The sequence below is a fragment of the Thermosipho sp. 1074 genome (genome assembly GCF_001999655.1).
Taxonomy (GTDB): Bacteria; Thermotogota; Thermotogae; order Thermotogales; family Fervidobacteriaceae; genus Thermosipho; species Thermosipho affectus.
Genome location: NZ_LBEX01000003.1, coordinates 1 through 57,671 on the forward strand (window position 1 = coordinate 1; position 57,671 = coordinate 57,671).

At 29.3% G+C, this 57,671-nt stretch carries 60 protein-coding genes, 1 pseudogene and 1 riboswitch (1 of these 62 running past the window's edge); of the genes and pseudogenes, 11 read left to right on the top strand and 50 right to left on the bottom strand.

Translation table 11 applies throughout. The features are described 5' to 3' along the window. From XO08_RS00315 to XO08_RS00415, 21 genes and pseudogenes are all read right to left on the bottom strand, one after another. Nucleotides 1-438: pseudogene (locus XO08_RS00315) on the bottom strand (methyl-accepting chemotaxis protein); the annotation flags it as partial. Next, nucleotides 435-1,916: a histidine ammonia-lyase gene (gene hutH / locus XO08_RS00320; RefSeq protein ID WP_075665098.1), complete on the bottom strand. Its 1,482-nt coding sequence runs from the start codon at nucleotides 1,914-1,916 to the stop codon at nucleotides 435-437. The pseudogene XO08_RS00315 and the gene hutH, both read right to left, overlap by 4 nt. 78 nt (nucleotides 1,917-1,994) lie before the next feature. Then, the gene (locus XO08_RS00325; RefSeq protein ID WP_075665099.1) at nucleotides 1,995-2,516 is read right to left on the bottom strand and encodes a cob(I)yrinic acid a,c-diamide adenosyltransferase; all 522 of its coding nucleotides are present in this window, start codon (nucleotides 2,514-2,516) and stop codon (nucleotides 1,995-1,997) included. Next, on the bottom strand, nucleotides 2,516-3,259 hold the full coding sequence (locus XO08_RS00330; RefSeq protein ID WP_075665100.1) for a hypothetical protein: 744 nt from the start codon (nucleotides 3,257-3,259) through the stop codon (nucleotides 2,516-2,518). The genes XO08_RS00325 and XO08_RS00330 overlap by 1 nt, the downstream gene beginning before the upstream one ends. 2 nt (nucleotides 3,260-3,261) lie before the next feature. Next, nucleotides 3,262-3,996 carry a hypothetical protein gene (locus tag XO08_RS00335; protein WP_075665101.1) on the bottom strand — a complete coding sequence of 245 codons (735 nt, stop codon included), beginning with the start codon at nucleotides 3,994-3,996 and terminating at the stop codon, nucleotides 3,262-3,264. 4 nt (nucleotides 3,997-4,000) lie between these two features. Then, nucleotides 4,001-4,510 carry a GNAT family N-acetyltransferase gene (locus XO08_RS00340; RefSeq protein ID WP_075665102.1) on the bottom strand — a complete coding sequence of 170 codons (510 nt, stop codon included), beginning with the start codon at nucleotides 4,508-4,510 and terminating at the stop codon, nucleotides 4,001-4,003. Next, nucleotides 4,500-5,315 (bottom strand): metallophosphoesterase, encoded by an 816-nt coding sequence (locus tag XO08_RS00345; RefSeq protein ID WP_088368810.1) that lies wholly within the window; start codon nucleotides 5,313-5,315, stop codon nucleotides 4,500-4,502. The genes XO08_RS00340 and XO08_RS00345 overlap by 11 nt, the downstream gene beginning before the upstream one ends. Next, entirely contained in the window at nucleotides 5,315-5,545 is a 231-nt protein-coding gene (locus tag XO08_RS00350; protein WP_075665103.1) for a DUF4911 domain-containing protein, read from the bottom strand. The genes XO08_RS00345 and XO08_RS00350 overlap by 1 nt, the downstream gene beginning before the upstream one ends. After that, entirely contained in the window at nucleotides 5,535-6,032 is a 498-nt protein-coding gene (locus XO08_RS00355; RefSeq protein ID WP_075665104.1) for a metal-dependent transcriptional regulator, read from the bottom strand. The genes XO08_RS00350 and XO08_RS00355 overlap by 11 nt, the downstream gene beginning before the upstream one ends. A 44-nt stretch (nucleotides 6,033-6,076) precedes the next feature. Then, entirely contained in the window at nucleotides 6,077-7,108 is a 1,032-nt protein-coding gene (locus tag XO08_RS00360) for a M42 family metallopeptidase (protein ID WP_075665105.1), read from the bottom strand. Beyond that, entirely contained in the window at nucleotides 7,109-7,756 is a 648-nt protein-coding gene (locus tag XO08_RS00365) for a Na(+)/H(+) antiporter subunit B (RefSeq protein ID WP_075665106.1), read from the bottom strand. It abuts the gene before it with no gap. Next, the gene (locus XO08_RS00370) at nucleotides 7,756-8,007 is read right to left on the bottom strand and encodes a monovalent cation/H(+) antiporter subunit G (protein WP_172799323.1); all 252 of its coding nucleotides are present in this window, start codon (nucleotides 8,005-8,007) and stop codon (nucleotides 7,756-7,758) included. Before XO08_RS00370 ends, XO08_RS00365 begins: the two co-directional genes overlap by 1 nt. Further along, the gene (locus tag XO08_RS00375; protein ID WP_075665108.1) at nucleotides 8,007-8,249 is read right to left on the bottom strand and encodes a hypothetical protein; all 243 of its coding nucleotides are present in this window, start codon (nucleotides 8,247-8,249) and stop codon (nucleotides 8,007-8,009) included. Before XO08_RS00375 ends, XO08_RS00370 begins: the two co-directional genes overlap by 1 nt. Before the next feature lies 1 nt (nucleotide 8,250). After that, the gene (locus XO08_RS00380; RefSeq protein WP_075665109.1) at nucleotides 8,251-8,595 is read right to left on the bottom strand and encodes a hypothetical protein; all 345 of its coding nucleotides are present in this window, start codon (nucleotides 8,593-8,595) and stop codon (nucleotides 8,251-8,253) included. Then, complete coding sequence (locus XO08_RS00385) at nucleotides 8,583-9,554, bottom strand: NAD(P)H-dependent glycerol-3-phosphate dehydrogenase (protein ID WP_075665110.1); 972 nt, start codon at nucleotides 9,552-9,554, stop codon at nucleotides 8,583-8,585. Before XO08_RS00385 ends, XO08_RS00380 begins: the two co-directional genes overlap by 13 nt. After that, on the bottom strand, nucleotides 9,551-10,480 hold the full coding sequence (gene trmB, locus XO08_RS00390) for a tRNA (guanosine(46)-N7)-methyltransferase TrmB (RefSeq protein WP_075665111.1): 930 nt from the start codon (nucleotides 10,478-10,480) through the stop codon (nucleotides 9,551-9,553). The genes XO08_RS00385 and trmB overlap by 4 nt, the downstream gene beginning before the upstream one ends. After that, nucleotides 10,477-11,580: a tol-pal system YbgF family protein gene (locus tag XO08_RS00395; RefSeq protein ID WP_075665112.1), complete on the bottom strand. Its 1,104-nt coding sequence runs from the start codon at nucleotides 11,578-11,580 to the stop codon at nucleotides 10,477-10,479. Before XO08_RS00395 ends, trmB begins: the two co-directional genes overlap by 4 nt. After that, a complete protein-coding gene (locus tag XO08_RS00400) occupies nucleotides 11,577-13,067 on the bottom strand; it encodes an NAD(P)H-hydrate dehydratase (RefSeq protein ID WP_232218236.1) in 1,491 nt (496 codons plus the stop codon). Before XO08_RS00400 ends, XO08_RS00395 begins: the two co-directional genes overlap by 4 nt. Before the next feature lie 10 nt (nucleotides 13,068-13,077). Then, entirely contained in the window at nucleotides 13,078-13,545 is a 468-nt protein-coding gene (locus XO08_RS00405) for a lytic transglycosylase domain-containing protein (protein WP_232218196.1), read from the bottom strand. 1 nt (nucleotide 13,546) lies between these two features. Continuing rightward, nucleotides 13,547-14,245 (bottom strand): A24 family peptidase, encoded by a 699-nt coding sequence (locus XO08_RS00410; RefSeq protein ID WP_075665114.1) that lies wholly within the window; start codon nucleotides 14,243-14,245, stop codon nucleotides 13,547-13,549. Next, nucleotides 14,230-15,288, bottom strand: coding sequence for a lipopolysaccharide assembly protein LapB (locus XO08_RS00415; protein WP_075665115.1), 1,059 nt, complete (start codon nucleotides 15,286-15,288; stop codon nucleotides 14,230-14,232). Before XO08_RS00415 ends, XO08_RS00410 begins: the two co-directional genes overlap by 16 nt. Nucleotides 15,289-15,442: 154 nt before the next feature. Between XO08_RS00415 and XO08_RS00420 the strand changes: the two genes are divergently transcribed. Together XO08_RS00420 and XO08_RS00425 are read left to right on the top strand one after the other, a co-directional pair. Then, nucleotides 15,443-16,801: a Do family serine endopeptidase gene (locus tag XO08_RS00420; RefSeq protein ID WP_075665116.1), complete on the top strand. Its 1,359-nt coding sequence runs from the start codon at nucleotides 15,443-15,445 to the stop codon at nucleotides 16,799-16,801. A 141-nt stretch (nucleotides 16,802-16,942) separates the two neighbouring features. Continuing rightward, entirely contained in the window at nucleotides 16,943-19,426 is a 2,484-nt protein-coding gene (locus tag XO08_RS00425; protein ID WP_075665117.1) for a glycogen/starch/alpha-glucan phosphorylase, read from the top strand. Between the two features lie 29 nt (nucleotides 19,427-19,455). On the opposite strand, the gene lepB is transcribed toward XO08_RS00425, so the two are convergent. Genes lepB through ffh form a run of 8 tightly spaced genes read right to left on the bottom strand, consistent with a single transcriptional unit; the run spans nucleotide 19,456 to nucleotide 24,354 of the window. After that, nucleotides 19,456-20,322 (bottom strand): signal peptidase I, encoded by an 867-nt coding sequence (gene lepB / locus XO08_RS00430; RefSeq protein WP_075665118.1) that lies wholly within the window; start codon nucleotides 20,320-20,322, stop codon nucleotides 19,456-19,458. A 5-nt stretch (nucleotides 20,323-20,327) separates the two neighbouring features. Next, nucleotides 20,328-20,675, bottom strand: coding sequence for a 50S ribosomal protein L19 (gene rplS, locus XO08_RS00435; RefSeq protein ID WP_075665119.1), 348 nt, complete (start codon nucleotides 20,673-20,675; stop codon nucleotides 20,328-20,330). A 13-nt stretch (nucleotides 20,676-20,688) separates the two neighbouring features. Continuing rightward, nucleotides 20,689-21,255 carry an RNA methyltransferase gene (locus XO08_RS00440; RefSeq protein ID WP_075666661.1) on the bottom strand — a complete coding sequence of 189 codons (567 nt, stop codon included), beginning with the start codon at nucleotides 21,253-21,255 and terminating at the stop codon, nucleotides 20,689-20,691. Then, nucleotides 21,245-21,985, bottom strand: a complete 741-nt coding sequence (trmD, locus tag XO08_RS00445) for a tRNA (guanosine(37)-N1)-methyltransferase TrmD (protein ID WP_075665120.1) — start codon at nucleotides 21,983-21,985, stop codon at nucleotides 21,245-21,247. The genes XO08_RS00440 and trmD overlap by 11 nt, the downstream gene beginning before the upstream one ends. After that, nucleotides 21,982-22,518, bottom strand: a complete 537-nt coding sequence (gene rimM / locus XO08_RS00450) for a ribosome maturation factor RimM (RefSeq protein WP_075665121.1) — start codon at nucleotides 22,516-22,518, stop codon at nucleotides 21,982-21,984. The genes trmD and rimM overlap by 4 nt, the downstream gene beginning before the upstream one ends. After that, entirely contained in the window at nucleotides 22,515-22,739 is a 225-nt protein-coding gene (locus tag XO08_RS00455; protein WP_075665122.1) for a KH domain-containing protein, read from the bottom strand. The genes rimM and XO08_RS00455 overlap by 4 nt, the downstream gene beginning before the upstream one ends. After that, nucleotides 22,736-23,023: a 30S ribosomal protein S16 gene (gene rpsP / locus XO08_RS00460; protein WP_075665123.1), complete on the bottom strand. Its 288-nt coding sequence runs from the start codon at nucleotides 23,021-23,023 to the stop codon at nucleotides 22,736-22,738. The genes XO08_RS00455 and rpsP overlap by 4 nt, the downstream gene beginning before the upstream one ends. 23 nt (nucleotides 23,024-23,046) lie before the next feature. Continuing rightward, nucleotides 23,047-24,354 carry a signal recognition particle protein gene (gene ffh / locus XO08_RS00465; RefSeq protein ID WP_075665124.1) on the bottom strand — a complete coding sequence of 436 codons (1,308 nt, stop codon included), beginning with the start codon at nucleotides 24,352-24,354 and terminating at the stop codon, nucleotides 23,047-23,049. Nucleotides 24,355-24,562: 208 nt separating this feature from the next. Continuing rightward, nucleotides 24,563-24,673, top strand: a riboswitch (TPP riboswitch). Nucleotides 24,674-24,703: 30 nt separating this feature from the next. On the opposite strand from ffh, the gene XO08_RS00470 reads away from it, so the two are divergent. Both XO08_RS00470 and XO08_RS00475 read left to right on the top strand, forming a co-directional pair. Further along, complete coding sequence (locus tag XO08_RS00470) at nucleotides 24,704-25,681, top strand: thiamine ABC transporter substrate binding subunit (protein ID WP_075666662.1); 978 nt, start codon at nucleotides 24,704-24,706, stop codon at nucleotides 25,679-25,681. A 5-nt stretch (nucleotides 25,682-25,686) separates the two neighbouring features. Next, complete coding sequence (locus XO08_RS00475; RefSeq protein ID WP_233120216.1) at nucleotides 25,687-27,204, top strand: iron ABC transporter permease; 1,518 nt, start codon at nucleotides 25,687-25,689, stop codon at nucleotides 27,202-27,204. Here the strand turns inward: XO08_RS00475 and XO08_RS00480 are convergent. From XO08_RS00480 to XO08_RS00490, 3 genes are read right to left on the bottom strand one after another with little or no spacing between them, the layout of a single operon-like run. Beyond that, nucleotides 27,181-28,047 (bottom strand): VIT1/CCC1 transporter family protein, encoded by an 867-nt coding sequence (locus XO08_RS00480; RefSeq protein WP_077286946.1) that lies wholly within the window; start codon nucleotides 28,045-28,047, stop codon nucleotides 27,181-27,183. The two genes, XO08_RS00475 and XO08_RS00480, sit on opposite strands and share 24 nt — an antisense overlap. Beyond that, nucleotides 28,044-28,820, bottom strand: coding sequence for a Rossmann-like domain-containing protein (locus tag XO08_RS00485; protein ID WP_075665126.1), 777 nt, complete (start codon nucleotides 28,818-28,820; stop codon nucleotides 28,044-28,046). Before XO08_RS00485 ends, XO08_RS00480 begins: the two co-directional genes overlap by 4 nt. 10 nt (nucleotides 28,821-28,830) lie before the next feature. Then, entirely contained in the window at nucleotides 28,831-29,466 is a 636-nt protein-coding gene (locus XO08_RS00490) for an N-glycosylase/DNA lyase (RefSeq protein ID WP_255362947.1), read from the bottom strand. Nucleotides 29,467-29,555: 89 nt separating this feature from the next. Here XO08_RS00490 and XO08_RS00495 point away from each other — a divergent pair, with 89 nt between their 5' ends. After that, entirely contained in the window at nucleotides 29,556-30,305 is a 750-nt protein-coding gene (locus XO08_RS00495; protein ID WP_075665128.1) for a hypothetical protein, read from the top strand. A 15-nt stretch (nucleotides 30,306-30,320) separates the two neighbouring features. Here XO08_RS00495 and XO08_RS00500 read toward each other — a convergent pair whose 3' ends face one another. The 5 genes from XO08_RS00500 to XO08_RS00520 all read right to left on the bottom strand — a co-directional run bounded on the left by XO08_RS00500 (nucleotide 30,321) and on the right by XO08_RS00520 (nucleotide 36,421). Then, the gene (locus tag XO08_RS00500) at nucleotides 30,321-31,106 is read right to left on the bottom strand and encodes a hypothetical protein (RefSeq protein ID WP_077286952.1); all 786 of its coding nucleotides are present in this window, start codon (nucleotides 31,104-31,106) and stop codon (nucleotides 30,321-30,323) included. A gap of 173 nt (nucleotides 31,107-31,279) precedes the next feature. Next, on the bottom strand, nucleotides 31,280-32,218 hold the full coding sequence (gene argF, locus XO08_RS00505; RefSeq protein ID WP_075665130.1) for an ornithine carbamoyltransferase: 939 nt from the start codon (nucleotides 32,216-32,218) through the stop codon (nucleotides 31,280-31,282). 50 nt (nucleotides 32,219-32,268) lie between these two features. Next, entirely contained in the window at nucleotides 32,269-33,603 is a 1,335-nt protein-coding gene (locus tag XO08_RS00510) for a cyclic 2,3-diphosphoglycerate synthase (protein WP_075665131.1), read from the bottom strand. A 165-nt stretch (nucleotides 33,604-33,768) separates the two neighbouring features. Next, nucleotides 33,769-35,361, bottom strand: coding sequence for a methyl-accepting chemotaxis protein (locus tag XO08_RS00515; RefSeq protein WP_075665132.1), 1,593 nt, complete (start codon nucleotides 35,359-35,361; stop codon nucleotides 33,769-33,771). Between the two features lie 112 nt (nucleotides 35,362-35,473). Then, the gene (locus XO08_RS00520; protein ID WP_075665133.1) at nucleotides 35,474-36,421 is read right to left on the bottom strand and encodes a radical SAM protein; all 948 of its coding nucleotides are present in this window, start codon (nucleotides 36,419-36,421) and stop codon (nucleotides 35,474-35,476) included. A 129-nt stretch (nucleotides 36,422-36,550) separates the two neighbouring features. Here XO08_RS00520 and XO08_RS00525 point away from each other — a divergent pair, with 129 nt between their 5' ends. The 4 genes from XO08_RS00525 (at nucleotide 36,551) to XO08_RS00540 (ending at nucleotide 40,886) form a co-directional block, all read left to right on the top strand. Beyond that, the gene (locus XO08_RS00525; protein WP_143609904.1) at nucleotides 36,551-36,838 is read left to right on the top strand and encodes a hypothetical protein; all 288 of its coding nucleotides are present in this window, start codon (nucleotides 36,551-36,553) and stop codon (nucleotides 36,836-36,838) included. Beyond that, complete coding sequence (locus XO08_RS00530; RefSeq protein WP_075665135.1) at nucleotides 36,835-38,397, top strand: LytS/YhcK type 5TM receptor domain-containing protein; 1,563 nt, start codon at nucleotides 36,835-36,837, stop codon at nucleotides 38,395-38,397. Before XO08_RS00525 ends, XO08_RS00530 begins: the two co-directional genes overlap by 4 nt. Before the next feature lie 4 nt (nucleotides 38,398-38,401). Then, a complete protein-coding gene (locus XO08_RS00535) occupies nucleotides 38,402-39,082 on the top strand; it encodes a LytTR family DNA-binding domain-containing protein (RefSeq protein ID WP_075665136.1) in 681 nt (226 codons plus the stop codon). A gap of 106 nt (nucleotides 39,083-39,188) precedes the next feature. Continuing rightward, complete coding sequence (locus tag XO08_RS00540) at nucleotides 39,189-40,886, top strand: carbon starvation protein A (protein ID WP_075665137.1); 1,698 nt, start codon at nucleotides 39,189-39,191, stop codon at nucleotides 40,884-40,886. A gap of 146 nt (nucleotides 40,887-41,032) precedes the next feature. Here the strand turns inward: XO08_RS00540 and XO08_RS00545 are convergent, their stop codons facing one another. The 3 genes from XO08_RS00545 to XO08_RS00555 all read right to left on the bottom strand — a co-directional run bounded on the left by XO08_RS00545 (nucleotide 41,033) and on the right by XO08_RS00555 (nucleotide 43,699). Beyond that, complete coding sequence (locus tag XO08_RS00545) at nucleotides 41,033-42,178, bottom strand: glycosyltransferase family 2 protein (protein ID WP_075665138.1); 1,146 nt, start codon at nucleotides 42,176-42,178, stop codon at nucleotides 41,033-41,035. Between the two features lie 13 nt (nucleotides 42,179-42,191). Further along, on the bottom strand, nucleotides 42,192-43,181 hold the full coding sequence (locus XO08_RS00550; protein WP_077286956.1) for a lysylphosphatidylglycerol synthase transmembrane domain-containing protein: 990 nt from the start codon (nucleotides 43,179-43,181) through the stop codon (nucleotides 42,192-42,194). 191 nt (nucleotides 43,182-43,372) lie between these two features. Beyond that, complete coding sequence (locus tag XO08_RS00555) at nucleotides 43,373-43,699, bottom strand: zinc ribbon domain-containing protein (protein ID WP_075665140.1); 327 nt, start codon at nucleotides 43,697-43,699, stop codon at nucleotides 43,373-43,375. A 237-nt stretch (nucleotides 43,700-43,936) separates the two neighbouring features. On the opposite strand from XO08_RS00555, the gene XO08_RS00560 reads away from it, so the two are divergent. Further along, a complete protein-coding gene (locus XO08_RS00560) occupies nucleotides 43,937-46,105 on the top strand; it encodes an AAA family ATPase (RefSeq protein WP_077286959.1) in 2,169 nt (722 codons plus the stop codon). Between the two features lie 119 nt (nucleotides 46,106-46,224). After that, a complete protein-coding gene (locus tag XO08_RS00565; protein ID WP_075665142.1) occupies nucleotides 46,225-47,502 on the top strand; it encodes an SLC13 family permease in 1,278 nt (425 codons plus the stop codon). A gap of 134 nt (nucleotides 47,503-47,636) precedes the next feature. Here XO08_RS00565 and cas6 read toward each other — a convergent pair whose 3' ends face one another. The 10 genes in view from cas6 to XO08_RS00615 are tightly spaced (at most 18 nt apart) and all read right to left on the bottom strand, a layout consistent with a single transcriptional unit that may run on beyond the window. Beyond that, complete coding sequence (gene cas6 / locus XO08_RS00570) at nucleotides 47,637-48,365, bottom strand: CRISPR-associated endoribonuclease Cas6 (protein WP_075665143.1); 729 nt, start codon at nucleotides 48,363-48,365, stop codon at nucleotides 47,637-47,639. Beyond that, nucleotides 48,343-48,960 (bottom strand): hypothetical protein, encoded by a 618-nt coding sequence (locus XO08_RS00575; RefSeq protein WP_075665144.1) that lies wholly within the window; start codon nucleotides 48,958-48,960, stop codon nucleotides 48,343-48,345. Before XO08_RS00575 ends, cas6 begins: the two co-directional genes overlap by 23 nt. Beyond that, the gene (gene csm5, locus XO08_RS00580; protein WP_077286962.1) at nucleotides 48,930-50,018 is read right to left on the bottom strand and encodes a type III-A CRISPR-associated RAMP protein Csm5; all 1,089 of its coding nucleotides are present in this window, start codon (nucleotides 50,016-50,018) and stop codon (nucleotides 48,930-48,932) included. The genes XO08_RS00575 and csm5 overlap by 31 nt, the downstream gene beginning before the upstream one ends. A 1-nt stretch (nucleotide 50,019) precedes the next feature. Continuing rightward, on the bottom strand, nucleotides 50,020-50,958 hold the full coding sequence (csm4, locus tag XO08_RS00585; RefSeq protein WP_075665146.1) for a type III-A CRISPR-associated RAMP protein Csm4: 939 nt from the start codon (nucleotides 50,956-50,958) through the stop codon (nucleotides 50,020-50,022). 16 nt (nucleotides 50,959-50,974) lie between these two features. Further along, nucleotides 50,975-51,766, bottom strand: coding sequence for a type III-A CRISPR-associated RAMP protein Csm3 (gene csm3 / locus XO08_RS00590; RefSeq protein ID WP_077286965.1), 792 nt, complete (start codon nucleotides 51,764-51,766; stop codon nucleotides 50,975-50,977). A gap of 18 nt (nucleotides 51,767-51,784) precedes the next feature. After that, the gene (gene csm2 / locus XO08_RS00595) at nucleotides 51,785-52,198 is read right to left on the bottom strand and encodes a type III-A CRISPR-associated protein Csm2 (protein ID WP_077286968.1); all 414 of its coding nucleotides are present in this window, start codon (nucleotides 52,196-52,198) and stop codon (nucleotides 51,785-51,787) included. Nucleotide 52,199: 1 nt separating this feature from the next. Further along, nucleotides 52,200-54,464 carry a type III-A CRISPR-associated protein Cas10/Csm1 gene (gene cas10 / locus XO08_RS00600; protein ID WP_075665148.1) on the bottom strand — a complete coding sequence of 755 codons (2,265 nt, stop codon included), beginning with the start codon at nucleotides 54,462-54,464 and terminating at the stop codon, nucleotides 52,200-52,202. A gap of 18 nt (nucleotides 54,465-54,482) precedes the next feature. Further along, the gene (gene csx1, locus XO08_RS00605) at nucleotides 54,483-55,844 is read right to left on the bottom strand and encodes a CRISPR-associated CARF protein Csx1 (protein ID WP_075665149.1); all 1,362 of its coding nucleotides are present in this window, start codon (nucleotides 55,842-55,844) and stop codon (nucleotides 54,483-54,485) included. Then, complete coding sequence (locus tag XO08_RS00610) at nucleotides 55,841-57,283, bottom strand: SAVED domain-containing protein (protein WP_077286974.1); 1,443 nt, start codon at nucleotides 57,281-57,283, stop codon at nucleotides 55,841-55,843. The genes csx1 and XO08_RS00610 overlap by 4 nt, the downstream gene beginning before the upstream one ends. A 3-nt stretch (nucleotides 57,284-57,286) precedes the next feature. Beyond that, nucleotides 57,287-57,671, bottom strand: partial view of a hypothetical protein gene (locus XO08_RS00615; protein ID WP_075665151.1) — the 3' portion only. Its footprint extends 368 nt past the window's final position; 385 of the gene's 753 nt are visible here — the last part of the coding sequence; its start codon lies beyond the right edge, outside the window; its stop codon occupies nucleotides 57,287-57,289.

Genomic DNA, 57,671 nt, shown 5'->3' on the forward strand with positions numbered 1-57,671 from the left:
ATATTCTTTTTCCTTGTTTTTTATCTTGTCAATTATATCTTTTAACTTCTCTGGAAAATTAATTGATAACTCACCTGTCTCATCAAGTACTTCACCTGTTTCTAATACGATAAATGTCTGGATAACCCCCTCTTTTTTTAACGCATTTCTTGCATTTCTAATTCCCCATGCAAGTTGTTTTTTTCCTAAATCACTTGTCGCATTCATCAAATATGGGGTAAGTGACCCCCCTGTTGCATACTTGTAAATTGGATCAATGATGTTTTCTAGTTCTGCATGTACGTCTTTGGAGATCGAGGTAAGGATGAGTTCGTTTATAGTACTTGCGCTTTTTGAAACGTTTTTGAAGGCAAGATATGATGAAATTGAAACACTTGTTACCGTAGCAATTATTGCTACCAATACTAAGGATAGTATGAGTTTAAATTGTAGTTTCATTTAACCACCTCCGAAAGTATGTATTCTCTTACATTTTCAAAATCTTCTCCAAAATATCTATCACCATTCATTTCGATATTAATATTTGAAAGAAAATCTTCAATCATTTTAGAGGACTTTAATGGACGCCTAAATTCCAAAGCAACCCTAACTAACATTGTCTCAATTGATATTAAATCTACTACATTTGTATAAATTTTTCTTAACTTCCTTGCAGAAGTTGCTCCCATACTTACATGATCTTCTTGGTATGCAGATGTTGGAATCGTATCACATGATGCAGGATGAGATAAAACTTTATTTTCATTACATATTGCAGCAGCCGCATATTGCCAAATCATATAACCAGAGTTAAGTCCCTCTTTTCCAGATGCAAGAAATGCAGGTAATCCCCTATTAACTAGTGGGTTTACCAATCTATCAATTCTTCTTTCGATCATATTACCTAAATCAGTTAACGCTATAGATAAATAATCACAAACTAATGCAACTGGTTCACCATGGAAATTTCCACCACTAATTATTTCCTCATCAAATATTAACGGATTATCCGTTGCCGCATTAATTTCATTTTCAGCAACTTTTTTGGCAAATTCAAGAGTATCATACACTGCACCATAAACCTGAGGAATAGCTCTAAGTGTGTATGCATCTTGGACATTAGAACATTTGATGTGTGATTCTCTTAATTTACTCTTATTAAGATATTTTCTCAGTAATTCGGCAATATAAATTTGGCCTTTATGATTTCTTACTCTTTGCAATCTATCATCAAATGCGACTGGTGTCCCAAGTAAAACATCTGTTGATGCTGCTGCAATTAAAGTTGCAATTTCTATTAATCTAAACATATCTCTGACAACAAGTGAAAGTATCGCTGTCATAAATTGCGTGCCATTTAATAAACTTAAGCCTTCTTTTTCTTTTAAAGTCAATGGTGTTATATTTTTTTCTTTCAATATTTCTCTTGTTTCAACTTTCTTGCCATTCTTTAAAACATATCCTTCACCAATTAGTGCCATTGAAATATGTGATAATGGTGCCAAATCACCACTTGCACCAACACTCCCCTTCTCCGGCACATATGGTACAACATCTTTATTCAAAAACTCTACTAATTTTTCTATTACCGACACTCTTACCCCTGAAAAACCTTTTGCTAATGAATTAGCCCTCAACAACATCATCGCACGAACGATATCATAGTTCAGTGGCTCACCGATACCTGCTGAATGAGATAACACAATATTTTTTTGTAAATCCTCTAATTCTTCTTTTGAAATTCTTACATTAACCAATGCACCAAAACCTGTATTCACACCGTAAACTGGTTTGTTTTTTTCTAAAATTTCTTCAACTTTTTTTCTAGAAAGTTCAACATTTTTTTTGGCCTTATCATCAAGCAAAACTTGTTCATATTTTCTCGATACTTTATGAACATCCTCAACGGTTAAGCTATTTCCGTTAATATATATCAAAAAAATCCCCCCTCTAATATTATCTATGACAAATATATCACAATAAAAATTTTAATCAAATACCAATTCTTATCTTTTTTATAAATCAGATACAGATATCTTATTTATTTCATCATTTTCTAAATATCTTGCAATAACATAAAGTAAATCTGAAATCCTATTAATATACGCCAATAACTGTAATCTTACATTTTCGACTTTTGACAGTCTAACAATGTATCTTTCGCCTCTTCTTGCAATTGTTCTACAAACATCAAGTAATGCACTTTCCTTTTTAGCACCCGGTATTACAAAAGAGCTTATATTTAATTTCTTTTCGTAATTTTCTACATATTTTGTTACTCTATCAACATCTCTTTTGTCAATAAGCTCAATAAATTTTTCACCTTTTGCTAATTCAGTAGCTATTCTAAACAAATCCTTTTGAATTTCTTCAATTATAGTTTTTTCATTCACATCCAAACCAATTTTTGCCAATCCAAGAAATGATACCAGCTCATCTATCGTTCCATACGCTTCTACTCTGATATTATCTTTGTCTACTCTCTCACCATTTGCCAAAAATGTCTTTCCATCATCACCCATTTTTGTACTTATCATTATTTATCCCCTCCTAAAATTACTCTTTTAAAAAATTCTAATTCTTTGATAATAATATCTATATTTACATCCTGCATTAAAAATGATTTTAAAATAGATAAAGGTATTAATTCCAAAACATTATTTACATTCTTTAAACTATTAAAAAAACACTTTTTTTGTATATCAATACTAATATTCATATTTAATTTCTCCACTTCATTCCAAAAACTCTGAAAAAGAGCATAATCACTCTTAAATTTTACCTTATAAATTAAAGTATTATCTGAGTTAATTATGTAGCCTAACTTTTCTACAATTCTCAACAATCTAGAAAAAATTATTAAATCAAGGTATTTCTCCGCATTCTTTACAGAAAATACGTTAGGATGCTCTATTAAAAAATCCATATTTAAATTTATAATAATTTCATTTTTTTCAAAAGAATTTTCTATTTTTAATACCTCTCTTTCACAGTTTACTTTCTTTTTAAATAATTCTTTTGAAACGAAATTTCTAATCTTAAATAATTCAAAATTTTCATCATTAAATTCAATGAAAATATCGATATTTGAATCTTTTTCCTTACATTTATATATATTAAAATTTATATCATTAAACTCTTCACTGCCAATATAAATACACTCACTTAAATTCCAGTCAAAATAGCTGTTACAAACAATATATCGTTTTTCAACTATAATTGGTACTAGATAATCAAACACTTCCTTTATCGAAAAGAAAGAATCAATGTATAAAATCACACCTAATCCCCCTTAAAAATTTTTTTTAGTTCTTTAATATCATCCTTAAAATCATCTTTGTTTTCGCAATTTTCAATTATATTTTTCAAGATTTTTAATGCTTTAACCGTCTTTTTTAGCTTTCTTTCAGGTTCCCTTTCAAAACGTTTTAAGTAAAAAAAGAAATAGTAAATAATAAACAAAGAAACTGGGACAAATACAAAATACAACATTATATGATGTGCTGGATAAGCAGAATAAACCAAAAAATTCAAGTCTTTTTTTTCAACTATTTTAAATAAAACTTTTTTCCCGTTATAATAAGTAATATTACCTTTAACATCAGGAAACATTTCATTAAAACTTACAGAAAAATTGTTACTATTAACTATCTTTTTATCATTAGTAAAAAATACAAAATAAGATGTTATTTTAGGAATTGTATAAAAAGCATTATCTTTTACATAAATAAGATTTGAAGTTTCACCAAACTTTACAATTGAAATCCCCTCTGAAAGATTTTCAACTTTAAAAACCTTCCCCATATAGTATATTTTATTTCTTTCTACTACATAACCTTCTGGTTGTTTGTTTGAAATTATGTTTGCAATCAAATTTTCATAATTTTCATAATCAAAATCAGCAATTTTTTCATACTCATTTAGTTGAAATTTTGAGTAAGACAAATCCATTTTAAACATTAAATAAGGCAAAACCATAAAAAAAATAACAAAAAAAATAACGGGTAACTTCCTCATCCTATCATTCCTTTACTTTTGCCATTATTAAAAGATCAACATAATTTCCATCTAAATTCACAGCTTTTTTCTTTCTACCTTCGATTTTATATCCAAGTTTAATATAAAGATTAATTGCAATTAAATTACTCTCAATTACTTCCAATTGAATTCTTTTTACTCCATTCTTAAAAACCCACTCTTCTGCAATCTGAATAAGCTTTTTACCAATACCCATTCCTCTAAATTCCCGTAAAACAGATATTCCATATTCAGCAACATGTCTCATACGTTTTCTTTCATGAATCATTATATCAATTTCACCTATAATTTTGTTTTCTAACTTAGCGATAAAAATCTTTCTTAACTCATTTTCAATGTAGAATTCTACATATTTCTTAAAAGATTTAAAATCCATCAATTCTTCTAGAGAAGTTACTAAAAATTTTGTTTCGCTTAAAACACTTTTTCTAAATTCATATAACTCATTAATTTCATTAAAAAAAATTTCCTTAAAAACAAAATCAAAATTCAACGTTAAACTCCTCCAATATTTTGTTATTGAGATCTATAACCTTTATATTTAAATCATCATTAAGTTTCAACAAAACGAAATGATATTCTTTATAAAACGATACAAGATATTCATTATCAATCACTTTCCCATAAAGTGATGCACCAGCACCTCCGGTAATAATATAATGAGTATTATTAACATAAAAATGTTGATAATTATGCTCATGCCCAGAAATAACAATTTTAATACCTTTATCAGCAATAATTTTATCTAATTTTGACAAATCCAATCTATCTTTCCAATGTGGTCCAACTGTATAAATTGGATAATGCAAAAAGACTATGCTTCTCTCATTTCCATAATTTTCTAAAAATTCTAAATAACCTTTCGTATACGGATCCAAAAAAATAAGTCTATATTTCTTAAAATCTGCATAATAATTGTACAATCCAAAATACTTTTTATAATAAACATCAGGATTCTCGTGATTGCCTTTTACTAATTGGAAATAAGAATTTTTTCTCAAGTTTTTTGTTATTTTAAAAAAAGTATTCCACTCCTCTTTCCTATCTCCTCTATTTACCATATCCCCCAAATGAACTACGACAGTTGGATTATAAGAAGAAATCAACTCTACAATTTTTATATGAACTTTATTTCCAAAACGTGAATCACCGTATACAGCTACCAAATTTGTTGTGTTAGGAAAAAACTCTCCATCACACAACTTACACATATCATTTTCTTCATACAAATAATAAAAAACATTAGAGAATAAAAACATTGGAACAAAAATAAATAAAAATACCATCTTCTTTAACATTAATCTGCACTTCCAGAATTTTTTCTAATTTCAACAATATCAAAATCTATATCCATTTTTAAACTATCTAACATTTTTAAAATGTCCTTTTTAAAATAATCGGTTGTAATAATCCTTAAAATTCCACCTTCGTATTTTCTTATATTAACCATATTATCTTGCGCTTCTAAAATGTAACTCAAATAATGTACATCGTTCTTATCAATATTCAATAAAATATCAATCTCCATATTTATCCTCCTTTTTAGTCATAAATGGACATTTACTTATTATCTTATTATTCTTTAAAAACTCATCAAAATGCTTTAAAAACAATGGCTTTTCCTGCGGGCACTCATTCATAAACTTTGCAAATAAAACAAACTTTTCAGCGACTTCATCCCCCAAATCAAAATATATCTTAAAACATGCTTCTTGTGCTTTTAAAGGTTCTATTTTCAAGAATTCTATCAAAAATCTTCTAAATGCTTGAATGTTTTTATTTTCCTTCAAAGCTATGTTTTTACCTTCCTCAGTTAAAGTTATAGCTCCTCTTTTTTCATAATAAATCAAACCTTTTTTTGCCAATGAATTTAAAGTCTGCTTCGCAGAAGGCATTTTAACTCCTGCATAATCCGATACTTTCTTTAATCTTGTCCAGCCCATTGAGTTTAAAGTAAGATATACAATCAAAAGATATTTTCTTTCTGCTTTAGTTAAATTACGGTGACTTGACAAAAAAATCCCTCCACATAAGTTTATTCTAATTGTATTTTAACACATCATTCCAATTCAAGATACTTTTGAAGAAGTTTAAGTGTTGCTTCAATTGCATCGACATGAGTTCTTTCATAGCCATGTGACGCATAAATCCCAGGACCAATTAATCCATGTTTTACGTTATATCCCGCACGCACTGCAGCACTTGCATCAGAACTATAATACGGATATATATCAACAGTAAAATTTACCTTTGATAGTTCAGCAGCTCTTATCAATTTACCAACTACATCATAATCATACGGTCCACTTGAATCTTTGGCACAAACTGAAACTGAATAGACATCTGAATCTAAATCATCTCCCACTGCTCCCATATCTACAGCAATAACTTCTGTTACGTCATCTGGAATTCCAGAAGATGCTCCATGACCAACTTCCTCATAACTTGTAAACATAATATAGATCTTTCTTTTTGGTTCTATAGTAAAATCTCTTATTACCTTTGCCAAAGTTAGCAAAATACCTGCTCCTGCTTTATCATCTAAAAATCTACTTTTTAAAAATCCAGTTCTTGTTAAAACAGTTCTTGGCTCAAATGCTATATAATCACCTGGCCTTATTCCAAGGTTTTCCACATCTTCCTTGCTATAAACTTTCTGATCTAAAACAACTTCCACGTTATTTTCATTTCTTTCAATAGTTCCAGTATCATTATAAACGTGGACTGAAGGATGTATGTTATAAATTGTACCAGTATATGCTTTGTTATCTCTTGTGAAAACTATACAATTTTCATTTTCAATATGCGAAAAAGGATACCCACCAATTCTTGTTAACTTTAATCTACCATTTGGTTTTATTGATCTAACCATAGCACCAAGTGTATCAACGTGCGCCATAAGTAATATTGCATTGCTATCCCCATGACCTAAATCTACAATTAAGCTTTTTTTATTAGTATATTCATATCTAAAACCTAATTTTCTAACTTCATTAATCAAATAATTCATTATCCTATTTGTAAAACCAGTAGGACTTGGAATCTCACACAAATCAATAATTTTACCGATTGCTTCTTGAACGTACGACATTTATATCCCTCCCAATTTATAATTTTTCAAAATTTTCTTCAAATAATCTTGCGTATAAAAAGAACTAAATTCCATAAATTCAATAGAATTTTTATCGGAAAAAGTTAGGTAAAAAACCTTATTTGAAATTTTTCTTATCTCACTTAAACTATTTAAATTAATTAATTCAAAATAACTCAATTCTTTGTTATTAACCATATAATAAGGCACATCTAAAATTTTAAAATCACCTTTGAATGTTATACCTAAATCCACTTCGCCTTTCTCAATTAACTTCATACATTCCCCAATTGTTAAAACTTCAACGTATTCAATCTTATGATTATACTCTTTTGAAAAATCTTCTAAAATTTTTGGAATAATTCCCGCAAAAGTATCTTGATATTTTTGACAAATAACTGGGATCCTTACAACAGCCACCTTCAATTTTGAATGAATTTTAAAAGAGAGTAAGTAAACAAATGTAGTCAACAAAGCTCCAAGCATTGCTTCGGTAATTGCCACATCTGGTGCTAAATATACAACGTAAATTGCAACCATCAAAACACTCAGTACCGTTCTATATAAAAAAGAATTAAATACTTTTTTAGAAAAAAACACAAAAATAGTTACCAAAACCGCAAAAAAAGATAAAACATACTGCATCATTATCTTTTATCCTTTCTAACAAAAGAAATTGAAATAAAATAAGTTACTGCAGGCATTCCTATTAACATAATTAAAAGTGCAACTAAAATCTTTTCAATTTGAAAACCGCGTATTAATAAACCTATTAATATCAAAATCCCTCCACCAGTATCTCCCGCGCTCAAATAGTGTAGTTTTTTAAACATGTTTTTATTAAACAACGCAAAAATATTCCCAATTAACATCAAAAAAGCACCAAAAATTATTATCATCAATCACTCCTTGAAAGAAATGAAGTAATAGCAAATGCTCCACCTATTGAAATCAAAACATAAAAAATTGCAACATCTACTATTATTGGCAAATCACTATAATATGAATATACCAACAACAAAATTGATATCTTAGTAGAAATAGAAAGAAGAGGAATCAATTTTTCATAAACATTCTTAAAATATCCAATCCCAATTATCGAAATAAATAATGAAATCAATATTAACAATATTGCTACCATCTCAATCACCTAATTTATGAATATAAAGGAATCTGTCATCGTGATCAAAAGCTATTGTCTTTGGTGTTAATGTTATATACAATATCTTTATTAACATCTCAAAATCATCTTTATATTCCTCAAATTCGATTTTTTCATTTTTAATAAAGAAAACCAAAATTGATTCATACAAAGTTTTGGGAATATACTTTAAAAGTAAAAACACCAATTTAGAAAAATTTAAAACATTTTGCTTGAAAATTTCATATACTATTATTGAAACAAAAAGATTTAGAAAAAAATATTCTTTCCCCGAAAATACACTCAAGAACAAAGTACCTAAAATAATATTAATTAAATGTACCATTCTTCTTTTAATGGCCTCCTCATTAAATCCAACATAGATAGCCTTGGATTTTTATTTGCGTATAGTATTTTAAACACTTCACTAGAAATAGGCATATCTATACCTCTCTTTAAGGAAAGCTCAACAACAGCTTTCACAGTATACATACCCTCTGCAACCATTTTGGTATTTTTCATTACCTCTTCAAGTGTTTGACCTTTTGCTATTAACTCTCCCAAAAGTCTATTTCTACTATGTCTACTATTACATGTGACCATCAAATCTCCTACGCCTGAAAGTCCAAAAAAAGTTTTTTCCTGTGCTCCAAAGATTTTTCCAAACTTTATCATTTCATATAAAGCACGTGTCATTAGTGCCGCTTTTGAATTATCCCACCCACCTAATCCATCTAAAACTCCTGCGGCAATTGCCATAACATTCTTCAAAGCACCAGAAATCTCTATCCCAACCACATCATCAGAGGTATACACTCTAAAATAATCATTACTGAACAATATTTGTAATTCTTCAACATTTTCACCGGCGATTGTTACAGCTGTAGGTATATTTTCAGCTACTTCTTCAGCATGTGATGGTCCTGAAAGAACGGTATAGGGTATACTAACAAAATCTCTTATAATTTCCGAAACTCGTTTTAAAGTCTTTATCTCTAAACCCTTTGATAAGTTAACGATTCCTTTAACATTATCCCAATACTTAATCTTACTTAAATTTTCCCTTATAAATTGCACAGGTATAGCTATAACAAGATAGTCCGAAAAATCCACAACTTCTTGTATGTTATCTGAAGCATTAAATTTTGGTCTAATCCCATTTAAATAACTTATCTTTTTTAAAACATTTATTTCAAATACTACTTCCTTTCTTCTAGCCCAAACCAATACATCTTGTCCATTATCAACCAACAAATTTGCAAAAGCACATCCCCAACTTCCTGCACCAATTACTCCAAATTTCACTCGAGCACCTCCATAATCTTTTTTACGGACCACTTTACAGCAGGTGTTCTATACGGGTTTGATTCACTATCTAATTTTAATACCCACTTCATCTTCTCCTTAGGGTATAAAACTAAAAAGTAATGTTGCGTAAATTCATCATCAGAAGATATAATTTTAAATATATAAGCATCTCCATTTACTTCCTTATAAACATTTTTAACCACAAAAATCTTATTATCTTCCTTAAAAACTTGTCCCTTTAATTCCAATACCTTTTGTTCTGTTATTTTTCCCACAGCATGTGGCATATCATCCTCACTCCTCAACAAACGTGTTATCTTTCCCTTTTTGATTTTCCAAACCTTTAATCTAAAAATATCTCTATTAAATCTTATCCATTTTTTCTCATATCTGGTTAAAAATTCACGTTTAGGGTTTTTTTCGATATCATTTACTTTAAAGTATCCGCTCTCCTTTGCATTTTCGTATGCTTCAATTGCGTACCACTCTTGATCAGTAACAAGTTCAAATTCCCCATTGTATTTTAAAACTACTGACAATACATTGAAAAAATCCTTAATTATTATTCTTCTATGTGCCTGTGAATTTTTATACCAAGGAACAGGAAAATTCATTATCAACTTATCAATAGAATCGTCGCTAAAAAATTCTCTCACACCAAACCTTGCATCACAGAGAATTAATTTTGCATTTTTTATACCATTTCGTTTTAATTTTCTTTGTGCTTTCACCATAGATGTAATTGAAAGCTCAAATCCAATATAATTAATATTCTTATTCTTACTAGTATAGTAAGCCGCATATTCCCCATTCCCAAAACCAAGTTCCACATGAATTGGACCATAATTTCCAAAAATTTCATCCCAATTTAAAGGAAACTTATTTAAAAATTGAGGTTTCAACTCAAATTCCGGATATATCATCTGAGACCTCCTACTCTTTCAATAAAATACTTTGCATGCTTGCTATAAGTACTATTTGGAAATCTTTCTATAAAATCTTTAAATAACAAGTAAGATTTTTCAAAATCACCTATCTGATAATAATTTAAAGCTCTATAATAATATGTATCATCTAAGAAATAAATATTCTTCACATTCAAAGAAACAGCTTTATCTATTACAAATTCCAAAATATTAATCGACATTAAATAATTTTTCTGTCTATAATATTCATATCCCATTAACCATAAAAAACGTAAGGTTTCAATATTTTTTGGATTTAACCTTTCAAATAGTTCAACACTTTTTGTTTCTTTATCTTTAGAATTTTCAAGTACTTTTAAGTTTTCTTCAACTTCAGAAAGTTTTAAAATAAGATTTTTAGAACTTTCCTTTTGTAATGTTTTTATTTCCTCCAAGATTTTAGAGACTGTTTCATTCGAGGAAATAATCTCATTTTTTACTTCATTACTTGATTCCAAAATTTTTGTATTCAATTTTTCAAAATTAACTTCAATTTTTGAATTTATTTTATCTAAAGAATTTTTTAATGAAAATATAGTCGGATTAAACAATGAGATAATTGTAAAAATCAATATAATAATCAAAGTTCCCATAATAAATATGTTAATATTTTGTGGTTTTTTTTCTTGGAGTTCTAAATCTAAATTTGGTTCGAAATTTAATAAAATACCTTTCAAATATCTTATAAGCTCTTTATCATTATTTCTAATTGCTTTTTCTAATTCAAGTCTTATCACTTGAACAACTTCTGGATACTCACTTTTTATTGAATTATAATCTATATTTTTATCAAGTTCATTATAAATTTTTTCTACTGCATTTTCTAAATCACCAACCTGTATCTCTCCCGTTTTAAGTGCAATGCCATAAAAAAATTTCTCTTCATAACTCAAACTTTCAAATATCTTTCTTGCATTTTCTAAATCACCTGAAAAAACAGCATATTCAAATTTTAAAAATGGATATTCTCTTTCAACTATTTGTATTATACTTTCCGCTAACTGGTATTTCCCCTCTTTCATAATTTTTCTAATAAATCTTACAAGATTGTCATTCACTTTATCACCTCCGCAATAGCTTTTGGTAAATAATCAAGAATTTCACTAACGAAATTACGCCCCTCGTATTTATACATTTCAGCAGCAAGTCCCATTGTATAAATTCCTGTAAGTACTCCATTTAATACCTCATGGTTCTGTGCAACAAATCCTGCTATAACTCCACTTAATATATCCCCACTTCCACCTTTTGACAAAGAGGAATTTCCCGTTAAATTGAAATAAATACTTTCTCCATCCGAAATTATAGTCGTAACATCTTTTAAAGCAATTACTAAATTATATCTTTCTGCAGTTTCTTTTACTAGTTTATAATTATATTTTACTTCAGATATTTTCATTTCCATAAATTTTGCAAATTCACCTGGATGAGGTGTTATTACAACTTTTTCTTTAAATAAAATTTCATCTTTAAATCTTGAAAGATAGTATATACCATCTGCATCAACTATTATCGGTACATTTACATTTTCAAAAACTTTTTTTACAAATTCACTTATTTCTTCTCTTCTTCCCAATCCAGGTCCAATTACAACAACTGTATTTGAATCAAGCACCTTTTCTATCTCATACAAACTATTTTCAGTAAAATCTATTGTAATAGGAATAATTCCAGGCTCATAATTTACCGCATTAACTACAACTTTATTATTACCTGCAATATACACCCTTCCAACACCAGCCCTTAAAGCCCCTAACACAGATAATAAAGGCGCACCTATATAATTTTCAGAACCACCAATAACAATAACTTTTCCATAAGTCGATTTATTACTTTCCTTTAATCTTTTTGGAACCTCAAAATAACTTTTCGTTAAAAGTAACTTATCACATGGGTAAATAGCCCCCAAAATCTTCGGTATACCAATTTTAACTACTTTTAACTTTCCAGTAAGTGCTCTTCCAGGAAATAAAAAATGGCCAACTTTTGGGTATTCAAAAGTAACTGTTAAATCTGCCTTAATTGCCGTTCCCAAAACTCTTGCAGTATCAGCTGAAACACCTGTTGGTATATCAACTGAAACCGTAAATTTTGAATATAAATTTATATAATCAATAATTTCTGCATAAATTCCTTCCACTATTTTTGATAATCCAGTACCAAAAATAGCATCTATTACCACATCACTGTTTCCCAATAATTTAGGCACTTCCAAAATATTCTCCTTTGAAATTTTTATTACCTCTCCGCCAAACGATTTATAAACTTCAAAATTCTTTTTTGCCTCTTCTGTAACAAAATCATCTATAAAAACTACTTTTACTGCTTCTGTATAATTTAACAGTTCTCTTGCAATTACAAGACCATCTCCTCCATTATTTCCAGGTCCACAAAACACTAAATAACTGTATTTTGATAATTTTTCCAATTCATTCCATAAAACTTCTACTGTTGACACTCCAGCTCTTTCCATTAAAATCAAACTATCTATTCCAAAATCGTTTATAGCCTTTTTTTCTAATTCCTTCATTTCTTTAGATGACACTATTCTCAAATCAATCACCTCGATATAAAAATTTATAAATATAATACGCAGTATAGACTTTCTTTAAGTATCTTTTACCAGCACTTTCTTTAACCTCTTTTGATGCATGTGGGCCTGTATTATAACCAATTAAAGCATCCGCTAAATTACCGTTAAGTTCATACAGATACTCAAGATATTTTATTCCCAATTGTATATTATCCTTTGGAACATAAAGATTGTAATTTTTATCAAACTTTTTATTAATCCACTCAGAAGTTTGTGGCATTACCTGCATTAAACCATAGGCACCAAGCGGAGAAACAGCATCTTTTATAAAACTACTCTCAACTTTTATAATGCTTAATATCAAGAGCTTATCAAAAATTGTTTCTGGAAAATATTCAGTATATTTATACGGAAAATTTTTAAATAACCAAAACAAAAAAAATAGACAAATTACTGAAACAAAAAACATAAATATTCTCAAATTAAACACCTCAAAAATATTTTAACATAAAAAAATACAATAAATATCCAGAAATTGAAATAAATGGTCCAAATGGTATTATTTTTTTCTTTCTAATCAATGAAAATAACAAACCCAAAACAGACGAAAGGAGTAAATGATAAATTGAAAATGGTAGACTTAGCAAAAATGAAAAAGGGACAATTAAGTAGATATCGCCTTCTCCTAATTCATCTTTATAAAATTTCTTCAAGAGTAAAAATATACTCAACATTAAAGTTAGAGAAACTATTCTTAAATACCAAAAATACTGATTTCTAATTAAATCCAAAATTGCTGAAATCCATAACAAAACCCAAGTAAAATCTGGTATCATCAAAATTTTCATATCAACATAAACCACTACAACAACTGAAAAAATCATTATATCTAAAATTAAACTTTCAAATCTTGTGAAAAATACACTATGTACTAAAAACATAATACCTGTAAAAAGCTCAACAAAGAAGTACCTGAAAGGTATTTTAACTCCACAATTCCTACACCTTCCACCCAATAAAATATAACTTAAAAGTGGTATATTATCATACCACTTAATTTCCACTTTGCAATAAGGGCAAAAAGAACGTGGAGGATCGTTAACCTTTAATCCCTCCACGCTTCTATATAATATTACATTTAAAAAGCTCCCGAATATCACTCCCAAAACAAAATTTACGAAATACCACACAATTGTTTCTCCTTATTTGTTAAATATTTATCAAAAATTTCCTTTTTACCAAACAAGTACCAAAAATCATTTTGTTTTAGCTCCTCATAAAATTTTCTGGCTTTTTCAGTTTTACCTAATTTTATATATGGAACTATCAATAAAGCTTTGAGATGTAATGATTCAATAGATTCATCTATCATTGGTTCAATAGCTTTTACAATTTCTTCGTACTTTCCATATTTCATTTTTATTTTAGCCCAAATTTCCATTCCATTTGGATCGCTTGGCTTGGAATTTAAAATTTCCTGCTCTACAATCTCTGCTTCCTTTTCTTTTCCAATCTCTCTGTATATTTGTGAAAGTTCATACATTGCAATTACATTATCATTATCAATTTCAATTAATCTATTTAAAATTTCAATTGCCTTCTCATAATTTTTGGATCTAGTATATGCATCTGCAATCATAAAATAAGTAAAAATATCATTTGGTGAATATTCTATCTCTTTCAACCAATAACCAATCGCCTTATCATATTCTCCTTTATTATAATACACTTCACCAAGAGTAGAATACGCCTGAACAAGCCAAGGATCAACTTCAATAGCTCTATTTAAAAACTTTATTCCCTCATCAAAATTCCCATGTTCAATTAATATAGTTCCCAAAAATTCGTATGCAGGAGCAAAATTTTTATCAATCTTAAGTGCAAATTCTAAAATATTTTTCGCATCACCAAGTAAATCCTTATCAGCATACTCTATTGCAAGTTCATATAATCCATCAACCGTACCATGCTCAAACTTATCAGGATGTATATTTCTTTTATTTAAAAATGCAATAATCTCTGACCAAATAATTGGACCATAAAATGCTTCACCTAAAATAGTGATATTTTTTTCAATAAATTCCAAATCTTCAATTTCATTTACAAATTCGGTAAAATCCTTCTTCATGTTATACCAATCTCCACCATAAAACAAATCTCTCAACATTATAAAGAAAGGAGTCTCATCTGTTAAAATTAATGTTTTATCTTTTACCATCATTTCTACCTTCATAATTATCACCTCCAAAAATCTTGTTACTTTCTATTTACATTATAACACAACATGTAAAATTCGAAAACTATATTTTAGAACTAAAAAAGTTACAAATTAGTCAAATAAGATGGTAATTGAAGATAATTACTAATAATCTCAGGAGGTGAAAAACATGAAAAAAAGTTTAGTTGTAGTATTCTTTGTCACTTTGTCAATTTTAACATTGGGATTTGTAAACCAAAATTACGAAAGTCCTATTACAAATGTTGTAGAAGCGGCAGCTCCAGCCGTCGTTAAAATTGAAGCAACGGTTTACTCAACTTCGTATATTGATCCATTTATAGAAGATTTCTTTAAAAGATGGTTTGGAGATATACCAAAACAATATCAACAAAAAGGTACAAGTTTAGGTTCAGGATTTATTTTTGATAAAGAAGGATACATTTTAACAAACTTTCATGTTGTAGACGGTGCTGAAGATATAAAGGTAACTCTATTGGATGGTACAGAGTTTAAAGCAGAATATATTGGTGGAGATAGAGAATTAGATATTGCCATACTTAAAATAACTCCAAAAAACAAAGAAATTCCAACTTTGGAATTTGGTAATTCCGATAAATTAAAAATTGGTGAATGGGCAATAGCAATTGGTAATCCTCTTGGATTCCAACACACTGTAACAGTAGGTGTTATTTCAGCAACAGGTAGGAAAATCCCCAAACCAGATAATAGCGGATACTACACAAATCTTATCCAAACTGATGCTGCGATTAACCCTGGAAATAGTGGAGGTCCATTATTAAATATTCACGGTCAAGTTATAGGAATTAATACCGCTATAATAGCCCCTTCTGAAGCAATGAATATTGGATTTGCAATACCGATTAATACTGCAAAAAGATTCATTGAAAGTATAATAAAAACTGGAAAGGCAGAAAAAGCATATTTAGGTGTATACATGCAGACTGTTACAAATGAACTTGCAAAGGCTCTTGGACTTAAAGTAAATAAAGGGGTATATATTTCACAAGTTATCGAAAATTCTCCAGCAGAAAAAGCAGGATTAAAAGAAGGAGATGTTATCACTGAAGTTGAAAATCTGTCTGTAACTACCGCTAGTGAACTTGCTTCAATTATCCATAATTATACACCAGGTTCAAAAATAAAGATAAAAATAAATAGAAAAGGAAAAGAAATTGAACTTGAAGTAGTCCTTGGAAAATCTGAAAATAAAAAAGAGACCATTGAAACGAAAGAATTCATAGGAATAACAGTTAAAGAAATTACAAATTCTGATAGAGAAGAATACCAAATACCAGAAAAAATTAAAGGAGTATTGGTTATAAACAGCAAAAACAATTTTATAAAAGAAGGAACAATAATATACAAAATTGCAATAAACGGAAAAGTTTATAATATTAAAAATTTAAACGATTGGAATGAAACAATTTCAAAGGTTAAAAAAGGTGACTATGTGGCTTTATTCTACTTTTATAAAGGTGCTACTGGTGTCTTTTCATTTGGTTACTGAAATCCTGGCTAAAAAGCCAGGATTTTTTTTTATCATCAAAAATCTTCGTAATTCTTTTTATTCCTTGACATTTCATAACAAAAAATGATAGAATTTAAATGTCAAATCTACTGGAAACGATTCCGAATGGAGGTTTTCAAAATGGGAGTTACTAAAAAGATAAAAGAAGATAAAAGGTTTAGAACTTCTAAAGGACTCATCAAAGAAAACTATTTAGATCACATCAATCTAACCCTTGGAAAAACACTTGAAAATGCAACATCATGGGACAAGTATAATGCACTTGCACTCTTGGTTAAAGACCAAGTAGTAGAAAAATGGTTGCAAACTCAAAAAAAATACTTTGAAAATCCTGATACCAAAAGAGTTTATTATTTCTCAATTGAATTCTTAATTGGTAGACTACTTTACAATAACCTATTAAACTTACAAATCTACGATGACGTAAAAAAAGCGATGCAAGATTTAAATCTAAAATTAGAAGAAATAGCCGAAATTGAGCCCGATGCAGGATTGGGAAATGGCGGACTTGGAAGACTTGCAGCGTGTTTTCTAGATTCTATTGCCACGCTTGGTATACCTGGATATGGTTACGGTATAAGGTACGAATATGGTATATTTAAACAAATAATCAAAGATGGTTTTCAAGTTGAACTACCAGATGATTGGCTCAAAAATGGGAATCCATGGGAAATCGAAAGAAAAGATAGAAGCGTAAAAATTAAATTCTTTGGAAAAACAGAGAGTTACAAAGACAAAGATGGAAATTTAAGATTTAGATGGGTAGATACATACGATATTTTAGCGGTTCCCTATGACACACCGATAATTGGATATGGAAATGAAGTTGCAAATACATTAAGACTTTGGTCTGCAAGGCCAATCAATGAATTTGATTTTGACAATTTTCAAAAAGGAAATTATATAAAATCCGTTGAATCTCAAGCAATTGCAAGTGCAATCTCCAAAGTGTTATATCCAAACGATGCTTTTTACGCAGGGAGAGAGCTAAGACTAAAACAAGAATACTTCTTTGTTTCAGCCTCCATACAAGATATTATAAGAAGATTTAAAAAACAATTTGGAAACAATTTTGATATATTCCCAGATAAAAACGTAATCCAGCTAAATGATACACATCCAGCACTTGCTATTCCAGAATTAATGAGAATTTTAGTTGATGAAGAAAAATTATCTTGGGAAAAAGCATGGAAAATTACCACTAAAACTTTTGCATATACAAATCATACAGTTATGCCAGAAGCTTTGGAAAAATGGGAAGTACATCTTTTGGAAAGGCTGCTTCCAAGACATCTTGAGATTTTATACGAAATAAATGCAAGGTTTTTAGATAACGCAAATAAAATATTTAGTGGAAACATTGATAAAATAAGGAATGTTTCTATTTTTGAAGAAGGACATGTAAAGCAAGTCAGAATGGCTAATTTATCAATAGTTGGCTCTTTTTCAATTAATGGTGTATCTAAATTACACACAGAAATACTTAAAAACAGTGTTTTTAAAGATTTTTACGAAATATGGCCAAAAAAATTCAATAATAAAACCAATGGAATTACTCAAAGAAGATGGTTATTGCAATGCAATCCAAATCTTTCAAATCTAATTAATGAAACACTTGGAGATAATTGGATTATAAACCTAGACTATCTAAAAAATCTTGAAGCCTATGCAAATGACAAAAACTTTTTAGATAAGTTCTTTGAAGTAAAACAACATAACAAAAAACAACTTTCAAACTATATAAAAAAGGAATTAGGTATAAATGTAGATCCTGAATCTATCTTTGATGTACAAGTAAAAAGGCTCCACGAATATAAAAGACAGCTTCTCAATGTGATGCATATTATATATCTTTACCAGACTTTAAAAGAAAATCCAAATATTGATATCTATCCTAGAACATTTATCTTTGGCGCAAAAGCTGCACCAGGATATAGAATGGCAAAGTTGATAATAAAACTGATAAACAGTGTAGCAGACATAGTAAATAATGACAAAGAAATAAACGATAAAATAAAAGTTGTATTTATACCAAATTATAACGTATCTCTTGCAGAAATAATAATACCAGCCGCAAATGTAAGTGAACAAATATCAACTGCTGGAAAAGAAGCATCAGGTACTGGGAATATGAAATTTGCATTAAACGGGGCATTGACCATTGGAACACTTGATGGTGCAAATATCGAGATAAAAGAATGCGTTGGTGATGAAAATATCTTTATATTCGGATTAACTGCAGAACAAGTCCAAAAACTAAAAGAAAGTAGGCTTTACAATCCATATGACATATACTTGAGAAATGAAAATATTAGAAAAATACTAGATGCTATAAACAATGGATTCTTCAACAAAGAGAATCCTGACTTGTTTAAAGATATATTTCAAGCGTTATTATTTGGTTTAAATGGCTCACAAGCAGATGAATATATGCTACTTGCAGATTTTGACAGTTATAAAACTAGACATAAAGAAATAGACATAACATATAGAGATAAATATCTTTGGAATAAAAAAGCATTACTAAACGTTGCAAGAGTCGGCATTTTCTCAAGTGATAGAACGATAATGGAATACGCAAAGGATATTTGGAATGTGAAATAATAAAAATAAAGGCTCCTTAAAAGGAGCCTTTATTTTATCCCAATTGGTTGAACTGGTCCAAAATTTTTCAATGGCCAAATTCTCAATATAGGTCTTCCAATAACAGCTTCTTTGGGAACGAATCCAAAATATCTACTATCTAAGCTTTCCCTAGAATTATCTCCCATAAAAAAGTAGAAACCGCTTGGTATTTTTACAAAGACTTGCCCATTTTTTTTCCATATATAATCTTCAAAATTTATATTCTTTGGTTTTAAATATTTATCCACATATTCATAATACGGGATACCGTATTTCACTGGTTCCATTCCGCCAACTATACTAAAAACTATATTGGCAAATTTTGAACCTTTTTTCAAAGCAAGTTCATAGAGAAATTTCCTATATTCTGTTTGATTATTTCTCAATCTACTAGCCTTATCTAAATAATTCCAAAGTTCCGGATATTCAAAAACACCTTCAGGTAAGTAATTAACATCCCTTAAATTTTCTGGAATCTCTCCATTAACAAATAGTTTCCATTTACCATCAACTAACTTTAACGTAATAACATCGCCTTCTTTTGCCACAAGCCTTTTTACATATTTTACATGTCCTTTAAATTCCTTTGGGGAAAACAAATCCATAAATTTATCAAACGCTCTAAGCATCTGTTGAGCTCTCTCATCGCGGAAAGGCGTCCAAAATACTGTTATTTCACCTATTTCAGGTTCTCTCGCTTGAAAAGTTATTTTTTCAATAAAAAGGCGGTCCCCAATGTTAATAGTTGGTATCATAGAACCTGTGGGGACCATCATAGTTTCAAAAACAAACAGCCTAATAATTGTAGCTGCAACTATAGCATAAACAAGCGTAATAACTGTATCCTTAAAGATTTTTGAAGGGCTTTTTTTCATTTAAATTACCTTCTCTCCTTAATTTTCACCTTTCCGCGGATGTTTCTCAAGTAATATAGTTTTGCCCTTCTAACTTTACCACGCCTGACAACCTCAATTTTTTGAATTATCGGTGCATACAGTGGAAAGATTCTTTCAACACCCACACCATTAGCACCAATTCTCCTAACTGTAAATGTTTTTCCAATACCAGAACCTCTTAAAGAAATTACAATTCCCTCAAAAGCTTGTGTTCTTTCTTTGTTGCCTTCTTTAAATTTAACATATACTTTTACAGTATCTCCAGGTCTAAATTCTGGCACCTCTTTAATTTGATTCTTTTCAATAATTCTAATAAGGTTATCCATACTCATATAAATCCCTCCTTTATACATTCTCTCCTATTAACCTATCAAGTATTATTGCAACAGCAGCCCGCACAGAAAGATGATTAAAATCGGATTTTCCTCTTACAGGCTCTAATGCATAATCACATTGCTCTAAAATCTCATCTGGCATACCCCAACCAGTACCAAATAAAATTAAAATAGGTTTATCACTTCTCAAAATCATTTCTTTTCCTTCATCAAATGTTATAGTATTTTCGCGCCATTTGGCAGATGTAAACATGATGATAGGTTTCTCTTTTTCAATATTTTCTATATCTTCAATAACATCCTCATAATAACTCATTAACTTAACTAATGATAAGGCCTCTGAACGATTGGGATTGTACTCTTTTCCAAATCCCTCTCGCCAATATGCCAAAACTTTCTTTACTATATCTTGTTGGGCAGGTAAGTTATTCACAAGATAGTACTTTTTAATATTGTAAGTCCTACAAGTCCTTGCAATGTCATGTATATCTAAATTTGTAACAGCTGTAGATATAATCTTACCATCTCTTCCTAAAATTGGATAATGAATTAAAGCGAGATAAATTTTATCTAACACCATCAATCAACTCCCTAAACAACTCCAGCAACGCAACTTTATCAAGCTTATCAAATTCTTTATTAAAGAACAAATCCGGTCTTTTCTCCATAGTCTTTTTTAACGCCATTTTACGTCTCCAAATTTCTATTTTATTGTGGTCTCCACTTAGTAGAACTTCTGGAACCTTTAAACCATTTATTTCTCTCGGTCTTGTGTAATGTGGATGATCAAGTATTCCCGTGTTAAAAGATTCTTGCTCAACCGAATCTTTATCTATGACTTCTGGAACAAATCTTGAAATTGCATCTGCAATGATCATAGCTGGTAGTTCCCCGCCAGTTAAAACATAATCACCTATTGAAATTTCTCTATCAACAAAACTCATTACTCTTTCGTCAATTCCCTCATACCTTCCACAAATTATAAGAACATTTTTTTCACAACTCAATTCTTTTACAATTTCGTTATTTAACGTTTCTCCCTGTGGCGAGGTTAAAATTGTATAAGGCTTTCCAAATTCTTTATTAAAATACTCAAAAAACCTAAAAAAAGGCTCGGGCTTCATAACCATTCCTGGGCCACCACCAAAAGGGTAATCATCAACAACCTTATGTTTATCATTTGTAAAGTCTCTAAGATTAAATATTTGGATATCTAAAATCTTATTCTCCACCGCTTTGGAGATTACTCCATATTTTTTTATTACACTTACCATCTCAGGAAAGATGGTTAAAATACTTATTTTCACCCTAACCACTCCGGAAGCCTGACAACTATCTTTCTATCTTTCTTGTCAATTAAAACAACATAGTCCTTAATAACAGGTATCATAAGTTCATTTTCGGTATCCTTATTTATTACAAGAACATCGTTACTACCCGTTTGTATAATCTCATCAACTTTTCCTATGTTCTTACCATTCTCATCAAAGACATTTAAACCTAAAATTTCGTAAAAATAATACTCATCATCTTTTAAAGATGGCAACATACTTTTTTCAATATAAAGTTTAGACCCCACAAATTTTTTAGCGTCATTCACAGAATCAATTCCCTTAATTTTCACAATGTAATAACCATTTGACAATACCATGTATGAGATTCTACCAAATAGAAACTTTTTTACCTTTTCGTTATATATAAAAACTTCATCTAAAGATTCAATAACTTCAGGTATATTAGTTAATGGTAACAACCTTAACTCTCCACCAAGCCCGTGCGTTTTCCCAAGTATTGCAACTGGGACTTTGTCTTTTAAAAGCTCATGGAGAGTCTTAATCATCTTACCACCTTCAAAATAAAATCATTTTCATCGGTTATTGAAGATAAAAGTATCTTAATTGACTTTATTGTTCTTCCATCCTTTCCAATAACTTGCCCAACATCTTCGGAATTTACCGATATTTCAAATATTCTTTTTCCATCCTCATTAAATTCCAAAACAACTACCTCTTCGGGATTTTTTACAATCCCCTTGAGTATGTACTCAAGGAGCTCTTTCATTGATTAGCCTCCTTCTTTTTTACATTTTTTATTTCATCAACTTTTTTAAAGACCCCTGCCTTTCTCAAAAGGTTTCTTGCCGTTTGGCTTGGTTGTGCACCTTTTAAAATCCAATCAACTGCCTTATCTACATCAACATTTAAAACATAAGGGTCCTTAATAGGATCATAATATCCCAAACTTTCAATGTATGCACCATCTCTTCTTTTTCTTTGATCAACTACCACAATTCTGTAAAATGGTTGTTTCTTTTTACCCATACGTGTTAACCTAATCCTTACCACACTAAACACCTCCATACAAATTTTTATAATTTAAAACCTCTTAAATTAAATGGTAACTTTCCTTTTTTAAACATTTTCATCATTTTTTTCATTTCCTCATAGTTTTTTATTAATTTATTAACTTCTTGTACACTAGTTCCACTACCTTTTGCAATCCTTTTCTTTCTGCTTGCATTAAGTATCTTGGGATTTCTTCTTTCCTCAGGAGTCATTGAATTTATTATCGCCTCTGTTATTTTTAATTCTTTTTCACCTTGATCTAAATCAACCTTCGGGGCACCTGGTAAAAGATCAATAATTTTTGAAAGAGAACCAAGTTTTTTTATTTCCTTCAACTGTTCTTGAAAATCTTCCAAGGTAAACTCCGCATTTATCATTTTCTTTCCTAAATTTTTCATTTTTTCTTTATCAAGTTCCTGCTCTGCCTTTTCAATTAACGTCAAAACATCCCCAAGCCCCAATATCCTACTTGCAATTCTTTCTGGATAAAACTCCTCAAGGTCCTCTATTTTTTCACCGGTTCCAATAAATTTCACAGGTTTTTGTGTAACATATCTAATTGATAAAATCACTCCGCCCCTTGCATCACCATCCATCTTTGTTACCACAAATCCCGTGACATCTAGCCTTTCATCAAAAGTTTTAGCAGAGTTTACCGCATCTTGCCCAGTCATTGCATCAACTACCATCAAAATTTCATCCGGGTTTAAAATATCTTTAATTTCCACCAATTCGGACATCATTTCTTCATCTATGTGCAATCTCCCAGCAGTATCAAATATTACTACATCATATCCACTATCTTTTACTTCTTTTAAAGCCCCTTTTACTATTTTAATTGGATTTTTTTTATCACCATAGTAGACAGGTACGTCTATCCTTTTACCCAAAGTTATCAATTGATCAATAGCCGCAGGTCTATAGGTATCTGCTGCGACTAAATATGGTTTTCTACCTCTTTTTTTAAGTAAATTTGCAATTTTAGCCGCACTCGTTGTCTTACCACTTCCTTGCAATCCAACCATCATAATATATGAAGGAGAATGAATCATTTGCAATTGCGATTTTTCCCCCATTAATCTAATTAATTCATCTTTCAAAATCTTAATAAACATTTGATCAGGAGTCAAAGATCTCAAGACTTCTTCTCCTAACGCTTTCTTCTTTACTTCATCTATAAATTCTTTTACCACTTTATAATTAACATCAGCTTCCAGCAAAGAAAGCTTTACTATTCTAATAGCTTCTTTAATATTTTTTTCCGTAATTTTTCCTTTTCCAGATAAACTTTTAAACGCCTTTGAAAGTTTTTCTTGTAGTCCCTCGAACAAATAAATCACCTTCCTTTTTCTTCCTAATTTAGTATATTATACTTTTTCCTTTTTTCAATTAAATTTTTGTACAACTTTGAAAACAAACACAAAATTATATGTAACAAATAAATTACACCAGTTCGATTGCTTAACTTAACACATCGAATAGTTTTAACATTTACGTAAAAATTTATGTTTTTGAATTAATCAACCTGATGTATAATAGAATTAACCCAAGGGGAGCTCCATATTCCGGGGCTGAGAGGAAGGTGGAAACCTTCGACCCTTTGAACCTGACCCAGATAATACTGGCGGAGGGATGGGAAATACCCTCCAAAAGGAGGGATTTTTTTTAGGAGGTGAAAAAATGAAAAAATATATTGTAAGCTTGTTTGTTCTAATTGGAGTACTTTATTTTTCTACCCAAACATTGGTAATTTACACATACGATAGTTTCGTCTCAGGGATTGGTTATGAGGTAATTCCAATTTTTGAAAAAATGTATGATTGCAAAGTCGATCTTAGATCTTTCGGAGATGCCGGAGCCGTATTAGCAAGGTTAATATTAGAAAAAGATAAGCAAAAAGCAGACGTAATAATAGGACTTGATCAGGCTTTACTACATAGGGCAAAAAAAGAAGGGTTACTTGAAAAATATTCACCGATAAATTATTCTTTATTAAAATATCCAGAATTAAAAGATGAATACGGTGTACCGTTTGATTTTGGTGCCATTGCAATAGTTTACAACAAAAACACTGTAAAAAATCCACCGAAAAGTTTTTCGGATTTATTAAAAAAAGAGTTCAAAAACAGAATAGTTGTGGAAGATCCACGCACTTCAAGCACAGGAATTAGTTTTTTGTTGTGGACAATCGCTGTCTATGGAGATAACTATTTAGATTTTTGGAAAAAATTTAAAGAAAACATACTAACAATAACACCTGGCTGGGATGAAGCGTTTGAGATGCTCGAAACTGGTGAAGCAGATATCATGGTAAGTTACGCCACAGATGGTGCATATAGTTATTACAACTATGGTAAAATTACATATGTACCAGTAATTATGAAAGAAGGAGCATTTGTACAAGTTGAATATGCTGCAATAGTAAAAGGTGCAAAAAACATGGAACTTGCAAAAAGATTTTTAGAGTTTGTATTAATGGACAATTTTCAAGAAAAAATTCCATTAAATCAATGGATGCTTCCTGTAACTAATGTCAGTATTCCAGACGCATTTAAATATGTGCCAAGAATGGAAAAAATTTTGAAAATAAATCCCAATTTATATGAAAAACAAGAGGAGATATTAAAAGAATGGTCAAAAGAAATTATTGGTGGGTAATTCCTTTGTTATATGTTATTGGGGGACTTTTTGTCCCCCTATTTTTTCTATTTTATAAATTTGGTGGAATAAACTTTTCCGCTATAAAAGATCACTCAAATGTTATCAAATTTACTATAACCCAAGCAATTGTTTCATCGATTTTTACATTGCTTCTTGGACTACCCGGTGCATACATTGTTGCCAGAACAAAAACACATCCATTTTTAAAATCTATTTTTAGAATATTGTCATCAATTCCTTTTATTTTACCTGGTGTTACCATGAGCATTGGATTTTTAATGGCTTTTGGAAGAAATGGACTCTTAACTAAGTTATTGGGAATACTAGGATTTGATAGGAAAATTTTGTATACATTCACCGCTGTAATTCTAGGACATGTCTTCTATAACTTTCCACTTTTCATAAGGATAGTTGGAGAAACATGGGAAAAGATAGATGCAAGTTTAGTTGAAGCAGCAAAAATAGATGGTGCGAAACAACATAGAATTTTTTGGAAAGTGGAACTTCCAATTTTAACTCCATCAATTTTAAAAGCATTTCTTTTAACTTATGTCTATACTTTTACAAGTTTTTCAGTTGTTTTAATACTTGGTGGAATAAAATATTCAACTATTGAAGTTTCCATATATATGTATACAAAAATACTCTTTGATTTTAAAAGTGCTCTTTCACTTTCATTTTTTCAAATCTTATTCATCTCTGTAGTTTCATATATGCTTTCATTTGAAAAGTTTGAATTTCTCAATGGAACTTCTTTAAAAGAAAAATTCCCAACTTGGGGATATTTTTATATAATTTTAACCATTGCAATCATATTCATCCCACTAACATATTCCGTTCTTTCAGGATTTATAAACTACGGTGGAGGATTTGGAATAGAAAATTTTAAAAGACTTTTATCATTAAATTTAAAAAGATACATTGGTACCACTTTTTCATCTATGTTTGTATATACAATCTCTTTTAGTATAATCTCTTCAATTATTTCAATAATTATCTCAATAATAAGCTCTTTTTATAAAATCCAAAAGCTTCAATATCTAATGTTTTTACCCGCATCAATTTCTCCAGTTACTCTTGCTTTCTCATATGTATCTCTAAATATTAGTCAATACATTTCAATTCTTGTAATATATTCGTTAATTTCGCTTCCAATAGTATATGGAATAATCTCAAGTGGTTGGAAAACAATTGATCCATACTCTATCGAAGCAGCTAAAATAGACGGTGCAAATACATTTAATTTAAACTTAAAAATAAGGTTTCCACAAATTAAATACCATCTACTAACAGCTTTTGTATACGCTTTCACATTATCAATAGGTGAAATGTCTGCAACTATAACATTAAGCAACCCACCAGTTTCAACCCTATCTATATCCATATATAGACTCTTAAGTTCCAGAAAAATTCCAGAAGCAAGAGCCTTAAACACAATTTATTCATTTATAGTTATTCTTTTATTCTCAACAATTGAATATTTAAGAAATAAAAAACTAAAGAATGTCTATATTAAATAACATCTTAGCAATAATTCCTATTATAAAAGACAAACCCATAACTCCAAAACTAATTAAAAACATTTCAGAAAAATAACCTTTAAAACTCTTATTTTGAACTATTGAAACAAAATATGAAAAGAACAAAATAATTACTAATGCAATAACCAGCAAGAAAATTAAAGCAAAAAATGGATTAGGTACCAATATATATGGCATAACCAATAAAAATACTGTAAAAATGTAAGCAATACCTGTATAAATAGCAGATTTTAATGGATTTTGTGAATTTGGATCAGACCTTTGTGATAAATATTCGGAAGCAGACATTGAAAATGATGCTGCAATACCAGTTATCACACCTGAAAGGGCAACCAATTTTGAATTTTGAAATGCAAAAGTTAATCCTGCGAGCGTTCCTGTTAATTCAACAAGAGCATCATTTAATCCCAAAACCATTGAACTAATATATTTTATCCTTTCTTCGTCGATAAGCTTTAGTAACTCTTTTTCATGTAAATCTTCATCTAATATTATTTTTTCAATTTCCGGTATTTCATCTTTTAACATCAAATAATTTTTTTGGGCTTTTTCTTCCGCCTTTTCCATAGCATTCAAAGAGAAAGTTAATCCCAAAATAAAGTAAACAAAGATATGCCAAATTATTTTCAAATAATTCGGATGAAGATCTTTTTTCGAATATTTTTTTAAAATGTTATAGTGTCTAAATTCATCTTCTGCAATTTTTCTAAGAACTTTACTATTTTTATTTTTAGAAATCTTTGACAAAAATTTATAGACATAAAATTCTGTAATTTCATTTCTTTGAAAACCATATAAAATTTTTCTCAACTTTTTTGTCAAAATATCCCTCCTTTTATTACAACTTTTTCAACTAATTTTTCGGCAATTATTTTCCTTGTTCCAGCACCATGTGCAATTAATTTAAATAATTTTTTTGAATCTAAAACTCTTACTCCAGCAAGGAATTTCACCGGTATTTTTTCCACAAGTGGTGTAGATGGTCCTACAATAATAACCCTTTTTGTATTTACATATTTTAAAATCCAATCTATTGTTCCATTAACAACTGTTGCACCAGTTATGATTACTACTGTACACTTAGGCAAAAGATCAACTATAGCCCAATCTGGAAGCACATCATCACTATTCCTATTCCTATCAAAAACTAAAACATCCCAAGCAACAGGTTTAAGATATTCAATTAATGGTTCTATTTTTCCAACAACTCCTACCGTGTCATCAAAAGATACATCTAAAAACTTAGTTATGTCTCCTTTCAGATATTTACTTTCATCATAATAAAAAACGGAATTTAATACCGCATATGCCACTGATCTTGTCAAAGGATCAGGGGAAAATGCCCCTATTTTCAAAATTTCTCTTACACCCATTCCAACATCTATTTTACTTACTGGATTACCCGTACTTGAAGTACATTTAAAAAACTCTTCACATTTTCCAAGTGTATCTTCTCTTAATGTGTAACTAACACCACATCTACCATCACTTAACAACGCAGCAGTTAAACCATATCCAATTATATAATCTTCCAAAAAAACAGAATTATCTACAAACTCAAATGCCTCATTAAACAACACTTCCGAAATTTTCATAAAATCCCTCCTATTTTTCGACTTTTCCCTTTAAATAATACCATAAATACATATCAAATTTCCCTGGACATTCTCCAAATTCATCTGCAAGAGCTTTAAAAACTTTTTCAATTTCAAGATATCTTCTTTTACTCCAATTTTTGGGTATAATATCAATATAACCATACTTATTTAACAACCTCAAAACATGTTTATCTAAAATTGCAACTTCACAAAAAGCTACATTTCTCAAAAAATGCGAAGATTCTTTCCATGAAATTCCTTTAACATTTTTTACCAAAAACTCCCTTGCTTCTTTAACGGGTAAACTCAACAAGTTTCTTAAATTTCCAACAATCCATCTATTTTCATATATATACCTTGCCCTTGCCCTTGGAAACCTATGCCCGACCTTCATTAAAGATATCTCTAATTCTTCTAGAGAAAATGTATAAAATCCCTCACCAATTTTCTCTTGCGCAATCATTCCACCTTTTGCAGACCAATTTGCAGTTAAAACACAAAAAGATAATTCAGAAAAAAGATCTATTTCACTACCATTTTTCCTAAGTTCTAAAAATTCATTCCATCTTTCATTTACCATTTCTTCGGCTTCACTTTTTATTTGTTTTATCTCTAAAATCACTATTTCACCTCTTTTTTCAATTAAAAACTTTTAAAAATTTAAAAAAATCATAATAAAATTATCTCCACAATATGATAAAATATAATCAAAAGGAATATAGGGGGGATTAAATGTACATTAAAATGTTCGGAAAATATGGTATTTATCTAAAAGATGAAAAAATACTTTTAAACAGCAAAAAAGCCGAATACATACTATACTATTTAATTTTAAACGTCAAAAGGAAAATATTTGTAAATGAAATCCTAGACTTATTTTTTGAAGGTTATGACAAAATATACTCGAGAAAAAACCTAAATACACTTTTATATATGATTAGAAAAGGATTAAACATAACCAAAGACGATCTCAAGATAGAAAAAAATATGATATTCCTTAATCCTAGAAAACTCAAATGTGATTATCTTGAATTCCAAAAACTTATGGAAAAAAAACCTTCTAATGATGTCCTACAAAAAATCACCCAGCTTTACTCCGGTGAACTTCTAAGTGGATTAGATTTTGATTGGATAATGCCTTTTAGAAAACTATGTGAAATGCAAATTTTATTAATGACTCAACAACTAAAATTACCTAATAATTTTGAAATAACAAATTTACCAACAAGAAATGAAATATCTATGGAACTTGCAATAAAACTAATTGCTCTAGATAAAAAAAGGCGAAATCCAATGTTTTATCCTATTTTGCTAAAAACAAAAGAAGATATAAATGAAAAAATAAGAAAAAGTGATTTTTATGTTAGATTATCTCAAAACAGCTACCTTGTATTATTTGAAACAGGAGATTCGAATATTGAAGCACTTAAAAACATATTAAAATTTAGATTCAATAACATAGAAATTGTAAAAGAAATTTAACCCCTCTAGATGGGGTTAAATTTTGTTAAATACACCTGTAAATAATTTTGAAAGTACATTTGCAAGGTACATATAGTTTTCATTTTCAAATGCAAATTCATTTTCAAAGTTGTATAAAGATATAAACCCGAATAATTCATTATTTTTATAAAAAGGAATGGATAACATCGATAATATTCTAGTTAAATGTGCGTACTTCATTAAAAATTCTACTTTTTTCATCCTTTCATTATCTACATTCAGATAATATTCCTCGGCAACATCATCTAATTTAACGATCATTGGTCTTTTTAATCTTTCAGAGTATACTTCATCTAAAGTAAAAAAAACATCTTTCATTATCTCATAATCAAAACCTGATGCACCTCTTATGCATAAAATATCACCATCTCTCGTGGAAAATAAAGCACCATCTATCTCCGGAAAATTTTCAACAAAAAGTTCAGTTAAATTACTATAGTTTTCTTTTCTATTAAATCCTTTTTCCAACCATTCACAAATAAATTTATCAAGTATCTTTCCTAAAATATTAAACATCTTTGCTTTTAAATCCTTACTAACTAAATCATTAATCTTTTTAAAACTAATTATATATTTATAGCTATCTTTTTCCACATCTACTTCAAAAATTTCATCTTCAAATTCAAAAAAGAATTTATCCATTCCATCCAACAAATTAAATCTATTTTGTTTAAGAAACAAACTAAATATTTCCTTCACTCTTTCCTCAGAAAAAATAGTTGAAACTATTTCAAAATCATCTGATTCATAGACTAATAAAATATCCGTTAGCTTTTTCAAAATTCCTTTAAAGATAATCCACACCTCCTTATTTCAAAAATATTATAGCATAATTATCCAAATTAAAAACTCCTCAAGCTCATACGCTTGAGGAGAAAAATACGCTTTATTTAACTGTTTGTTTTTTAAAAGTTTCACCACTAAATTTTAAAAACAACAAGAGGACTTTTTATTCATATTGTAGCAAGCATAACAGCCTTTATCGTATGTTTTCTATTTTCAGCTTCATCCCAAACTTTACTTTGAAGTCCTTCAATAACCTCAAAAGTTACTTCTTCTCCTTTTACAGCTGGCAAACAATGCATAAATATTGTTTCAGGTTTTCCAGTTTTTTTCATAATTTCTTTATTAACCTGATATGGCATAAGTAACTTTCTTCTTTCTTCTGCTTTTGACTCTTCACCCATTGATGCCCAAACGTCTGTGTATATTACATCAGCACCTATCACTGCTTCATCTACATTATCTGTAAATTCTATTTTTGCACCTGTTTCCTTTGCAATTTCCAAACATCTTTTAGTTAATTCTTCATTTGGTCTTAATTCTTTTGGAGAACAAATCACATAATGTAAACCCATTTTTGCCGAACCTATCATCAAAGAATTAGCCATATTATTTCTTCCATCACCCATAAATACCAACTTTACGCCTCTCAACTTTCCAAAATTCTCCTCTATTGTCATCAAATCGGCAAGAACTTGAGTTGGATGATACAAATCAGTTAATGCATTATATACAGGGACACCAGAATACTTTGCCAATATTTCAACTGTTTCTTGTTTAAATCCTCTAAACATTATTGCATCAACCATTCTCCCAAGAACTCTTGCAGTATCTTCAATAGATTCTTTAGCACCTAATTGAATATCCTGAGTAGATAAAAATAATGGATGTCCTCCTTCCTCACCAAAAGCAGTTTCAAAAGCAACTCTTGTTCTTGTAGATCTTTTTTCAAAAATCATTGCAAGTGTTTTTCCTCGAAACCTTTGATGGATAATTTGCGATCTACTATCCGCTTTACATGTTTTTGCTATTTCAATCAAATATTTGATTTCATCTGTAGAAAAATCAAGCAACGTTAACAGGGATTTACCTTTTAAATTAACTCCCATTTGTACATCCCTCCCACTAAAAGATAGCGGGGGAATCTCCCCGCTTTTTATTATAACAAACCTTTTTTCTCGAGAAATTCTTTCAAAATATCTTCAAGTGTTGGTTTTCCAATTTCTTGTAATTCATAAGTAACTCTTACAGCAGGTTTATTTAATTTCGTTACTCTTCTAAGATCAATAGGTGTACCTATAATTACGAGATCAGCATCTGCTCTATTTATTGTTTCTTCTAATTCCTTCATCTGTTTTTCACCATATCCCATTGCGGGAAGAATCATATCAAGGTGAGAATATTTCTTGTATGTATCAACTATAGAACCAACTGCATATGGTCTTGGATCAATTATTTCTGCTGCTCCAAACTTTTTCGCTGCTACGTATCCTGCACCATACCTCATTTCACCGTGTGTTAGGGTTGGTCCATCTTCTACTACAAGCACCCTTTTACCTTTAATTGCTTCTGGATTCTCAACAAAGATTGGAGATGCTGCATCAACAACAATCGCATTTGGATTCCACTTTTCAATATTTTCTCTTACTTTTTGAATACCTTCAATATCTGCTGTTTCTTCTTTATTAATCACTACAACATCCGCCATCAACAAATTAGACATACCTGGGTAGTATAAAACCTCGTGACCTGGTCTGTGAGGATCAACAACCGTAATCAACAAATCCGTTTTGTAGAATGAAAAGTCATTATTTCCTCCATCCCAAAGTATAATATCTGGATCTTCTGCTTCAGCTGCTTTTAAAATAGCTTCATAATCCACCCCTGCGTAAATTACACTCTTTCTATCAATATGTGGTTCGTATTCTTCTCTTTCTTCAATTGTACATTTGTGCTTGTCCAAGTCAGAGTAATCAGCAAATCTTTGCACCTTTTGAGCAACAAGGTCACCATATGGCATTGGATGCCTAATAGAAATAACTTTTTTACCAAATCCTCTTAAAATATCAAGGACACGCCTTGTTGTTTGACTCTTTCCACATCCTGTTCTAATTGCGCAAACTGAAATAACAGGCTTTGTTGACTCAACCATTGTATTTCTTGGCCCCATTAATTTAAAATCAGCTCCTGCCGAAAGAACGGTTTCTGCTTTTTCCATAACGTATTGATGTGGAAGGTCACTGTAAGCCAAGATCACCTCATCCACGTCATATTTCTTAATTAATTCTACCAACTTTTCTTCCGGCTCAATTGGAATACCATTCGGATAAAGTTCACCGGCAAGTTCTGCAGGATATACCCTTCCTTCGATATCTGGAATTTGCGTAGCAGTAAATGCCACTACCTCATAGTCTGGGTTATTTCTAAAATAAGTGTTAAAATTATGAAAATCACGACCCGCTGCTCCCATTATTATAACTTTTTTCTTTCCCATGAAAACACCTCCTTAAATTACGTTCTACCACTTAAAAGTATATCTAAAAACTTCTTATTTATCAACTAAATTCTTGTATAATTATAAAAACTTATCACATTAAATCTTTTTTTTGCTTTAGTATGCGTAAATATGCATAAAAATGAGGGGATATATCCCCTCATTTTATATTTTATACTTTAAAACTATATTCTTCAGTGTGTTAGTACCATCTCTAATATCCTCTACCTCATCTACTATTTCCTGAACATTAGCATTCACTTCTTGAAGTGATGCATTAATATCACCGATATTGTAATTTATCTCTTCAACACTCTTTGAATTATCAACCATTGCCGTTGAAATCTCATCTACGGCCGCAGTTTGTTCTTCAACAGATGCAGCTATATTCTGTAGCATTTCGTTTATCTTCTGTATTGCTTCTATTATCTCATCGAGTTTTTTATCAGCTACATCAGTTAATTTTGTTCCTTCATCTACCTGGATAGTTATTTCTTGTGAAACACTTTGTGCTTCTTTTGCAATGCCTGAAATCTCATCAACAACGACTTTTATTTTTTCTGATGCAACTTTACTTTCTTCGGCAAGCTTTCTAATTTCATCAGCTACTACGGCAAATCCTTTTCCTGCTTCGCCAGCACGTGCAGCTTCTATCGCCGCATTGAGTGCTAGTAAATTTGTCTGTTCTGCAATGGCATTAATTGTTTCAATAAATTGTGTTATATCCTCTGCTCCTTTATTAAAACTTTCAACCACTCTTTCTACATCTTTTGTAGAATCTGCTATCTTTTTAGTTGTTTGAATAACGGACTTTAATATATCTGCTGCATCTTTTGCAAGATCTGTACTTTGTTCTGCAAACATTGCGGAATCTTGCGCACTATCTGCTATATGCTTGGTAGCAGCACTAATTTCCTCTGCACCAGCTGTCGTTTCCTGTATTGATGCGGAAATCGTTTGAATTCTTGCAGAAATGTTATCCATACGTTTTACAATATTATCAGATTGACTTGCCAGTGATACAGTAGAATCAGAAATTTTATCAATGTTTTCCACTATATCAATTGTTTTTCTTTGGATTTTCTTTAAATTATCCCTAAGATAATCAACAAACTTTTTAAATGATTTTAAAAGAACTCCCATTTCATCTTTCGTTTTAGCTTCATTAATATCAACTGTTAAGTCATTCTGCGTAAGTGAGTTAGTCACTGTAACTAACAATGTAATATTTTTGAAAATTTTAGAAGAAACTATTAAAACAAAGAACACAGAAATTACCGTAATAATTATTGGTAAAAAGACAAGTAAAACATTTATCATAGAATCTGTATAATTTATTGCCTCGTTTAAGTTATCTTTCTTTTTTTCAAGATTAAAAAGTATATCTTTTTTTACATTTTCGGTAAATTTCACCACATCAGAAATAAGGTATTTATTGCCATCTTTTATACCTTTCAATTTCTTTGAAAGTACGTCAATATTTTTCTTCAACATTGGTATATCATTAGAAACTTTTTGTAATTCAACAAAAAGTTTGTTTAATTCCTCGAAATTTTTTGCACCATATTGGTACGCTTTAACACTTGCTTGAAAATCAGAGAGTTTTTCAAGTGCGTAAGTAGCTTTTTCATATTCTTGAACTTTTTGTAAAACATCTTTGTTACTACTACTGACCATACTTGCAGTAAACATTCCAATCACAAATAATACTAGAAGAGGTAAAAAGACTAATAATAATATCTTTGTTTTAAGATTCATATACCCCACCTCCTCTTTAAATAATTTCATTTTATTAATTTCCTTTTACGATTATATCACTTCTTGTTGTTTTTTAAATCGCAAATGGATAATATGATTCATTATCTAATCACTAGAACGTATTCTCATTTTTATTTTTTAATTTTTTTAGATACCTTTCATTATCATATTCCACAAACTTCACTTCTTTTTGTAATTTTTTTAACACTTCATCTATTGTTTCTTTAAAATATTCTGCTATTTCTTTTGCTTGATCATATCTTAATGGATGTTTTTCCGTTATATCTAAAATTGCTTCACATGCATTAGTATACTTATTAACATCAAACTTACCTTCTTCCCTAAAATTAATGGGTATAGCATTTGGGAGTTTTTCCTGAGCATACATCAAACTTCTTTTATCTGGTATAGTCACCCACTTTTCTGTCGGCGGTCTAATGGGAACATTTATATAAACCCTTTCAGGTATAGGAAAAATAGAATTTATTATTTTCGAAATTTTATCAATATCTTCTCTGGAATCATTAATATCTTTCATCAACATGACTTCAACCCAGATTTTTCCATTAAAATTTCTTGCAAAAAGTTTTAAGCCATCTATTATTTCTTCGTATCTAATTTTCATGACTGGTCTATTGATTAACCTAAACTTTCTTTCATCAGGAGCATCTATACTAGGAAGAACCAAATCGGCATATAGCAAATCATTACGTACTTCATTTAAATACAACAACGACCCGTTTGTAATAACTGCAACCTTAAAATTTGTTTTTTCTTTTATCCATCTGATTATCCTTCCAATTCCCGAATGCAAAGTTGGTTCACCATCACCTACAAAAGTTATATAATCTATATTTAAAGTAGTATTTTTGATAGCATATTCCAATTCATTTATTATTTTTTCTGTAGGATAATATTCCTTTCTTTCGTTTGTAAAATAATTTGTTTTTCCCAATTGACAATAAACACACGAGTAATTGCACGTTTTCAAAGGAACTAAATTAACTCCTAATGAGTTTCCCAATCTCCTTGATGGAACAGGTCCAAACACATTAGCCACTTTTTCGCCTCCTTTTCTATTGAATACTATAACTCTATTCACAAAAGTTTTGTAAAAATTTTTTCAACAACTTTGAAAGTTTAACTATGATATAATTTTAACGATACAATTCATGAAAGTTGGTGATAGATGATGTATGACTGTGCTATATTGTATGGTACCCATTTTACATCCTCTGATGTAAAAAGCATCATTAAATACAAAGAACTAGGCTTTGCAAAAAAATTTATCGTTTTTGTTTCCAAAAAACCAATAGGATATCCCAATGAATTTTCAAAAAAAGTGGATTACCTTGAAATAATAGTAACACCAAAATTTGTAAACGATGCAAAGAGAATCTTCAAAACCACAAAAAACTCTTATATTGCACCTTTGGATGAATTTGGTTTTAGAGGGATGGAGCGTGATCCCTGTTGAGCATTACAAACGCTCTAATTAACTTACTTTCCAGGTTATCACTTCTTATTGTCATAATGTACATGATACTTACATTATACAATACTAGAAGCTTATTTATAAAACTCATAAAATCGCATAATGCAATACTTTTAGGAATTCTTGGTGCTATTTTTGGAATAATTGGAACTTATTTAGGAATATGGTACAAAGGGGCAATAATAAACTACAGGGATGTTGGTGTGATATTTACTTCTTTAATTGGTGGATTTCCATCTGCTTTTATTGCTGGAGGTATAGCTTCTGCACATCGACTTTTTCTAGGTGGAATCTCAGCAATCCCTTGCGCTATTGGAACATTTCTTTCTGGAATTATTGCCGCATCTATCCACTATTTAACACACGGTAATCCTTCTATAATTACAATTTTTTTTACAGCGTCTTTTGCAGAAACAGTTCATCTTGCAATTGCTCGTTATATGATATTTCCAGAAAGTTTAGCAATAGATATAACTCACAAAATCTTTATTCCCATGGTTGTTGTAAATACATTTGGTGTTACACTACTTGCTACTATGTTTAAAAATTTCGAATGGCAAATGCAACTTGTGTCAAAAATCACTACAAACTGGTTTATATCCATTTTTGAAGAGCTAATTGGAACTATCAATACAAAAAATAGCGAACAAAATATCTCAAAAATATGCCAAATAATAGCACAAAATTCACCTGTAGACGGCGTATTTGTAACCTCGCAAAATTCCATTATCTCGAAATATCCAGAAGATCTAAATCTTGAAATAGATTACAAAAAATCCATAAAAAGCAAAAAGATTTTGAAATTCTTTAAAAATGGAACATGGTATATAGTTTTCCCTATTACAATTGGAGATGATACAGCTGGAACATTAATCTTTTCCTCCAAGGACAAGATGAAAGAAGTTCATATATTCTTTGGAAAAAAAATAGTTCACATACTATCACTTGTTTTTTCAATTCAAAAAGCCGTAATTGAAGCAAAACTTGCAAAAGAAGCACAACTTCGTGAATTCACTTCTAAACTTAGCCCACATTTCCTCTTTAACACACTAAGTACAGTAAGATATTTTTCAAATGTAGAGCCAAAAAAGTCCGTAGAATGTATAGACAAACTTTCTGAATTACTACGTTATATTTATGAGAGGAAAGATAAATTAACAACTTTAGAATCCGAAATAAATGCAATAGAAAATTATCTTGGAATAATGAAAATGAGATATCCTGAAATTTTAGAATACAAAATAAACTGCCCCAAAATAGATGTAAAAATTCCTCCTTTTATTTTTCAACCTGTAATTGAAAATGCAATTAAGTATGGAAGGAAAAATAATAAAATAAAAATTGAAATATCATGCCATATCAACGAAGATCGACTAAGGATTGAAATTCGCGATCACGGGCCAGGTATAGATAAAATTACAATGGGAACAGGTCTCAAACTTGTTAGCGAACGTTTAAAGCTGATCTACAACAACCAGGCTTCTCTTTTATTTGAGAATTCCAATGGACTAAAAGTAATATTTGATCTACCTGCGAGGTGAAAATATGATAAAAGTATCAATAGTTGAAGATGAATTTGCATCACGTGAACACCTAAAGAAACTTATACTGTCAATTAATGAATTCGAACTTATAGGAGAATACCAATCAATTGACGAAATTAAAAACTTAAACAACTTGGATATTTTATTCTTAGATATAAACTTAAATGGAAAAAATGGATTGGAATTTGCGCGTTTTTTAAAAGATATAAAAGTTGTTTTTGTTACTGCATATCCAGAATATGGTGCAGAGGCATTTGAAATTAACGCAATTGATTATCTTGTAAAGCCTGTTACTGAAACACGCTTTAAACAGTGTGTTGATAAGATTCTAGAGTTATTTAGACCACATTTTGAAAAACTTCCCGTTATAGATCAAGACGGCATCTTACTTTTAGATATAGAAAAAATTCTATATATTGAATCTTTCGGCAAAACAGCAACTGCAATAACTTTAGAAAAAGAATATAAAATTCACAAACTAAACATTGGAACCTTGGAAAAAAAGCTCCCAGATAGTTTTTTACGCGTTCACAAATCTTTTATCGTAAACATGAATAAATTAAAAAAAATAACCAAAGAAAGAAAAAACTTACTTTTAAAACTTGGTGACTCTTGTGAAATTACTATACCAGTTAGTAAAAAATATTCTAAACTTGTCAAGCGATATTTGCACCTCTTATAATTCATATTTAACTTTTCATTCCAAATTTTGCTCTAGTTGTTCCTTCATATTATTAATCCACGTTACAATGGATATACCAAAACTTTATAATGGAGGTGGTTAAACCATGAACTCCGTATTTCTCGTTTTAATAGCTTTCTTTGGATATATAGTTGCATACCAAACCTATGGTAAATGGATTGCAAAAAAACTCATGGGCTTAAACGACAAAAACCCTGTCCCATCAAAGGAATTTTATGATGGCGTAGATTATGTACCAACCAAAAAGCACATACTTCTTGGCCATCATTTCACAACAATTGCTGGAACAGGTCCAATTGTTGGACCGGCTATAGGAGTTATCTGGGGATGGGTTCCTGCATTTTTATGGGTTCTACTTGGTCCAATTTTTATGGGTGCAGTTCACGACTTTATGGCACTTGCTATAAGTGCTAGAAACAAAGGTAGCACTCTAGGTGAATTAACAAGAGGAGTTATCTCTAATAGAGTAGGAATAATATTTCTACTTCTTATCCAATTTTTGCTTTGGATTGTAATAGCGATTTTTGGTTTAATTATGGGAATACTATTTAACATGTATCCTGCAAGTGTCTTTCCAGTTTGGATGGAAATACCTATTGCTATTTGGCTTGGATATATGGTGTATAAAAAGAATAAAAACGATACCATATACTCGATAATAGCAGTATTTTTGATGTACGTTACTATCTTTATTGGACTTTATTTCCCAATAAAAGTTCCAGCACTTGGTGGTTCTCCAATAATAACGTGGATCATCATACTGTACATCTACGTATTCTTTGCGTCAACTTTACCAGTACATAGGTTACTTCAACCTCGTGATTACATAAACTCACATGAACTTTTAATAGCAATGGCATTACTTCTTTTAGGTGTATTTATTGGTCACCCAAAGGTAGTTGCCCCGGCATTTCATCATGTCAATGATGCTCCATCTATTTTTCCAGCTTTATTTATAACAATTGCTTGTGGTGCAATTAGTGGGTTCCACAGTCTTGCAGCTTCTGGAACAACAGTAAAACAACTTGAAAAGGAAACAGATGCGTTGCCAGTAGGTTTTGGTGGAATGTTACTTGAGGGTGCTCTTGCAACTTTAATAATTGTTGCAGTAACAGCGGGGATTGGCATGAACGGTGGAGGCACAGCAGCATTCACACAACATTACGCTTCATGGGCCACCGCTAGTGGATTAGCGGCAAAACTAAAAGCAGTTATAGATGGTTCTGCAAATTTAATGAATTCATTTGGAGTTCCTCTAGAACTTGCACGTTCAATAATGGCTGTCTTTATCGTTTCATTTGCAGGCACAACACTTGATTCTGCAACACGTATACAAAGATTTGGACTTCAAGAGCTTTTAAGAACAAAAAATGGAAAAGTAATAAAACCATTCAACAACAGATATATTGCAACATTCATCGTCATACTATTAGCCTTTGGACTATGTATGGTAAGTCCTGGTGGAAAAGGTGCATTAATACTTTGGCCAGTTTTTGGAGCACTTAACCAGCTTCTAGCAGGACTTGCACTCTTGGTTGCCACTGTATATCTTGCCAAAAAAAGAAAACCCATATGGGTTACTGCTATTCCTATGATAATAATGCTAATCGTTACATTAACTGCATCATATCAAAATCTTGGAAAATTTATTTCTCAACACAACTGGTTACTTGTTTTTGTTTCATCAATAACTTTGTTTATAGCCATATGGATGATCATCGAAGGAATCATTGCTATGTTTAAATACTCAAGGGAAATTGAAATAGAAGAAACAATAGAATAAGAAATATTCATCAATTTTGGATTTATTAGCAGGTTAAACAAAAAGAAAATTCACTTAACTAAAAAAACATGGCTCCAATATTATGCTGGAGCCATGTTTTATTTGAGCTTTTCTTAATTTTTTTGACGCTAATAACATATTATTTTTTAATTTTTCTTTACCTTATACCAATCTAGTTTTTTCTTAAACTTTTTTAATTGTAAAAAAGAAACTAGTACAATTCCCGCATCAACAAATACCATCAAAATAATTCCCGCAATCGTTTTTATTATATTTGATTTTAACTTGTAAAAAATTTTCAATTCAATCCCTAGTATTGATAAAACAGACAAAAACTCTACTAAAAAAAGTATATTAAAATGTGAAAAAAATGGTAATATTACAATTGACCATATCCCTCCTATTTCTATTCCAAAAGAAACAAGAACTCTTTTAGCCCCATTTTCCACGGCTTCTGCCATTCCTTTACCATACCATCTAAATCTTTGTTTTACGAAATCCTTCATACCTACTGTTGCATATTCTAAAAGTACTGGGCCATAAAAATATTTAAATTTAAATCTTCCTTGATCAACTGCGCTATTTATCATTGCCCCATCATCAACACCTTGATAATTCAAATGATTCTTTATATATTCGAAAACCTTTTTTCTAATAAACATTCCTCTTCCAGTGAAGGAGGAAAAAATATTAGTATACCTTAAAAAACTTAAAAGAAGTATCTCTATAGTATGCATTAAAGCTGGAAAAGAATCTTTCTCGTTATACGCTCCAAGTGTACTTTCAGTTACATCAACGTCTTTCATCCTTTTTACATAATATTCTATATAATTCTCTGGAATAATATTATCCGCATCCATAACAAAATAAATATCTGCGTCAAATTCTTCTGTTACTTTTAAAATATTTTTCAATTTTCCTTGACCTTTTTCATTTCTTTTAACATGAATTCTATCAGGGTATATTTTTTGATACTCACACATTATTTTATAGGTACTATCAGTTGATCCATCATCAACAAGAACAATTTCAATGTTTTTATAACTTTGAGAGAGAAGACTTTTTATAGATCTCCTAATTGTTTCTACTTCATCCTTTGCAGAAACAATTGCGCATAATTTTTCCTCTTGATTATTTTCTGCAACATTCTTCGACTTATTTATATTTAACAAAATTTTCAAAAGAAAAAAAACAACCACTCCTAAAAAAAGAAAGATATTTGTAAAAAATGAATACCCTAAAAAAGAAATTGCTACAATTGAAAGTACTATACCAAATATAATATAAATCATATGAATTTTTCACCTACTCTTCAACATGTTTGTTATTTATCCAAAGCATAAAAGTTCCCAACACCAGCTGTAAATAATAAGCTATAAATCTCCAACCAGTTATTGCAATAAGTGATATTTCAGAATTACCAACAATACTTGAAAGCACATATTGATAAGTTGCTTCTATCCCACCAGATGAACCCGGAGTAGGAATAAAATACGCTATTGCATTTACTGCATTAATTGATCCAAACAAAAACCAAAAATTTATTTTCAAAGATGATATACCCTTAAGAATATAAAATAAAGAAAAAAGCTGAAGCATAACTATAAAGAACCAACCTAATATATCTACAATCATTATGTAAGTGTTTTCTTTCCACATATACTCAAGACTACTCTTGAAATTTGAAACCCAATTTTCAAATCTAGTAACCCAATTTGTTTTTCTTAATATCTTTGACATTCCTCTAACTATCGGTATCATAACTTCAGGGACAACCATTGACAAAATAAGTATAAATGAAGAAATTAAACTTATAGCAATTCCTAATAAGACTAATTTTCCCTTATCCATAATCCATCCCATACTTGTGTTAAGCATTATTATTGCAATAATCGCTCCACCTAAAGAGTTTTGCAAAACCCTTGCAACCATAATCCCTGTTGCATAACTTGAATCAACGCCTTTTTTTACTAAATGATAAATCTGAAAGGGTTGGCCTCCCATGGCAAAAGGCGTAAGATAAGAAAAGAAATACCCCAATATATTGTTATACAACAACGAAAAATAACTTACCTTGTACCCTCTATGCCATAAAAGATACATCATACGAAATGCCTCTAAAAAATACGAAGAAAAAAATATTAAAAAAGCCACTAAATAAATTTTTATTGGTACAGAAAAAATTAGGGAAACTATATTAATATTCCCTTTGTGTAAGAAACTCATAATTGAAACTACAGTAAGTCCAGAAATAACCGCAAATATAATTGATAAAAATATTCTTTTATTCTTCATCTTTTTTAATTATATCAAAATTTTAATCTATATCAAGAAACAAAAAGGTATATTTCAAGAATAAAAAGGAAGATTATTAAATCTCCCATGATATAAACATAAAGAAAACATTAATCCTAACCATCACTAAAAATAATTACTTTACGCACTACATCAATCATATATATCAATGTTTTAGTATACAAAATTCTTCAAAAACCTAAATCATCTAAAATTTCACCCAAAGTTGCCCCGTCTATATTACTTAAATCTTCGCCTAAAATATCTTCAGCAGTTTCTCTCCAAAAATCCCAACAATCATCCTCTTCATAATCGTATTCATCTTCGTCATCTTCTCCAATATGATCTTCCCAGTAAAAATACCAACCACACCGATAACATATTTTCTCTGAATCATCCAGATACTCTCCACATCTTGGGCATTTTTTCTTATAAAATTTCCAACCACATTTACAACTTTTTCTATTATCTCTAACTTCCTCACCACACCTTGGACATTCTTTCCAGCCAAATATCATAACTTTCACCTCGCTCTTATTGTTTTAGATTACTATAAAACATTATCACTTAGAGAAAGTTATATCTAACTCTACTTCTATGTTTAAACTTAAAAATATCATAACATATTTTTCATATTACTTCAAGAATTCAAACTTTAGCTGTTACCTTAAAAATTAAGGCGCATATTAAATATTCATGTTTAATATTTTTGTCGTATAATATAAAATAAGTATATAATAAAATGGAGGGATTTAATGTTCTTCAACACTAACTTTGAAGATAAAAAATATGCTATAGAAACATTAGAAGATTTTATAAACAATCCATTAGATTTTCTCATTATCTCTGGAAGTGCATGTACTGGTAAAAATTTTCTTATATCTAAATATGCACAGTACTTAAATAAAAAAAGTATCAATTTTGTTCTTCTTGCACCTACCGGAAGAGCGGCAAAAATACTCTCAGAAAAATCTGGCTTTGAAGCTAAGACAATACATAGTGAAATTTACAGTTTTACCAATATGGAAGTTAAAGAAAAAAATGATGAATCGAAAATATATTTTTCTTTAAATATTAATAAAAATGATAAAACAATTTATATTGTTGATGAAAGCTCAATGATTTCCGATGTAAACAACAACGATTTTTTAGTATTTGGAAGTGGAAAATTATTAACAGATCTTATTACCCACATAAAATATGGGAAACATAACAAAATAATATTTGTAGGAGATAACTACCAACTTCCTCCTGTCAATTCTTCATTTTCACCTGCACTTGATGAATTTTATCTAAAAGAAAAATTTCATCTTGATGGTAAAAAAATTACATTAGATAAAGTAGTAAGACAAAAATCAGATAGTTTTATTCTAAAAAATGCGCTTCTAATAAAAAAACATATTCAAAATAATAAATTTTTTGATTTAAACTTATCACTTTCAAATGATTTCGTAGAAACTCCAAATTTAATTTCACAATACGATGTTAATAATACAAATAACAATATAATCATATGTTCAACAAATAAAAAAGCACTTGAATATAACAAAAAAATTAGAAAAATGAAGAATCTAAAACAAACATTCAAAATAGGAGATATATTACTAAATACGCGAAATGTTCATTTTCAAAACCAAACTATCTTAAACGGAGAATTCTTTGAGGTTTTAGATATTATCTCAAACGAAAAGCAAAGTATTTATTTACGTGGTAAAAAACCAATAGATTTAATATTTTATGATTTAAAACTCAAAAATATACTAACTAATAATGTACTAAAATTCAAAGTCCTTGCAAATAGTCTTTACACAAAAAGTACCAGTGAAAGAGATTTACAAATAGCATTAATCGTATTAACTAAAAATATGGTTGGAAATATTAAAAATAATGAATTACATAAACACCTTGAAAACAACCCTTACTTTAACGCACTATATGTGAAATATGGCTATGCTATTCCCCCCCACAAAGCACAGGGAGGAGAATGGGAAAATGTTTATGTTGATACCGAATTTTACAATTCCTTGAAATCCAAAGAATATTTTAAATGGCTATACACATCAATTACACGTGCAAAAAAGAAAGTATATATAACACCGTTACAAATCAACTCTATAGAAAATAATAATATTAAAATCTCTGATAAGTATGTTATAAAAAACAAAATAAAAATTCCAGTTGAAAATGAAAAATTAAATAAAGAATGTTCTAAAGTTATACATAACAAATTAATAAAAAACATAACTTCTTACAATTTTAAAATAATTTCCATAAAACATTTTGATTACCAAGAAGTATATTATCTACAAAAAGATAATAAATATCTTAAAATACAAGTATTTTATAACAAAAAATGTGATGTTACGAGAATAATTTTGTCAGAAGCAACTTCGGAAAAAATTGCCAAAGATTTTCTTAATATTTTCAATGCTAAAAACAAAAATTATAACAACACAATCAATAATAATCAAAATTATGATTGTATAAAAGCTTTTGTTGATGGTAGTTATGATGATAATTTAAAAAAATTTGGTTCAGGACTAGTAATTGTCAAAAAAGATAGAATTGAAAAATACTGTAAAAATTATTCCATAACAAAATTCATTGAAAGTAGAAATGTATCAGGTGAAATATTTGCAACGTTACTTGCTTTTGAATATGCAAAACAAGAAAATTTAAAATGTATTGAAATAAATTACGATTATGAAGGAATTGAAAAATGGGCTCTTGGATATTGGAAAACAAAAAAGGAAATATCTAAATTTTACAAAGAAAAGTATGATTATTACTCAAAATTTGTAAATATAAAATTCAAAAAAATTCAAGCACATTCAGGAAATAAATACAATGATTTAGCAGATAAGCTTGCCAAACAAGCTATTTACAACAATTGCAAATCCATAAAATATGAAATAAAAATTTAACTTAAAACTAACAAAAATTACAATCTATAACAAAAATAAAATTTACACAATCTGATCTTTTGGTATATAATATTCTTCGGAGTTTTTTTAAAAATCTTGATGGAAAAGAGGAATAAAAAATGCCTTTAAAACACATATTAGTTATTATCATTGTTTTAACTTCCTATTTATACATAATTTTCGGAAAGAAAAATAAACCTGCTGTTGTATTTAGTCTAGCGCTGTTAATTTCAGCTTTAAGACTGGTAAATGGACTCAATTCGGAGAATTTTAGTCACATTGTTGACGTGGATACTCTGGGTTTATTAACAGGAATGATGATGATTGTTGCCTTTCTTAATAAATCTGGATTTTTCGAGTATTTTTCTATAAAAATAATCAAATTTGGCGGAAAAAAATTCTTTTTAACCATGACTTTACTAATGATTATTGTTGCATTAACATCTGCATTCTTAGACAATGTTGTCACTATTCTTGTAATGGCCCCTATGATTTTTTTAATTTCTGATATGTTAGAACTTAATCCTATCCCATTAATTATGCTTACTATTCTAATGGATAACATAGGTGGTTCTGCCACACTAATAGGAAGTCCTCTAAATCTTGTAATAGGATCAATTAGCGGTTATTCGTTTAATGATTTTATTAAAGTAATGGGACCTGTTTCAATTTTAGCTTTTATAGGTGTTTTATTATACTTCAAAAAACACCTAAAAGTTGATGAAAAATCTCTAAAAAATATTGAAAAATTAAACCAAATGGATGAAAAAAAGGCTATCACAAACCCAAAAATGATGTGGTTTTCATTAATAGACTTTATAATAGTAATTATTTTATTCATTCTACATTCAACTTTAAATTTAGAATTATCTGTAATTGCACTCATAGGTGGTTCAATATTAATAATTAAATTTTCAAATGGATATGAAGATGTCGGAAAAGATATTGATTGGGATATGTTATTTTTCTTTGCAGGACTTTATATGACTTCCTATGCTCTAGAAGAGATAGGTTTTACTCAACAAATTGCTAATCTATTTTTACCATTTAAAAGTAATAACCTGATAATATTAGGAATATTTTACATCTTATCGATAATTACAATTCCAATATTAAATAACGTACCATCTGCTCTAATATTAGCACCTGTAATAAAAATATTAGTATCACACGGTGTTAACCCTATACTGTGGTGGACATTTGCCATAGCTTCAAACTTTGCAACAAGTTTAACACCACTTGGCGCAGTTCAAAATTTAGTTGCCGTAAATTACTTGGAAAAAAATTTAGGAAGAAAATTTGGATTTTTTGAATACATGAGATGGAAAATAGTACCTGTTTTTCTTACATTAATTATAGGAATAGTTTATATATTCTTCTTAACCTTAATTCATTGATGTAATGAGTAAAACCACTGAAATGTTTTTGTAATTAAATTCAAAAAATAATTAGCTTATTTTCCTTATCAATAATGAAAGAAGTTCTTTAAAAGAAAGAGCGATTTTTATATTTATACTACCCACTATTATCCTTATATCTTTTCAAGTAACCCAAACCCCTGTGAATTTTTTGCACCAATTCCTGCTTCATATGCTATCTTAATCAACTCTTCATCACCAAATAAATCAAAAGCTGTCATCCAACCCACAATTTTAAAACCTTTATAATAAACAACAATTCTTTTGGGATTTTTTCCAACATGCTTGATATTGATAATTCCTTTTGGTTCTTTTTTATAAATAGAATAATATTTTTTATAGATATTTTGTTCAACTATTTTCTCAAATTTTGGATCATCTGGATAATAATACAAGGTTTTTTTCTTTCCATTTTCGTCTAAATAAGTCGAATAAACTGTAACCGGAGATTTTGTAATGGTCTTTAAACTGTTTTCAGATTTAAAATAATCAACTTCAATACTTTTTGGAGATACAAAATTTCCTCCTAAATAAATATTTTCAAAGCTTAAAAACCTTTCTGCAAGATATCGACAAAACATATCATCATAAGATGAAACAATAAAATTTGCACTGTCAAAAAATGTAATCTTTCCCTTTTCTTTGTCGATACTAAACTTTCCATATATTCTTGAAAAAGTATAAAGTTTGAATTTTCTCTTTTCATAAATATATCCTTGATCATGAATAAAACTCTTAAAATCATCATTGGAAATCAAATTCAAAATAGTAGATTGTAAAATATGGTTATAATCTATTGGAAGAACTAACTTTTCAAATTCAAAGCTCACTTTTAATCTCATTATTTATCACTCCAAATTTTTTATCTTCAACCAAAAATCCCCTATATCCCCCTGTACCATAAAGTCCTAATACATTTGCCAAATTAATTAATTTTTTTGAACCAAAGAACAAAGCTTTTTTATAATTTTTTCCATTCTTAATTATTACAACCAAAGAATTATCATCAGGATTTTTACCATACAACTCTCTATATTTTTCAATCAACTTTTCTCTTATAAAATCACTATAATCTTCTACTAAATCTAAATCTAAATTGCTGTTCAATACATAAAACTCTCTATTAAAATTTAATCTATTTATATAAATTTTATGTGGTTTTAACCCGTATATTTTATTATTTAAAATATCCGCTATCCTTTTGTTAAAAAATGTCTTAATTATAAAAAACGCTCTTGATTTTATATAAAAGCCATTTTCAGATTTAAAAACTTTATCCGATAAAAAACCCGAAAAACTAAAATCGGAAAACCCTACACTGGTTAATTCTTTTTTGAGATTCTCAAAATTACCTTTTCCCAAATACAATGGAAAATCAAGTTTAAACTCGAAAATCAATTTCACTCCTATTTTTTCGTTAAAGTTACCATAATCCATCCTAATGGTTGCATCACCCCATCTTTTTTTACCACTCTTCTTGTCAATGGGAAAAACTCTGGTTTATAATTTTTTTTCCTTTTACCTAAAATACTTTTTAAAAATCTTACTTGTTTTGCTTCCAAATTCTTTACAAAAATTGTTTTTGAATAAAATCCTGTTGAAAAACCTAGTTGTAACAAAAACTGATTTTCATTCAAATTATTTAACTTATCTTCCAACATATTGTAGGATCTTTTTAAATCTTCAATACCTTGTTCAGTTACTATTTCTTTTTCTTTTTCAATATACCTTTTTACACCCAAATTTATGTTTTTCACAAAATCATTGAAAATTAAACGTGGATCTTTGTAATAATGCCTCAAAATAAAATCCATATTTCCATACTTTTCAAAATCATCAATTTTAATTGTTCCATTTAATACTTTTCCACTATCCAAATACTCAGCATAAAGATCTAATACAGTCTTATTCTTTAACAAATGATAAACTTGAATATTTGTTATTTTTAAATCATTGTACTCTAAATAATTAGAATCAGAAACCTTTAAAAGTTTAAAAGGTGACATAACAGCTTTTCCGAAAACTTTTAAATCAATATTTTTTACAAGTTTCTTAATATCTTTCTTATTATCTTTTTTAGATTCTAATAAATATTGAAATTTCTTCTCATACTCTCCTTGAAATTGAGTCCCTTTAATCAAAAAAGTTCTAATTGCACCTTTTAAGGAAGATCCAGGGATATAAGGCCTTCCAGCAGTTTTTACAAATTCACTAACTTCCGTGTTTCCCTTTATATAACCTTTAATTTCATTTTTAATATAATTCTTATAATTTATATTCAATCTTTTTAACGTATTTAGAAAGTTATTCCTATCCCCCAATATTTCTGGATAATTTATTACAAAATTCATAAAATTTTCTTCATTTCTTATTAACCTATCAAAATCAACAACAAATGCTTTATTACCATCTTTTATTATTTCAAAACTTTTTATTTTATCTCCAGAAAGTATAACTGTAGGAGTTAAAATTTCTATTTTATAATTAAACACCATATTATTTAAGAGCCTCCTTTTCAATTGGAATTAAATAGGCTCGCGCATATTTATAAACCCTATGATACTTAAAACCTTTAGGTGTAATATCTAGTATTTTTCCTACAACTTTATCTGAAAATACGCTACCTTCGCTAAATAACCGAACTATTGGTTGTCTTTTGGTATTATCATATAGCGAAAAAACATAACCAGTCTTTTCATAAATTTTGTAATAAATAACTTTTCTTACTTCTGATTGATCCTTGGGATAATAGGAGGACAGCAACAAAAACATTTTACCTTCACTTTTTAAATCTACTTCTTCCACATCAAACTCAAATGCTCCATATCCATATGTCCTTTCTCCACCAATTCCTTCATCCCCCAATAACTTTAAAGAAGCAAAAACTTCATTTTCCAAACTTTCATCAACATCTAAAAAAAACCACAAACCACTATCTTTGTCAAAAGTAACGTATGACATATAAAAGATACTTACCTCATTTGTAATTCTATCATTGACTATTCTTGGAACATCTCTAACATGGACAAACTCTTCTACATTTTTTCCATTCGTTGCAAATTTGCCAAATATAACTGGATTTTCAACATTTCCTTTCAAAAATTCTTCCGAAACAAACTCTAATTTCCTTATTTTTTTCATATCATCTAGGTAAAACTTATCCAAACCAAAGTTATACCCAAAAGGTTTAGGATAAAAGTATATATCTTTATAGTAGAAAAATGAAGACGAAATTCTAAATATATCTGGATCTTCAATAATTACATTGAGAAATTTTTCGGTTTTTTCACCACCAAATAAAATATTATACGCATTTACCAAACCAGAAAATATTGTATCAGAATGCACAAACTTGGAAACCGCATTATAAATATTATCTTTTTCTCCAACATGTAGAGGGGTCCTAAACTTTAACTTTACCCTATATTTTTTCATCTTATCAAACCCCATTTCATTCTATTTTCATACTTTCCCAATCTATCTTTTCAGTAGTATCATTCAATTTTTTTAATTCTTTTTCATCCGAAATTCCCAAGTAAAATCCTTTATCTCTAAACGAAATAGAAATATTTTCAAATTTCACCTTTCCATATCCCCTTGAACCAGAACCACCCAAATAATCATCTTCAAGTAATTTCATAGCAGTTATCAACTCTTTTAAATATTTTACTTTTTCATCGTTATACACATTAATGACAAATTCAACTTTAAACCTTGCTCCAGCAGGTACTCTTTCATTTTGTCTTGGATTAGCAGAAGAAGTTATTCTATCAATTGTATTTTCGTGTTTTACTTCTGTATAACTAGTATCTAGATTATTTCTCATTTCATCTGTAATACTTTCTTGTATTAATTTGGCATCTCTAACTATTAACCTTGTAGGCATTAAATTCTCAAACACTTTATTTTCATCATTTACAAAGGTATGTTTCCCATGATTTCTTCCGAACAAATTACACACAGGGCAGTCTTTATCATCGCACATATGAATTTTAATTTCACCTTTCTTTACCCAAACAAGTTTATTTTCATCAATTTTTTCATGATAGTATTCCATAAGTGTTCTAAGTTTTCCTTTAAGACTTGTTCCAGGAATATACGGTATACCACGTTCATCTTTTATAACTGGATTATCAATACCTCCAATCTCCATCGTATTATCTTGCCCCCCAATATGTAGTCCAGTAAGTAAAACTAATTCAGCCTTTACAATAAATTTTCCTTTAAAATTTATTCTTTCCATATTCTCCCTCCTTAAAAATTATCTTCTTTTATTTGTAGTTTCTAGATATTTATGATATGCTACTAATGCTTCCCAAAAATCCTTAAATCTTTTCAAGTAGTTTATATCCCCTTCATCCAAAGTCAAAACCATATTTTTCATTGAATTTGCAAAATTTTCCGCTTGATTAATAATACTCCTATAATTTGATAACTTCTTTATATTGTACAAAAAAACAGCTAAAAATCTTTTAACCTCATACTTAAATTTACTTTCATCCATGGAAATCTTTTTTACTTCACTAAAATATTTTCTAATTTGATTTGAATTAATACTTTTAACTTCTTCTGCCAATTTCTTAGCATATTCAAATAGCAACTTCCCATCTGGATCTTTCTCAGGATTAAGCATTTTTTCAGATAATTCTTTTGATATCAACACTTTATTTTCCATATTATCCCTCCCTAGTTTCGTATTCTACCCAATAAGTAATTGAATCAATATGTTTATACAACTTGTTATCATTTCTAAGTATTAAATCTAAAAATCCAAGTATTTCTTTTCCTATTTCTTTGTTTCTATCAGCAAGTCTCGAAAAATAATAAAACAACCTCCATATTTTTCTATTTTCACCTGAAAAATGTCTTAGAACATATAAAACTTTTCTAGTAATATTTTTGTTAATAAAGCTTTCTAACTTTTCCTTTATTAGGGTATACTCTTCAAACTCTTCCCAACCAACTACCTTGTTGAAATTAAAAAATGCATTTTTTTCATACCCATTCCTTTTGTAATCCTTTGCAATGTCCAAGTTATTTCCAGCACCCAATGCTACCCGGTAAACGGGATATTTTTTTGCGGGAGCAAATTCCATCGCCATTGAAACTGTTATATCTTTATTTTCCCCACTAAAACTTCTTAGACTTTTTTGTATTTCCCACGCCAAATTTGGTAAATCGCTCCAAGGTCCCAAAATAAAGAAATCATCTCCTCCAGAATATATAACACTAGAATTTGGAAATCTTTCCCTAACAATATCTTCTAAAAATTTCCCAAAAAATATTTCAATTTCTTGTGAAAGTGTAGCTTTTTTTGATATTGGTGGTTTATCACCTAACCCCTTCCCAAAAACCTTTCCTAAATTATCTACATCTCCTCTTAAAACACCCCATTTCTTTATCCCTTTTGAATTATTAGCTATAGTCTCTAAATCGGCTATACTTCCATCATCTTTCTTTGGAACATAATTAGCAGATTTTATAAAATATATATATCTTCCAAAATCTATTTTTTTATCTTTTACCGTCAAATAAGAATCTTTTAAATTATCTCCAAACTTTATTTCGTATCCAAACAAATTAAAAATATCGTTATAACTATTTATCTTTTCTATCTTTTTATTTGTTTTTAAAATTTTGAAAGAATTTTTCTTTGTGAGAAAATCCCCTAATTCTGCAAAAGACTCACAAAACTCACATTTTTCACCTATTAATTCTCTGTGACAATAAGGGCACAAATTTTGTGAAACATCCTTTAGGTTAAATATTTCTTCATGGTTTTTTTTCAGAATACTTTCAAATTTTCTAAACTTTTTATCTTCAACTTTTTCGGAAATATTTTTGAATAATTCACCGCTAAGTTCATTGAGTGATATTTTTTCTCCAGATAAATTTACGGTTAATTCTATGCCGTGTGCTTTAAACAAATTTTCTTCGATTTTTTTCTGATAATACGAGAGTTTATCAATTATGATTGCCGGTCCAAGAAGATAAAAGTGTCCACCACCATTGTATATTACATTACTAATTGACAATTTTTCAGAGTAAATTATATACCTTGCAATGATTTCCAAAAGATATGAAACATAAAAAGAGCGACCTCTAAGCTTTTTTACAGCATGTTCCTGTGAGACGTTATATATAAAATTTTGTATCCCAGAAACATCACCTTTTACTATACCCATTATCTTTTTGTCACTTTTAACATCTTTGAACAAGTTTATATCGCCACTTTTAAAACCATCTTCATATTGTTTGAAAATAGATATAGCAATTGCTGCAGTGGTACTTAAATGAGAAAACAGGGAAATTTCAGGTTCAGAATAAAAAAATGCAGATGGCACATTAGATGTATATTCTTTCAATAGATAATATATTTTCTCATAGAATGGATCAGTAATATCCAGTTCTTCTGTATTTTTGTGTTCTCTGACAATGTTTTTTACTTGTTCTTCAAACTCATTCCATAAATTTTTGTACGAAAGTTTTATATTTTCCTCTTCTCTATCAATTAACTCCTTAAATTCTGATAGTCTGGACACTCTTTTATATTTTTTATTCTTTTTGTTATCTTTCAAAGAAACCAAAGAAAGAATTGAAACCATATTTTTTACTCGTTTGTTTTCAGAAGAACTATAGTCCTCTCTTTCGTTTGCCGAAACATGATCAGCCAATTGAACTAACTCTGATAACAAATTTATGGGGCTATGGTGATTTAAAATTACACCTTCAATCTCATCTTTATAAGGTAAACCTGAGTTTTTATAAAAATACGCGCCCCATTCTTGGTGTCTTGGACTATAACTTTTCGAACTTTCAATAGAATATCTATAAGTTTCTGCTATTATCTTTTTTAAAGAATTAATTTCTGCTCTTTGATAAAATTTTCCAATATCATGAAAAATACTAGCCAAAAATACTTTTTCAACTGTAAGTTCCATAATTTCACCCCTTAAACTCTAAATATCCTTGAAATTTCCAAGAATGTTTTCCATTTGAGGTACTATCAAAATATCACTTTTTGTCTTTTTAATTTTAAAAGTTCTATTTGAAAGTCCTGCATGTGCCAAAAAGTTTCTTTTTTCGTTGGAATAAATTTTAGAATAAATTTGTTTACTTTGTTTATTCTCATTATCTTTGCTCTTAGTATAAATAATCTCACCTTCTGGCAATCCTTTAGCATAATTTCTTATATCGCTTAACTCCTTTTTTATAGAAAGTGCAGAAAAAACATTTATGTAATTACCTTCCTCATTTATCTTCCATACAAAATTTGAAATACTTTCTAAATAGTCAATTGGATACTCATCCTTTAAATGTATTTTTTCATCATATTCATCAAATAATTTGACAAATAATTTACTAAAAATGGACGAAAAAATAATTCCTTTAAATGAAGGAGTAATTGCAAGTTTTCTTTTTACTATTTCTTTATCAACGCCATTTTCGATATCTAAAACATCTTTATATATTTCAATTCCTTTTAAAATAATTTTATTAAAATCTACCTTTTTAAGCATTGTAGAAAATACCAATGGAAATCCATAGTAAATTGACTTTAAAAATATTCTAGACTTATTTATAACTTCACTCTTTTTTAATTCTCTGTAAAAATCATTTAACCTGTTCTTTCCGATTATTCTTTTTTCTTGATTATCCACAAAACTTGAAAACCCAAAAATTTTTTCCCCTTGAAAATCTTTTATATTTAAAAACGGAATTATTCTTTTTTCTTCAATTTTATGAACAAATAATATATTTTTTTCTTCTCTACTAAATGGTGACTCTGAATTTGTAACAACAAATTTTACAGGTTTAATAAATGAAATTAATTGCAACAAATCAATTAACGAACTATAAAGCATATTAGTATGGTAATTAATTCCAAAAGTAATATCTAAATACACTTCCAAATCATCATTTATATTTAAATCTTTGAAAAGATTATAAAAATAATATAAATTCAAATAGTAAAGATCAGTAATTGTACCTTTAAATCTGTATTCCATATCTTTTCTATTTCTAAAAGTGCCTACACCTGGAACAACTTTAATTTCAAAATTTTCAAACTCACTGTGACTACTAAAATATTCTGAATATTTCTTAATTAAAAAATCCTCCATCTCATTGTAATTTTTCGGTTGTTCATCGGTCAAACTAGGATACAAAGTGTCTAAAACGAAAATCATAACCTTATCAATATTAAACTCATTGATTAACAAATTTGGTAAAAAATCATAATTATTTGATTGTTCAAATCTATAAAAGACGCTATTTTTATATGTTCTAATATTGCCAAGTGGCATCAAAAGAATTTTCAAATCCCATCCCCCCTTATATTTTCAATTTCAAATGCTTTAATATAACTTCCTGTTTCTTTATCTAACTGATAAATACCCCCCTTTGAAAAATCACCATAAGCCATTCCCAAACCAAAAGCAATTGGAAGTGGTGCACTAATGAAAAAATGAACATTTTCACAGCTAGTACAAGTCCTTATATTTTGTGTAATAGACATAATTTCAGAAACTATTTTAGTCCAATCTCCCGGTTTAATATTTCCTTTATTGTCTTTGTGTTCAATTAAAATTTTTTTAGATGAAATATTATTATTCAACAAAAATTTTCGAACATCTTGTATAGGATTATGTGAGGCAAAATAAAGAACATATGAACAATCTTTACCTTCACCTTCAACTGTATACTTAACAAACCTATAATCCTCAGTAATCGATTTGACTTTTCTAACATTATCAGTTAAATCTAAAACCCTATGATATTCTCCATCCTGATGATGGTAAAATACTAACTTATTATGTGTTCCTAATGTTACTCCCAAAGCCATCGCCATTGCAACAGGTCCTACAATTGCTATATGTGGTATTCCGTTATTTGAAATTATACTATTTAACACTTTTCTTGCATCTTTTAGAACTTTTTTCCACTCATTATTTTTTATTTCATCTGAAACATATGTTTTCTTAAAATCGTATAATTTTTCGAATATATCAACAAAATTCAACGGAAATTTTTCTCCAACTTTTTCTTTCAATTTCTCATAGGAATTATCTACAAACCCTTCATCACGTTTCTGAAACACGAACAACACTGGCACATGATATTCTTTTGCTTCGAAAAAGTCTTTTAATTCAAATACATTATTAACATCCAAAGCACTTATTAGCTTCATATTTTCTTCTTCACAAACAGATTCTTTAAAATGTAAATTTCTTATATTCTTCAATATACTACCATCACTATCAACTTCACCAGTAAAGGCTACATTTTTTGGAATTTTACTAGTTAATCCTCCCATGGTTATTGCTAACATAAAGGAATTTCCTGTAAAATGGGAATCAAATATTACTCCCAAGTTTTTCTGAACTATCTTTTCAATAATTTTTATCTTATCTGTAAATCCTTCTAGATTTACATACGTTTTCTCATTTTTAAAAACTATAGCCCTTGCTATCTTTCCATTACCAGAGTCATTTACAATCGGAAATCTAACCTCATTATATCCATTTCTATACAAGTTCAAAACTGTCAAATCATCATTTAATAATTTAATCAACAACTCTATTGACGATGTCTTTTTTGTCTCTAATATCTTTTTTATTATTTCATACAAAACAAAACTTTTTTGTGGAAAATCTTCGCATTTTAAATATGAATCAACAGCTTCATTTAAACTTATCAAATCTTTTTTTACTAAAAGAACAAAGTCCTCAATATTTTGCTTTAAAATATTAGTATACAAAGCTTACACCTCGCTTATTTTTAAATTTTTCTCTATTTCTTCTTTGGTCAAACCATCAATATTTGTAATTTTAATGTGATCATGTACAACTCCGTTAAAAAGTTCTCTGCCATCATAAAACACCTTTACTTTCTTTTCCAAAAGACTATCATCTAAATAAATTATTAGCGATTTCCCCTTAATTATTCCCACATAATTTTCACCTTTTACACCATCTGTATCGGCTGCCAAAATTTCTTCATGTCTTTTTAATTCTTCCGGAAATTCTATACATACTTCGTTTGAATCATCATAAACTATTTTTTCGAAGAAAAGTTCATATAATTTTTCAATTTTCTTTGCCTCTAAACTAAAGAATTCTTTTCTTGGGCCAGAATACACTTCAGAC

What these genes read in the sequence shown, in the direction of transcription:
- trmB (WP_075665111.1), bottom strand. Translation starts at nt 10,480, where the DNA reads ATGATATATCCGGAATTTGAGTTGAAACCTCAATTTTTAAATAAGTTT.
- XO08_RS00525 (WP_143609904.1), top strand. Translation starts at nt 36,551, where the DNA reads ATGATGTATGACTGTGCTATATTGTATGGTACCCATTTTACATCCTCT.
- XO08_RS00495 (WP_075665128.1), top strand. Translation starts at nt 29,556, where the DNA reads ATGTACATTAAAATGTTCGGAAAATATGGTATTTATCTAAAAGATGAA.
- rplS (WP_075665119.1), bottom strand. Translation starts at nt 20,675, where the DNA reads ATGAGTATGGATAACCTTATTAGAATTATTGAAAAGAATCAAATTAAA.
- XO08_RS00485 (WP_075665126.1), bottom strand. Translation starts at nt 28,820, where the DNA reads ATGAAAATTTCGGAAGTGTTGTTTAATGAGGCATTTGAGTTTGTAGAT.
- XO08_RS00565 (WP_075665142.1), top strand. Translation starts at nt 46,225, where the DNA reads ATGCCTTTAAAACACATATTAGTTATTATCATTGTTTTAACTTCCTAT.
- XO08_RS00360 (WP_075665105.1), bottom strand. Translation starts at nt 7,108, where the DNA reads ATGTCGTACGTTCAAGAAGCAATCGGTAAAATTATTGATTTGTGTGAG.
- XO08_RS00555 (WP_075665140.1), bottom strand. Translation starts at nt 43,699, where the DNA reads ATGATATTTGGCTGGAAAGAATGTCCAAGGTGTGGTGAGGAAGTTAGA.
- csm4 (WP_075665146.1), bottom strand. Translation starts at nt 50,958, where the DNA reads ATGAAAAAATATAGGGTAAAGTTAAAGTTTAGGACCCCTCTACATGTT.
- XO08_RS00575 (WP_075665144.1), bottom strand. Translation starts at nt 48,960, where the DNA reads ATGGATTATGGTAACTTTAACGAAAAAATAGGAGTGAAATTGATTTTC.
- csm2 (WP_077286968.1), bottom strand. Translation starts at nt 52,198, where the DNA reads ATGGAAAATAAAGTGTTGATATCAAAAGAATTATCTGAAAAAATGCTT.
- XO08_RS00425 (WP_075665117.1), top strand. Translation starts at nt 16,943, where the DNA reads ATGGGAGTTACTAAAAAGATAAAAGAAGATAAAAGGTTTAGAACTTCT.
- XO08_RS00370 (WP_172799323.1), bottom strand. Translation starts at nt 8,007, where the DNA reads ATGATAATAATTTTTGGTGCTTTTTTGATGTTAATTGGGAATATTTTT.
- XO08_RS00375 (WP_075665108.1), bottom strand. Translation starts at nt 8,249, where the DNA reads ATGGTAGCAATATTGTTAATATTGATTTCATTATTTATTTCGATAATT.
- XO08_RS00510 (WP_075665131.1), bottom strand. Translation starts at nt 33,603, where the DNA reads ATGGGAAAGAAAAAAGTTATAATAATGGGAGCAGCGGGTCGTGATTTT.
- XO08_RS00535 (WP_075665136.1), top strand. Translation starts at nt 38,402, where the DNA reads ATGATAAAAGTATCAATAGTTGAAGATGAATTTGCATCACGTGAACAC.
- XO08_RS00455 (WP_075665122.1), bottom strand. Translation starts at nt 22,739, where the DNA reads ATGAAAGAGCTCCTTGAGTACATACTCAAGGGGATTGTAAAAAATCCC.
- argF (WP_075665130.1), bottom strand. Translation starts at nt 32,218, where the DNA reads ATGGGAGTTAATTTAAAAGGTAAATCCCTGTTAACGTTGCTTGATTTT.
- XO08_RS00560 (WP_077286959.1), top strand. Translation starts at nt 43,937, where the DNA reads ATGTTCTTCAACACTAACTTTGAAGATAAAAAATATGCTATAGAAACA.
- XO08_RS00470 (WP_075666662.1), top strand. Translation starts at nt 24,704, where the DNA reads ATGAAAAAATATATTGTAAGCTTGTTTGTTCTAATTGGAGTACTTTAT.
- XO08_RS00545 (WP_075665138.1), bottom strand. Translation starts at nt 42,178, where the DNA reads ATGATTTATATTATATTTGGTATAGTACTTTCAATTGTAGCAATTTCT.
- XO08_RS00335 (WP_075665101.1), bottom strand. Translation starts at nt 3,996, where the DNA reads ATGAGGAAGTTACCCGTTATTTTTTTTGTTATTTTTTTTATGGTTTTG.
- XO08_RS00540 (WP_075665137.1), top strand. Translation starts at nt 39,189, where the DNA reads ATGAACTCCGTATTTCTCGTTTTAATAGCTTTCTTTGGATATATAGTT.
- XO08_RS00365 (WP_075665106.1), bottom strand. Translation starts at nt 7,756, where the DNA reads ATGATGCAGTATGTTTTATCTTTTTTTGCGGTTTTGGTAACTATTTTT.
- XO08_RS00550 (WP_077286956.1), bottom strand. Translation starts at nt 43,181, where the DNA reads ATGAAGAATAAAAGAATATTTTTATCAATTATATTTGCGGTTATTTCT.
- XO08_RS00325 (WP_075665099.1), bottom strand. Translation starts at nt 2,516, where the DNA reads ATGATAAGTACAAAAATGGGTGATGATGGAAAGACATTTTTGGCAAAT.
- XO08_RS00345 (WP_088368810.1), bottom strand. Translation starts at nt 5,315, where the DNA reads ATGTTAAAGAAGATGGTATTTTTATTTATTTTTGTTCCAATGTTTTTA.
- csm3 (WP_077286965.1), bottom strand. Translation starts at nt 51,766, where the DNA reads ATGGAAAGAATAAATTTTAAAGGAAAATTTATTGTAAAGGCTGAATTA.
- XO08_RS00420 (WP_075665116.1), top strand. Translation starts at nt 15,443, where the DNA reads ATGAAAAAAAGTTTAGTTGTAGTATTCTTTGTCACTTTGTCAATTTTA.
- lepB (WP_075665118.1), bottom strand. Translation starts at nt 20,322, where the DNA reads ATGAAAAAAAGCCCTTCAAAAATCTTTAAGGATACAGTTATTACGCTT.
- cas10 (WP_075665148.1), bottom strand. Translation starts at nt 54,464, where the DNA reads ATGGAACTTACAGTTGAAAAAGTATTTTTGGCTAGTATTTTTCATGAT.
- XO08_RS00515 (WP_075665132.1), bottom strand. Translation starts at nt 35,361, where the DNA reads ATGAATCTTAAAACAAAGATATTATTATTAGTCTTTTTACCTCTTCTA.
- XO08_RS00415 (WP_075665115.1), bottom strand. Translation starts at nt 15,288, where the DNA reads ATGAAGGTAGAAATGATGGTAAAAGATAAAACATTAATTTTAACAGAT.
- rimM (WP_075665121.1), bottom strand. Translation starts at nt 22,518, where the DNA reads ATGATTAAGACTCTCCATGAGCTTTTAAAAGACAAAGTCCCAGTTGCA.
- XO08_RS00380 (WP_075665109.1), bottom strand. Translation starts at nt 8,595, where the DNA reads ATGGTACATTTAATTAATATTATTTTAGGTACTTTGTTCTTGAGTGTA.
- XO08_RS00350 (WP_075665103.1), bottom strand. Translation starts at nt 5,545, where the DNA reads ATGGAGATTGATATTTTATTGAATATTGATAAGAACGATGTACATTAT.
- csm5 (WP_077286962.1), bottom strand. Translation starts at nt 50,018, where the DNA reads ATGGTGTTTAATTATAAAATAGAAATTTTAACTCCTACAGTTATACTT.
- cas6 (WP_075665143.1), bottom strand. Translation starts at nt 48,365, where the DNA reads ATGAGATTAAAAGTGAGCTTTGAATTTGAAAAGTTAGTTCTTCCAATA.